This window comes from uncultured Anaerococcus sp. (assembly GCF_963512375.1).
GTDB lineage: Bacteria > Bacillota > Clostridia > Tissierellales > Peptoniphilaceae > Anaerococcus.
Genome location: NZ_CAUPMI010000017.1, coordinates 1 through 51,720 on the forward strand (window position 1 = coordinate 1; position 51,720 = coordinate 51,720).

A 51,720-nucleotide genomic window follows, 5' to 3' on the forward strand; every position below is an offset into this window, starting at 1 on the left:
CCTTGCACCCCCTCCCCGTTACACCCCCAGGCGGCCCCTAAAGCGGGGAGCATGAACAGAAGCTTGCCTTCGGCAAGCCTCTCTTGGTAGACGGAACCCTTTGTAAAAGCTAGCCTAATCCTAGCTGATTTTGACATTCCGATGCCTAAAAATCTCAATCTAGCCCAAATATTTCTTTTTTATGTACTCTACATCTCAGTAGCTACAAAACTATTATTTGTACTCGTGCGTCAGGAGATTTTCTTAACGGCATCTCCATTTACAAAATCTCCAGACTTTGGGGAAATAGGTCTTTATTCTGAGAGAAATGTAACAACTAATTGGTTCTAAGGCTCGTTTGCCTTTGGAAAACATTGCTATTAGTGGGTCTAGGAAAAAGAGTTTTAAGACTTACAGAATTAAAATCGTCAATTATTTTAAATCGAGGAAGCGTTAAGAAAATTTTGTTGAACGAAACGAAGTGGAGTGAATCTAAATTTTTAGCTGACGAGATTTGAAATAATAGATTTTGTACCAGGATGAATAGCAGTCATGTCTAACATAGAAGATTGCCAGAGGCAATCTTCAATTTGCCCTCTGCAAGAGTCGCTTGCGGGGGGTAACGGAGTGGGGGTGTAAGGGGGAGGCCGATGGGGACCCATGCGAAAGGGTCCCTGGGCCTCCCCCTTTGTACGAAGAGATATGTTTATAATTATTATTTATTATGAGATAAAAGTACGAAGAATTAAAGTAAGTAATAATATTATCTTGAATAATAAATCAACTATCTTGGATAATAAAGTAGGGGTTTTAGGGGAAAGCCCCCTAAAATAATCTTATCTTGGATAAGCCCCCCAAATAATGGTATTGTTATACTAGTGAGGTTTTTATGAAAATTTTAATTACCAGTGATTGGTACTGGCCTGTTGTTAACGGGGTGGTACGTTCTGTTTTGAATTTGAAAAAATATTTAGAGGATAAGGGCCATGATGTAAGGGTCCTTACCTTATCTAATACTACAAAATCTTATAAGGATGGCAATGTTTATTATGTAGGTAGTCTTTCTGCCAAGAAGATCTATCCCCAGGCTAGGGTTTCTAATCTTTTGGCTTCTTCCCATCTTAAGGAGATTAAGGAGTGGGAGCCTGATATTATCCATTCCCAGTGCGAGTTTTCTACCTTTTTGATGGCTAAGAGCATCCAGCGAGATTTAGAGATTCCCCTTGTCCACACCTACCATACGGTTTATGAGGACTACACCCATTATTTTTCCCCATCTGAAAGGGCAGGCAAGAAGATGGTGGCAATTGCTTCTAAGACTTTTTCTAAGCTCTGCACCAGGATTATTACTCCTACTGCCAAGACTGAAGAGCTTCTTCTTAAGTATGGGATTGAGAAAAATAAGCTTGATGTAATCCCTACGGGTATTGCTATGCCTGAGTTTTATGATAAAAAAATCTTGAGAAAATCTCTTGGTATGGCTGATGATGAGAAAATTATTATCTATTTGGGTAGGCTTGGTGAGGAGAAAAATATAGAAGAGGTCATGGCTTATTTTGATAGGCTAAAAGATCCTACTATAAATCTCTACATAGTCGGGGGAGGACCATACCTTGATAAGCTTAAAAAATATGCAGCTAGTTTATCTAAGAAGGTGATTTTCACCGGTATGGTTGATTCAAATTCTGTAAACCGCTATTATCAAGCGGCTGATATCTTCTCTTCCGGTTCAGTTTCAGAAACCCAAGGCCTAACCTATTACGAGGCCCTTTCCAATGGGACCATTGCCCTTTGCAGGAATGATTCGGTCCTTGATGGGGTTATTGTAAATGGTTTTAATGGCTTTAAATACAATAATTTTGAAGAATACGAAAAATTTGTAAATAGGGTATTTTCAGACTCTGAATATAAGGAACTCCTTGAGATAAACGCCAAGGAATATGCCAGGGAGAATTTTTCGGTTGAAAGTTTCGGCAAGAAGTGCGAAAATGTTTACCAAAAAGCAATAAAGGAATACGTCCATGAAGGTATTAATATATTCAAAAGATTATGAAACAGTCAAAGAATCTGGCGTGGGCAAGGCTATTGACCACCAAAAAAAGGCCCTAGACCTGGTTGGCTTTCCCTATAGTCTGGATGAAAAAGAAGATTTTGACCTAGTCCACATAAATACCAGCTTGCCAGGAGCAGTTTCTTTTGCTCATAGGGCTAGAAAGGCTGGTAAGAAGGTAGTCTATCACGGCCATTCTACCATGGAAGATTTTAAAAATTCCTTTGTTTTTTCAAATGAACTTGCCCCACTTTTTAAAAAATGGCTAGTTCATGCTTATAGGCAAGGTCACATAGTCCTAACCCCAACCCAGTATTCTAAAAATATTCTAGAAACTTATGACCTTGATAGGCCGATTGAAGTTGTGTCAAATGGTATAGACCTAGATTTTTGGATAGAAAAAAGTGATGATAGGGCGAGTTTTTATACAAAATATAGCCTAGACCCAAGTAAAAAATCAATAATTTCTGTGGGCCTTCCCATAAAAAGAAAGGGAATAGATGATTTTATAAGGCTTGCGGAAAGGATGGGTGAATACGAATTTGTCTGGTTTGGCAAGCTTGATAAGAGTCTAATGAGCCCGGAAATAAAAAAAGACATTGACCAAGCACCAGATAATTTCCACATGCCAGGCTATGTGACAAGCGATGAATTGAGGATGGCTTATTCAGGTTCAGACCTCTACGCTTTTTTAACCCACGAGGAAACCGAGGGCATAGTTCTTCTAGAAGCCCTAGCCACAAAAGCCCAAATCCTAATAAGGGATATAGAAATATTTAAGGATGGTTTTGTGGACGGGGAAAATATCTATAAAGGAAAGAGCCTAGATGACTTTGAAAGTAAAATCAGGAGCATCCTTGAAGGAGACCTTCCAGATTTAAGTGAGAAAGCCTACAAAATCGCCCAGGAAAAGTCGATTGCAAATACAGGAAAAAGATTGGTTGAAATCTATAGAAAGGCAATGAGTCTATGAGATCTATAATAAAATTAACAGGAGCCTTGGCAATTTTTATATTAATTCCAAGTTTAATAAGCACAATGTTTTTAGACCTAAACAAGACCGATGATATAGGGATGATAATGGCTCAAATGTGTATAATAGCTATGGTTGTCATAAGTTTTTACCTGGCAAGCAAAACTATTAGAAAATATGAAGAAAAGACCCTGGAATTGATAGATAGGCAAAAAGATATAGAAGGCCTAAGAGATTTAAGAGAAAAAAGGATATCTTACAAGTCAAAGGCAGCCATCACAAAGGAAATCTTAATCAGAAAGCCAAGCCTATCTGAGGCGGAAAAGCTTAGAAAATACACGAATAAGACAGAAGATATGGCCCACTACTATGCGGCCCTTCTGGCAGAGGCAAGCCCTGAAAAAAGAGAAGAAATCAAAATTCGTAGGGATAATTTTAAGAAAAAATACGGCCACAAGGCCCTAGCCTACACAGATTTTAAGGGCAATCTTACCACATCCATCAAATGGTTGGCGGCCTTTTTCATAGCCTTTGCTCTTGCAGAGCTTTTGAAGGCAGTAGGACAAAATCTAGGTTTTTACCTAGCCATAAGCTTCATCCAAGCAGGAATCCTAGGAGCTTATATGATAAATACCATAATCTGGCTATCAAGAACAATCAAATCCTATTGGGATAAGGAATATATTTAGAGATTCGGCTTAAACCGAATCTTTTTATTTTTGAAGATTTACATATCACAAAATATATAATTGATTTATCAAATATTTTAAAACAAAAACTTAAAATAATTAATTTTCACTTTACAAATCTTAAAAGACCTAGTATAATTTAAACAAAAGGAGGGGCTATGATTAATAAATGTCCAAATTGTGGTGATCAGATGGTGATTACTTCCTACAGATGCAATTCATGTTATACAGAAGTAAGTGGTGAGTTTGAGATAGATAACTTCTCAAAACTAGACAAAGAAGATAAAGAATTTATAGAATTATTTTTACAAAAAAGAGGTTCAATCAAGGATGTTGGAGAAGAAATAGGTATTTCCTATCCAACAGTTAGAAATAGGATTGATAAGATAGTAGCAAAACTTGGCGGCAAAATTGATAAGAAGAGCCATAGGCTAGATATCCTAAATATGCTAGATAATGGCGAGATTAGTCCAGAAAAAGCCAAGGAACTTTTAGAGGAGATTAATAATGACTGAAGAAAAACAAATGATTTTAAATATGCTCAAGGATGGCAAAATCACAGTCGAAGAAGCCAGTGACCTCCTTGCAGCCATAGGCGATAAGAAAAAATCTGACAAGGACTTGGGTGGAAAAATTGCATCAGCAGTTGACAACGTAATTAAAAAAGCAACAGAAACCTTAGCAAATATCGACCTTGATAATATGATAGATTTAAATAATTTTAATATCAAAGGAGAATTTAATACCCATAAGGATATTAGGATTGATGATGAAATAGATAATATCGACATAGACCTAGTAAATGGCGATATCATAATTGAAAAGGCAGAAGAAGCCGGAATAATCTTAAGTTCTGATGTATATTCAAAAAAATCCAATCTTGATGACTACTTAAATGTAGAAATAAAAGATGGAAATCTTTCAATAAGTCAAAATGAAGCTTATAAAAATGTTCAAGCATCAGTTAGCTTAAAGCTAGCCCTAGGTAAGGCCCTTTATGAAAATCTTGACATAAATTCTGTAAATGGCAGGGTAGAAGTGGCAGATGTTGACTTTGATAATTTAAATATCGATACAGTAAATGCTAGAATTAACCTTATAAATATCAAGGGTGCAATAGACATAGATAATGTAAATGGTAAGCTTGATATCAAAAACACCCTGGGTAAACTTTCTATAGATAATGTAAATGGTCCAATTTACTTGGCAAATCTTAGGGGAGAATTGGTTGAAGTTGATACTGTAAATGGCAATGTTAGAGTAGATGGGCTTGAAAGCGATAAATTTAGCGCAGATTCAAACCAAGGCTCAATCAGAGTTTATAATATCAAAAACACCAAAGAGATTGATTTAGACACAAGAAATGGTGCTGTGGTAGTTGATACAACAGATTATCCTGGTGAGATCAGGGCCTTTGTAGAAAGTCCAGCTACAAATGTGACAGAAAAATTTGAAAACAAGATCAAAACAAGCACAGGCTATGAAATATCAACAACAAATGATGAAGCAGACCTTGAAATCAAGGCTAGCACAGGCTTTGGCAGGGTATCAATTAGATAAATTTTTAAAGGCGGGTTATTTATAACCTGTCTTTTTTCTTGCAAACAAAAAATCCACCGACCATGGTGGACTTTTGCTTTTTGAGTTAATCAAAAATGTTAGCCTGACAAAAACTGAGGGTAAGTTTTTGTTTTAGAAAACAGTTTGTATTAAGGAAGAGTTAGTCAATTTCTATCTGTTTTCCATCTTTATAATACATAAATATTGTTTATTCCATAAAAAGTTTATGTAAAATCTATGTAAAATTTTAAGTTATCTTCTTTTAAATTATTCTTGCCAATGGGGTATAATGAGACCTAAGAGAGGATTATTTTGGGATTTACATTATTATTTTGCTTAGAGCTTTTGATGTTCATTTGCTTTAGCCTTATAAAATTTAATAAAAATTATCAGAAAAATCTGGCAATTGCTGCTATGTTTGGCCTTATGCTAATTTTTTCGGCCATAAGAGGATCAGGAGATGCTGATTATTACAATTACTTATGGTTTGCTAAAGATATTGGAACAGATACGACCAAGCTTTTTGATTCCCACTATCCAGTCGAGTTTTCCTTTAGGATGACAGCCTTTATAGTCAATCTTTTGGGCCTATCTCGCCAATGGGTCATAGCTTTTATGAATCTTTTATCAATTGGACCAATAAGCTATGTGGTGGCCAAAAAATCTAGGATGCCCTTTTTATCTGCTATAATTTTTATGCAGACTTTTTTGCAATTTGATATGCAAACATCAAGGACAGCTACAGCAATAGGATTAGGAGTCCTATCCATTTATCTAATGACAGAAGAGAAAAATATCTTAAGTATCTTGGCCTTTTTCTGGGCCTATAGCTTTCATAAGTCAGCCGTGATTTTGTTGCCATTTTTAATATATCTTAAGTTTGACTTATCAAATCTGACCAAATCAATTATTGTAGGCCTAAGCCTTGTGGTGTCGGTATTTTCTAAGCTTTTATTTGGAATAATGGCCAAAGTTTTGGGGGCTGTGGGTCTTTCTAGAATGGCGACAAAGATTATAAATTACACCTTTGAGGGGCAATTTGCCTATGCCATGAAGCTTTATGACCCAAGGATAATTTTCGCCCTGGCCCTCTTTGTCATGACTATAATGTATTTTGATAAGGGGACTTTTAAGAAAAATACGATTGATAGTGCGGCGGTAAAGGCGGTATTTTACGGCCTTGTGGTGGTCCTTGTCTTTAGGTCATCAACAGCCATAGCCTTTAGGTTTAGCTCGTTTTTTACAGTCATGCAGATATTTTTGATCCCGCTTCTGATAAAGGAAGTAAAGGAAAAAGATAGCCTGGCAGTTTTTATGCTAATCTTGGCAGTTCTTGTATTTGTCTTGCCATATGCTGTTTATATAGCGGTAGATGCACCGCCATATGACTTCTTTTTTACTAATCATATGGCTATTAATTCATTACGATAGAAAAATGAAAGGTATAACATGAGAAAAGTTACAACATATCAACTAATTGAGGGAATTAAGAGGAATTTGCTTCTGCTTATTATCCCAGCTATATTATTTTTTGGCCTTGTTTTGGGCCTTGGTCTTCATAAAAATGGAGGAACTTATGAGGCTTCTGCTGTTTTAATTTCTGCAGCTGAGGAGGGGGAAGAAGTTTCTTATAACAAGCTTGTCTTAAATGAGAAACTTGCCAATATCTATATGGAAATTTTAAAATCACCTGACCTCTATCAAAAAGTGGCTGATGCCCTTGAGGTGGGAGGCTCTGACTTAACTTATAAGGATGTGATGGCAAGGGCTGATTATGAGGTAAATCCTCAGGCTGGTCTTATTTCCTTTACTTATAAGGACGATGATAAAAAAAGGGCTGCTGATAGCCTTAAGTCGATTTGTGAAAATTTTAAGATAATGGCTAAGGCCTACTTAAATGCAGATAATTTTGCTTACTTACATGGAGTTTTGGTAAATAAGGCATCAAAGACAAAGACCTATATTTTCTCTGTGGCAGCTGGTCTTGCTGGCTTGTTTTTGGGGCTTATTATCATAATTATTAAGACCCTTATGTCTGATAGGATAGCAAGTTTTGATGATTTGGATGAGCTTTCTTATCCTGTCCTTGGCAAGAGTGATGAGTTTATAAAAATCAAGGCAAAGCTTGCTTATAAATACAAAGAGGGAGTCATTGGCCTTGCTAGTCTTGTTAAGGATTCTAATGATTTTGCAGAAAATCTTGCTAAAGACCTTGCCAAAAACAAGAAGCTTTTATTTATATCTAACAAAGAAAAGGCCAATGAGGAAAATTTTGCTTATAAGAATTTAGGAGAAAATCCTTATCAAATCATGGATACGGATGAATTTGCTGGGGATATAGGAAATTATAAAAAAGAATATGACTATGTGATAATCGATGAAAAGGACGAAAAGGAAAGCTTTCTTGCAGCTGGCTTTGAAGATGTGAAAGTGATCCTTGTGGATAATAAAACAAGAAAATCTGACCTGGATAAGCTTATTAGAGATTTGAAAGATTTGGGTCTTGCTGAGATTGGGGTGGTCTATTATCAATAAATTAGTGGTAATTGCCCTAATGATAATCCTTGCAGGATGCGGGAAGAATGAGATTCCTTATAAGGGTATAGATATTGAGGAAAGGCCAAGTACTGGCCTTAAGGTCAAAAAAGAAATATCTGTAGGCCTTGATTATATGGTAAGGCAAGAAGCTGAAATTTATTCTGCTAAGGATGAAAAGACTGCCTTTGACAAAATCCCCAAAGATAGCGTGGTAAGGGTAATCTTGGAAGAGGAAGATGGTTTTGTCTATGTGAGCCTTGCTGGGCAAAATTTCTATATAAGGGCTGATAAACTTAAGGAAATCTAGGATTTGATTTGCATTTTTCTTTCCTTCTGGTTAAGTAAAAAAGCGTTGTGTAATTAGCTAGGAGGAAATTTTGGATACTGCATCATTACTTATTTTATCTGTTGGCCTTGCTATGGACGCCTTTGCAGCTAGTATTTGCAAGTGGCTTTCGGAAAAGACTCACTCAATTAAAAATAGCTTATCTGTTGGCCTATGCTTTGGATTTTTCCAAGCCCTTATGCCTGTCATTGGCCTTACTTTGGGGAGGAATTTTGCCGAAGAAATCAGGGCTATAGACCACTGGATTGCCTTTTTCTTGCTTTTAATCTTGGGCATACAAATGATTAAGGAATCAAGAGAAGAATATTGTGAATTAAATTATGGCTTTGACTTTTTATCCCTAGCCAAGATGGGGATAGCTACATCGATCGATGCCCTGGCAGTGGGTGTGGGCCTTGCCTTTTTAAATATTGATATAGTAAGGTCAGCCTCAACTATTGGAATAATTACCGCAATCTTATCTGTGATTGGTTTTAAGATTGGATCAAAACTCGGTCTAAAATCTAAGCAAATGGCAGAGCTTACAGGCGGGATCATCCTAATTGGCTTAGGGATTAAGATTTTGATTGAACACTTATTTTTTCATTAGTATCTTTGCATACTAATATAAAACTGTATAATATTTATATCACTAGGGGTGCTGAGTTTTACTCGGCTGAGATCATACCCTTAACCTGATCCAGGTAATGCTGGCGGAGGTAAGTGCTTTATACCTCTAGCAAGTATTGTGTAAAGGAGGTATTTTTTTATGAAGAAAAATTGGTCAGTAAAGATGTTGACAGAAGCAGGAATTATGATTGCCTTATCATTTATTTTAGGTAGAATTAAGCTATTTTCTATGCCACAAGGTGGTTCAGTAACAGCAGGTCAAATGATTCCCCTTATTATATTTGCGATTAGATATGGAGCAGGCCCAGGTATCCTTGTAGGTGCTGTGTATGGAGTTTTAGATATGCTTTTAGGTGGTTCAATCTATCACCCAATTCAAGCCTTTCTTGACTATCCATTAGCCTTCGGTGCTTTGGGACTTGTAGGATTTTTCTCAGAATCATTTAACCAAAGACACGAACTTAAACCAGTTCTTTTTGGAACATTCTTAGGCGTATTTGCAAGATTTGTCTGCCACGTCCTAACAGGGGTCATTTATTTTGGATCCTATGCTCCAGAAGGACAAAATGTTTGGGCTTATTCAATAGCCTACAACGGAACCTTCCTAGGTGTTGAATTTATAATAACAGTAGTAATAATACTATTGCTAAAGAAATTCATCACAAGGGATATGGCAAAATTATAGAAAATAAAAACAGGGATTCTGACATAAAAACCCCTCCATCCGTATTCTGGATTTTGGGGTTCAGGTCAGTAGTCCCTGTTTTTTAGTCTTAATTTTTTAGCCTAAAGGTCTTAGGTCCTATTTTTAAAATCAAAAGGCTAGTTATGATTGTAAATAATAGAATAAAGGCAGATGAGCCGATAACTAGGATTGGGGTCTTTATTCCGCTAGTAAATCTTATGGCATTGAAGCAAAAGATATAAACTACCATATCTATTGCGCCTGATATCTTGCCAACCTTGGCTCCTTCAGCGTTAAAGGGCTGGAAGAGGTAATATTGGGCAAGGGGTAGGCTTGTAGAAAATACTCCCGCCAAAAGTACATAGGCAATAGCTTCTAGGGCAAAGATATAATCAGTCCTGTTAAGCCTTAAAAATACGCCAACAAGGCCAAGCACATAAACTATGGCAGGGATGGCATTTATTTTTAAAAGGGAGATGAGCCTTGCCCTGTACATAGTAAGAAGATTTGTAGGCTGCCTATAAAAACCATAAGGGATAAGGCCTTGGTCACAATTTATGAAAAATGCTGTTAGGATATTATCCTGCTTGCAAAGCATGTAAGTAGCAAGAGGGACCAAGATTACCAGCATTTCAACAAGGTCGCCCTTTATATTTTTCTCAAAAAATGGTAAAAAGCTTATTAAAATTGTAAGAAGGGCGGCAAGGATTCCTGACTTTATAAGGACAGGCTTAAGCAAAATCCTCCTGTGCCTCCTAAAAAATATATTATTGAGGTAGGCAAAGCCCTCGCCTTTTACCTTTTTATTATCAATATCCTTATCCTTAAGCTTGACACTTGCTGCCGGGCTTGCGTCGATTTCTTCCATTATATCGTCATACTCTCTGAGAGATTTTTCTATGATAAATCCGTACTTATTAAATTTTCTAAAATAATTTATAGCCATTAAAAATCCAAGGCCAGAGCTTATAAATACAAGGCCCAAGAAGATCTTATCTGAAAGGCCTTTAAATAGCATAAGGTAGGTCATTAGGAAAAAGACCAGGACCATGACTATCAATTGGAGAAGGCCATTTGTAAAGATGGACTTACCAAATCGTAGGTCAATTTCTAGCCAAAAGGCGGATGCTGCAATTTCTGTAAAATATATAGCCAGAGAAAATCCTAGACTTAGGAGAGGATTGACTTTTGCCATCAGATAGAGGGCAACCATTAGGACTATGGACCTTGTAAAAAACCTGACAAGCGGTTCAAAATAAAGCTTTGACTTTATTATTTCTTCTGGGCTAAAGCGGAAGTTTTGGTAATATTTTTTAAGATCAGTTAGGTCAGCTCCTACCAAATCTTTAAGTAGGGCCATAAGCCAATAAAGATAAAGGGGAATGAGCATTGAATAGGCCTTATCCCAGTATAGGGCCCTCTCATAGTCTGGCTTGAAAATTCCATAGGCCCAGCCCAAGATAACTCCTACAAAGATAGCTACAATCCCGAAGGATAATAGGGATTTGATAAGGCCTTTTATCAAGGTGAAAATTGGATAAAGGCTGTGAATTACTTGCTTAGGACTTTCAAACTTATACTTATCTCCAAAATATTTCCCTATAAAGGGGATATGCCTAAAGGCCCAAATTATACCATTAAAGGCTTCTGATAATTCGATTTTTTGTCTTATAATGAACATTGACAAGTTTTTATTCATCTATCTTCCTCAATTCTTCATCAATCTTAAGAGATTCCTTTTCTCCAGAAAGGAGGTCTATAATCTTATCTTCAAAATCAGGATTATTTATGAGATTTTCCTCAACCTTTTGGAGTTTTTTGTCAGATAAGAGGACGATCTCATCACATATATCCTTGGCGAGCTGGAGGATGTGGGTTGAGAAAATAATTATATGGTCAGCGTGGATTTCTCTTATAATTTTTTTCATCTCAAGCTGGACTACCACATCAAGGCTTGTAAGAGGCTCATCCATGAGGATTACCCTCGGTCTTAGGATCAAAAACATGAGCATCTGAATCTTATTTTTCATGCCGGTAGAATAGCCTTGGATCAGCCTATGGGAATCTTCCATGTCAAAATCAACTAGGCCAAAGTACTCCTCAATTGTTTTGCTTGATTTGATATTTTCCTTATTGGCTTCTATAAAAAATTTGATAAATTCATAGCCAGTCAGAAATTTAGGAAGCTCTGGTTCAGCAACCATGAAAAATATATCCTTAAATTCTAACTTTCGCTTAATTCCATTTTCTTCTAAAAAGACCTCTCCAGTATCCTTATCAAGACCATCTGTAATTAGCCTAAAAAGAGTAGTCTTACCTGATCCATTTCTTCCCAAAAGTGCGTAGATAATACCCTTTTCAAAGGTGAAAGACGCATCTGCTAGGACTTCCTTTTTGCCAAAGGCCTTGGACAGATTTTCTATAATTAATTTCATGATATTCTCCCTAATAAAATTCTTTGTTAATTATTATACCTCACATAATTAGTAAAAAAATTATAAAAAAACTTGCGGCCATAAATTTAGGTGGTAAGATTGTATTAAGATAATAATACAGTAGTACAAAATCAGAATCGAGGTGAGTAGATGGATTTTGATGAAAGTAGACCAATTTATATCCAATTGGTGGAAGATTTTAAGATTAAGATCTCAACCGGAACTTGGGAACCTGGGGCAAAGATTGACTCGGTAAGAAACCTAGCGAGTTCCTATAAGGTCAATCCCAACACCATCCAAAGGGCCCTGGCCGAGCTTGAAAGAGAAGGCCTTTGCGAAAGCCAGAGGACAGCTGGAAGGTTTGTAACAGAAGATGAGAAGAAAATAGCAAAGTTATCTGATAGGGCCTTTAACAAGATAGCAGATGACTTTATAAGCGGCATGGAAAGCCTAAATATCAAAAAGAAAGATGCTCTAAGAGAGCTTGATAAGTATTGGGAGGAATTATGATAGAGATTAAAGATTTAAGCCTATCCTACGGGGGTAGGAAGGTTTTGGATAATATGAACCTAAAGCTAGATGATGGCAAGATTGTAGGACTTGTAGGAGAAAATGGTACTGGTAAGTCTACCCTTATGAGAATCCTAGCAGGTCTTGAGAAAAATTATAAGGGAGAAGTCACAATAGAAGGCCAAAGGCCAGGCGGAGAGACTAACAGCCTAGTTTCTTACCAACCAGACCACCTACCTTTTTATCCATCAATGAGAGTAAGAGAGATTGGCGAGATTTACAAGAGATTTTATAAAGACTTTGATATTTCAAGATATTTTAAGCTTTTAGCATCCTTTGGCATCGATAAAGAATTAAGGGTTAAGGAATGCTCCAAGGGTATGAGGGATAAGGTCCAAATTGCAGCCACCCTTTCAAGGAGGACAAAGATTTACCTCTTAGACGAGCCGATGACAGGCATTGACCCAAAGGCAAGACGCATAATGCTAAAGACTATAATAGAAAATTTCGACTACCAGGGAATCTTGATAATTTCAACCCACCTAATTAGCGAAATAGAGAGAATCCTTGACCAAGTCATAGCCATCTCTGATGGTAAAATCATCCTTGATAAAGGAGTAGACGAAATCAGAGAAGAAAACCACATGAGCGTGGAAGATTACTTTACGGAGGTCTTATAATGAGAAAATTAATCGGACTTTTATTTAAAGAAGATATAAAAACAGTATTACCTTGCATGCTAATGCCTCTAATCTTGGGAATTACTGGCATGATCCTTTATTCAGCAACAGGATTTGAAGCCTTATTTGCCATAGTCGGCATAGGAGCGGTGGCCATGTCCTTTGGCCCTCTTGTAGCCCTAGTATTTTTGGCAAATAACGACAACAGAAGATTTTATAAGGATGGGGCTTCATTTTACACTTGCCTTCCTTATTCATCAGAGAAAATAAACCTAGCTAGGCTAATAAACCTTGTAATTATGGGAGTAATCATAGTAATAATTTCCATAATCAACCTATTTTCCTTTGTAGCAGTAAATCCTGGAGAAGCCCTAAACTTTGGGGAATTCATGAGAGAAGTCTTTAGGCTACTTGGAACAATAAAAGGGGAAATGTGGATAGCAATCATCAAAACCCTAATAATAGCCTTTGGATTTGCCCTAGTCTTGGCCCAAATGATAATGGCAACCAACACCCTAGGGGCGGCAAGTCCTTTTAATAAACTGGGAAAAATGGCAAATGGCCTAATCTTAGCGGTCCTTTTTGTCGGCCAAGCCTATCTATATCTTAAGGTTTTTGGCCTCTTGGCAGATAGTCAGATAATAAAAATGGTAGAAGTCGTTCAAAATAACGGCCAAGTCGGAATAAGCACCTTTGATTTTAACCTAGGATCCTTCCTAGCAATTTTAGGAGTACTATTAGCCTTTAACGGTCTATACTTTGCTATGATAAATTATTTCCACAAAAACAAACTATCAGTCCAATAAGAGGAGGGACTTATGGTAAAGAAAATACTAATAGGCCTGGCCTGTCTAATCCTAGGACTAATAGGTCTTAACCTATATATCTTTCACCAAACACCTAATTTCATGAGAAACAACGAGGTCGACGGGGTTAGAATGGAAGCAAAAATCGAATTTGACGAAAGAGATCCGATAACAAAAACCCTAAGGGCAGAAGATTATAGAAACCTAAGCAAGGAAAAACTTGAAGGAATAAATGACAAAATAGGAGGAAGAATCGAGGGAGACCTCCCATCCATCCACCTAAACCAAGGCGGCGGTTTTACCTTGACCTTTTACAAGAGTGGCGAAAAAGTAGAGCCAGAAGACTTGAGCGTAAAAATCACAGCCCACGCCTCAGACTACAGGGACCCAGAGGATAAAAGAGAAATTAATCTAGACACAATAAGCAGCAAGGATAAGACCTACACTTACAAAACAAAGAGATACTCTATACAATACGAGAAATATTTTATAGAATACCTAAGGGTAGAAGTCACTTATAAGATAGATGGAAAGGAATACGTATCAGTATTTGCAACAAACCAAGATAATGCAAATGATGGGACAGACTTTTTTAAAAATGAAGATTTGGAAAATCCAAAAGAGGTTGAGTAGGGAGCCAGGCTCCCTAGGACCTCTTTTTTATTATCCAAGATAATATTATTATTTAGTTTTACTCTTCGTAATTTTGTCTTTTATTAAATATCTATTATTTACTACTGAATCTCCGTAATAAGGGGAGGCCCAAGGGACCTTCCGCATGGTCCCTCATCGGCCTCCCCTTAAACCCCTCTCCGTTACACCCCCAGGCGGCCCCTAAAGCGGGGAGCATGAACAGAAGCTTGCCTTCGGCAAGCCTCTCTTTTTAGACAGAACCCTTTGTATTAGCTATCATTATTCTTACTGATTTTGACATTCCGATGCCTAAAAATCTCAATCTAGTCCAAATGTTTCTTTAATATTTACTCTACATCTAAGTAGTTACAGAAATTTAATATTCACTCGTGCGTCAGGAGATTTTCTTAACGGCATCTCCATTTACAAAATCTTCCGACCTTGGGGGAATTATTCTATATTCAGAGAGAATGGAAACCTCTAAGCAGTCCTAAGGCTCGTTTGCCTTTGGCAAACATCGCGATGAGTTAGTCTAAGATACTAATTTATGGGGAGATTTAAAATAAAAAGTCACCGTCAATAAAATCACACTGACAACTAAATTTAAATACAAATACTGTAATTACTAAGACTATAAGTGAGAACAAAAAGCACAGTTGGACTAGATTGTGATTTTTAGGGGACTTTTGATTTTAAATTAGTAAGAATAAGGTTAGATGAATACGAAGTAATCCACCATAATAAAGAAGATTTTTGAAAAAAATCTTCCTGTTTCGCACTCCGCTTAAGGAGCCGGGAGGGGGTGAAATGGGGAGGTTTAAGGAGGGGCATGAGGGGGCATCGGTCGCCCCCTTCGCCCCTCCTTTAGACGGAGATTCAATAGTAAATAGAAATAATTTATTATAAGATTAAATTACTAAGAAAAACACTAAATAATTACCATTCATTAAAGAATAAAGAAAATATTATTATCTTGGATAAAAACAGAGGTTTTTAGGGGAAGCCCCTAAAAATTTCAATATTTTGTAGTAAAATCAAATATATATTATTGGTGATTTAGGCAATTTGCCCTAAGAAAAGGTGATTTTATGAAAAAAATGTTATTTGTTTATAATCCAAATTCTGGCCAGAGGGCTATTCAGAATTCTCTTTCTTCTATTATTGAGTATCTATCTAGCAAGGGGATTTTTCCTACTGTTTATGCTACCCAGAAGTCTGGAGATTGTCGTGAGATTGTTGAAAAGTATGGAAAGGACTTTGATAATATCCTTGTATCTGGAGGAGATGGGACTTTGGATGAGGCTGTTTCTGCTGCTCTTAGAGCTGATATTGACCCGACCTTTTCCTATATACCTACAGGTTCTACCAATGATTTTTCTAGGTCTATAAATATTTCTCCAGAAATTGAAAAGGCGACTAGAACTGCGGTAAGAGGCAAGGTTAAGAGGATTGATGTTGGAAAGATTGATGATAAGTATTTTGTCTATGTGGCAGCCTTTGGAGCTCTTTCTGATGTCAGTTTTTCTACTGATCAGGATATGAAAAATATTTTGGGCCGCTCTGCTTACATTGTGGAGGGTATTAAAAAGCTTCTTCCTATCCAATCTATGAAGTCTTACAAGGCTGAAATTGAAATTGACCATGAGCTTATTAAGGGTGATTTCATCCATTTTATGGCTTCTAATTCTATTTCTGTGGGTGGCTTTACTGATATTTTTGATGGAGAGGTTGGCCTTTCTGATGGGCTTTTTGAAATCACTTTGGTTAAAAAACCTGAGAGTCTTATTGACCTAAATAAGATTATCCAGGCTCTTACTAATAATGAGTCAAATGACTTTGTCATTAGGCGCCAGGCATCTAGCCTTAGGGTAAAGACTGATGAAGAAGTCTCCTGGTCGCTTGATGGCGACTTTGGTGGCAAAACTACAGATGCCAACATTGAGGTTATCCATAAAAGAATTAACATAAAAACTGGTCTTAAGGATTGATAAAAATATTTTTTGGAATATACTGTAATATTGCTTAAAGCGTATTTTTAAATTTATGGTATAATACTACTAGAGAACCTAGGAGGTTATATGTTTAAAGTAGGCGATAAGATAGTGTACCCATTGCACGGGGCTGGCGTGATTGATGCCATTGAAAAGATGACTTTTATGGGCGAGGAGAAGGAGTATTTTATTCTCAAGATGCCTATTGGGGATATGGATATATCAATTCCGGCTGAGAAAATAGGTGAAATGAACATCAGAGGTATTATTTCCAAGGAAGAAGGAAAAGAAGTTTTACAAATCCTAGATGACAAGCCAACAGAGATGAATACTAATTGGACCAAAAGATATAGGGACAATCAAGATATTCTAAAGACTGGCGATGTTTTTGAGATTGCTAAGATGGTTAGAAATCTTGCGATTTTGGATAGTGATAAGGGACTTTCGACAACTGAGAAAAAGCTTCTTAATAGGGCAAGGAGGATTCTTGCCAGTGAGTTAGTTATGGTGGGTTCTCTAGACAAAGAAGAGGCAGAAAAGATGATAGATGAGTCTATCGGTTTATAAGGAGATATTATGAAGAGAATAATCAGATTAGTTTTTGCGCTAATCGGAGCTGTTCTTGGAATAGTAGTCTTAAAAGTAGTTAACGCCGCTTTTGGGTTTATCCCTAATAGCGGCAAATTATTTATAGGGGCTAATATTCTAGCATCAGCTTTGTTTGCTTTTATTTTTTATTTAATTGCAGACCCGATTTCCAACAAAGCGACAGTAAGTTTTTCAATTTTAGAAAAGAAGATTAGTAAATTGCCAGCAGCAAACCTTGTTATAGGCGTACTTGGTATAATTCTAGGCTTCTTAGTAGCAGCATTAGCATCAACCCCATTAACCAAACTATCCCTACCTGTTGTAGGAAATTCAATTTTTGTGCTATTATCCATTTTATTATATATTGGTTTTGGTTATCTTGGATGGAGACTTGCTATAAGAAATGCAGACGACCTAATAGCCTTTATGACAAGGTCAAAAGATGATAAAAAAGAAAAAAAAGAGAAAATAGCCTTTGACAGGGCGAATATGACCGCAAGTCCAAAGGTCCTTGATACATCTGTAATAATAGATGGAAGAATCCTTGATATAATAAATACAGACTTCTTGGAAGGTGAGCTAATAGTGACAGAATTTGTCCTAGAAGAGCTCCAACATATAGCAGATAGCCCAGATGACCTAAAAAGAGAAAGGGGCCGCAGGGGTCTTGATATAATCAAGAAAATCCAAGAAACTGACAAGATAAAGCTAAAAGTCTTAGACAAGGATTACGAAGATATCAAAGAAGTAGATGCCAAACTCTTAAAACTAGCCCTAGATTTGGGAGCCAAGGTCTTTACCAACGACTACAACCTAAGCAAGGTAGCCAATGTCCAAGGCATACCAATCCTTAATATAAATGATTTAGCCAATGCCCTAAAACCAGTAGTAATACCAGGTGAACTAATGCAAATTGAGGTAATTAAAGAAGGCAAGGGCAAAAATCAAGGTGTAGGATATTTAGAAGATGGAACCATGGTGGTAGTAGAAGATGGGGCAGACCTAATAGATCAGGTCATAAATGCCAAAGTAACATCCGTCCTTCAAACATCTGCAGGCAGGATGATATTTGTAAGGAGCGAGGATGTATAAAGGAAAATACCTATCAGCTATCATAACAGCAGCAGGCTCTGGCCTAAGGATGGGTCTTGCCACTAACAAGCCCTATATAGAAATTGCGGGCAAGAAAATCCTGGAAATAACCCTAGAAAAAGTCAGCTCATTATTTGAATTTGACGAAATAATCCTAGTCATAAGAGAAGAAGACAGGAAAATGGCTGCTAGCCTAGTAGAAAAAATAAATGATGTCAGAATAAAGATAGTAAAGGGCGGCAAAAGCCGTGAAGAGTCAACATACAAGGGCCTATTGGCCTTAAATAAAAAAAGTCAACTGGTCTTAACCCACGATGGGGTAAGACCTTTTGCAAGCTTAGAACTATTTAGAAGAACATTAAAAGAAATGGATAATTATAAGGCAGCCATAGCTGCAACAAAGGCTAAGGATACCATAAAAGTAGCCAATGAGAGGGGAGAGGTAGACTTCACCCCAAACAGGGACTTTGTATATAATATCCAAACACCCCAAGCCTTTGAGGTAGAAAAAATCAAGACCCTTTATGAAAAATACATGACAAGCGAGGCCAAAGTCACAGATGACAGCCAACTTTTCGAATTTTTTGATAAGAAAACACCAGTCAAAATCGTAGAAGGCGAATATCAAAATATAAAAATTACAACCCAAGAAGATATAATCTTTGGCGAGGGATTTTTAAGAAAGGAAGAAAAATGAGAGTAGGAATAGGCTATGACGTCCATAAATTAGTAGAAGGAAGGGACCTAATCCTAGGTGGAATCAAATTTGATTATGAAAAAGGGCTCCTAGGTCATTCGGACGCAGATGTCCTAACCCATGCCATAATGGATGCCATCCTCGGTGCCCTAGCCTTACCAGATATTGGCAATCTCTTCCCAGATACAGACCCAGCCTACAAGGACATATATTCCATAGATCTTTTAGACAGGGTTGTCGAAAAAATGGAAGATATGGGCTATGAAATAGGCAATATAGACTCAGTAATAATCTGTGAAATGCCAAAAATATCACCAAAAAGAGAAGAAATAGTAAAATTATTAGCCAGCCACCTAAAAACCGACCTAGCAAATGTATCGGTAAAGGCCTCAACGAGCGAGAAATTAGGCTTTACAGGAAAGGGCCTAGGCATAGAATCAAGAGCAATAGTTTACCTAAAGGAGAAAGAATGAGAAAATTAATAACCAGCGAATCAGTAACAGAAGGCCATCCAGATAAGGTCTGCGATCAAATATCAGATGCAATCCTAGATGAATGTCTAAGACAAGATAAAAACTCAAGAGTAGCCTGTGAGACAGTAACAACCACAGGCCTTGTCCTAGTAGTAGGAGAAATCTCAACAGAAGCCTATGCCCCAATAGAATCTATAGTAAGAGAGACCATAAAAGAAATTGGCTACACAGATGGGGATACAGGCTTTGACTATGAAAATGTAGCAGTACTCACCAGCCTAATTGAGCAATCAGCAGACATAGCCCAGGGTGTAGATAAGGCAAGCGAATATAAAGAAGGCTCTGACCCATTTGATCAAATAGGAGCAGGAGACCAAGGCATGGTCTTTGGCTATGCAGACAATGAAACAGACTCATACCTTCCAGTATCAGTAGCCATGGCCCAAGCCCTTGCCAAAAGACTAGCCCAAGTTAGAAAAGAAGGCATCCTAGACTACCTAAGACCAGATGGCAAGACCCAGGTAACAGTAGAATATGATGATGATAAGCTAGTAAGAATCGACTCCATAGTCATCTCAAGCCAACACAAGGAAGAAGTATCCTTAGAAAAAATAAGAGAAGACATCATAAATCATGTTATAAAGGCAGTAGTAGATGAAAAATTAATAGATGAAAAGACAAAAATATATATCAACCCAACAGGCAAATTCGTAATAGGCGGCCCAAAGGGAGATAGCGGACTAACAGGAAGAAAAATAATAGTAGACTCCTACGGCGGCTACTCAAAAGCAGGCGGTGGAGCATTTTCAGGCAAAGACCCAACAAAAGTAGACAGGTCAGCAGCCTATATGGCAAGATATGCTGCAAAAAATATGGTAGCAGCAGGCCTGGCAGATAAGCTAGAAATAGGAGTATCCTACGCTATAGGAGTAGCAAAACCATTATCAATCTATGTAGATAGCTTCGGAACAGGCAAATACGATGACGAAAAACTCCTAGAAATCCTAGAAGAAAACTTCGACTTCAGACCAGCAGCCATAATAGCAAACCTAGACCTAAGACGCCCAATCTTCAAAAAAACAGCCGCCTACGGACATTTTGGAAGGGATGAAGAAGAATTCACATGGGAGAGGTTGGATAAGGTCCAAGACCTTAGGAATTATTAGGGAGTTTCCCTAATAACCTTTTTTCTTATTATCCAAGATAATAGTATTATTTACTTTAATTCTTCGGAATTTTATCACGTATAAAATGGTTGTCATCAAGCTGATGACTTCGCCAAAGGGGGAGGGCCAAGGACCCTTTCGCATGGGTCCTCATCGCCCTCCCCCTTACACCCCCTCTTCGTTACACCCCACAAGCGACTCTTGCAGAGAGCAAAAAGAAGATTGCCGATGGCAATCTTCTTTGTTAGACCTGACTGCTACTCATTCTGGTTCAAAATCTATTATTTCAAATCACGTCAGCTAAAAATTTAGATTCGCTACGCTCAACAAAATTTTTGGACGCTGACTTGCTTTGAAATAATTAACGATTTTAGTTAAGTATATCTTAAAGCTCTCTTATCTAAACCCACTAATCGCAATGTTTGCGAAAGCAAACAAGCCTTAGGACTGCTTGGAGGTTTCCATTCTCTTAGAATACAGAATAACACTGCCAAGGTTGGGAGATTTTGTAAATGGAGATGCCGTTAAAAAAATCTCCTGACGCACGAGTACAAATAAGGATTCTGTACCTACTGAGATGTAGAGTTTATATAGAAGATATATTATGGCTAGATTGAGATTTTTAGGCATCGGAATGTCAAAATTACTAAGGATAGAGATAGCTAATACAAGGGGTTCTGCATAAAAAGAGTGGATTGCCGCTAGGCAATCTTCACTGTTCGCACTCCGCTAAGGAGCCGCTTGTGGGGTGTAACGGGGAGGGGTTTAAGGGGAGGCCGATGAGGGACCATGCGGAAGGTCCCTTGGGCCTCCCCTTACTACGAAGATTCAATAGTAAATAATAATTATTTAATAAAATATAAAGTTACGAAGAAAAATAGTAAATCTTGATATTTATATCTTGGATAAAAGAAAAAACTAATCTTGGATGAAAAACCCATCTTATTATGATATAATTTTAGTAAGCAAAAAAATAAAGACAAAAAATGATACCCCATCTCGGATGGGAGAAAGAGAAAAATATTATGGCAAGATTTAGAAGGTCGGTTGCTATTGACCTAGGAACGGCTAGTGTTCTAGTCTATGTTTATAACAAAGGAATAGTTTTAAATGAACCATCTGTCATAGCTATAGATGTCCTTACAGATGAGATACTTGCGGTTGGTGAAGATGCTAAGAAATTAATTGGTAGGGCTGCTGGGAATGTTTCCTGTATCCTTCCGATGAAAGATGGGGTTATTGCAGATTTTAGAGCTACCGAGAGGATGCTTGAGCATTTTTTAAATAAGTCTGTTAAAAAATCCCTTTTCAAACCTGATTTACTTATTTGTGTACCAGCAAGGTCTACCCAAGTTGAAAAAAGAGCGGTCCTACAAGCGGCTGAAAATGCAGGAGCTCACAGGACTTATCTTATTGAAGAACCCCTAGCTGCAGCCCTTGGCGCAGGTGTAGATATAACAGATCCTAAGGGATCGATGGTTGTTGATGTAGGAGGAGGCACTTGTGATATAGCTGTTATATCCATGGGCCAAATCATAGCTAGTAAGTCTGTTGATGTGGCAGGTCTATCTTTTGATAAGGCTATCAAGGATTATATAAGGACTCGCTATGGACTACTTATTGGCGATCAGAGTGCAGAAGCTATCAAAAAAGAAGCAGGTAAGCTTACAGTCGATGATTCAATCGAGGTTAAGGGTAGGGAAATAGCTAATGGCCTCCCATCTAAGGTTTATATACCTGTTAGTGAGGTCAAGGATTCTATAAAACGTCAGATTGATTTGATTGTAGAAGGGGTAAAAAGAGTTATGGAAGTAACTCCGCCAGAACTTGCAAGTGATATATTTGATAGGCAAATTATCCTTACAGGGGGAGGCGCCTATACCTTGGGTCTAAAGGATAGGATCGAAGAGAAATTTAGGATTGAGGCAAGGATAGCTGATAATCCTCAAGAATGTGTAATTGAGGGAACTGCCAAGGCCCTAAATTGGATAGACCAGTTAGATGAGAATAGGAACGAAGCTATCAAAAGCAAGCAAGCAGAAAATGAAGCTTTTGAAAAACTAAGGAGAAGATAATGACAAAAAAATTAGTATTAGTAAGACATGGCCAAAGTGAATGGAACCTAGCTAACAAATTTACAGGTTGGGTAGATGTAAACCTATCTGATAAGGGTGTAGAAGAAGCTAAGGAAGCTGGAAGAAAGATTAAAGAAGCAGGCATCAAATTTGATTATGCTCACACATCAATCCTAAAAAGAGCTATCAAAACTTGTAACTTTGCTCTTGAATATTCTGACCAATTATTTGTACCAGTTGAAAAATCTTGGAGACTAAACGAAAGACACTACGGTGCCCTACAAGGTCTAAACAAAGCAGAAACAGCTGAAAAATACGGTGATGAACAAGTTCACATCTGGAGAAGATCATATGATACACTTCCACCAGAACTCTCAGCAGAAGAAAAAGAAAGACAAGCAGCACTTCCAATGTTTGCTCACCTTCCAAAAGATGTAATTCCAGGTGCAGAAAACCTAAAGGTAACACTTGAAAGAGTACTACCTTATTACTTCGACAAAATTGCTCCACAACTACTTGAAGGCGACACAGTCCTAGTAGCAGCTCACGGCAACAGCTTAAGAGCCCTAGCTAAACACCTAGAAAAAATCTCAGATGATGATATAATGGATTTAGAAATCCCAACAGGTCAACCACTAGTTTATGAACTAGATGATGAACTAAATGTAGTTAAAAAATATTATCTATAAATCTTTGAAAGAGTCCTTAAGGACTCTTTTTTATTGATATTTTAATATTAAACATATTTATTACACTTTTAATTGTGATAATAAAAATATCTTGTAAATATCCCTTATGAGCGTAAAGTGTTAACAGGATTAATTAAAATATATTATAAAGATTTATAAAATAAACTTGGCTAAGTTAAAGTTGTTTAAAGATATTCTACATAGATAGTAAGATTTACATGTATTGCTTTATATTTTAAATGTTAACTTATAAAAAATTATTAATTTTAAAGAAACATAAAAGTATTTGTAGGTTTTACGAAAATGATTTTATTAAATCTTTATTAGGAAAGAAGGAAAAAATGAGAATTGCTTCTGTTGAATATGAGAATGGTGTATCAAATTTAATAAATTCTCACTTTAATAAGAATGATGTTCTTGTGGAGAAAATCGAATCTATGGATGAGCTTTTGTTTAAAGATTGTAGCGTTTATGATCTTATCCTTGTTGATATGACTCATAATAAGTGTCTACAATTTATCCAATATATCAAACAAAAGACCAAAATTCCTGTAATCTACCTAACTGAAAGATATAAGAAAAATCCTTACGAGCAAGAACTTGATGATAAGGATTTTGTTATCCATTCTGTAACTAGGGATGAATTTATCCAAAATATTTTTAAGAAGGTAGAAGAGATAAGTCAGGCCAATATTATTAAGCTTGGTTTTTGCACCATGGAAGAAGATAATGGTATCTTTAGGGTTGGCAATAAGATTTTGGATTTAACCAAGTCTGAGCTTGCTATTTGTGCAATCTTAATCTCTAATATGGGCAAGACCCTTAGCAAGGAAGATATAGTGGAGATCATGAAAACTGACAAAAACCTTGACACCACACCTAGGTCTGTTAGAGAACATATCAGAAAGATTAGAAATGAGTTTAAAAAGGCAGATCTTGCTCCAATTGAGACAGTTAGTAGGCAAGGATATAGGTGGACACTTGATTCTTGTTCCCCTGAATAAAAATTTGACATATTATAGACGATAGTTTATAATATAAGTAGATAAATTAATAGATATTATATAGCAATGAAAACCATTGCTTCTTCAGGGAAAGGTGAAATTCCTTAACCGGCAGTTATAGTCTGCGAGTCCCTTTGGACCGATTTGGTGCAATTCCAAAACCGACAGTATAGTCTGGATGGAAGAAGATTATTATAATTTTTTTCGAGCCCTGATTTTAGGGCATTTTTTATGCCCAAAGGGAGGTATTATATGAACAAAACAAGATCTATTTCACTAAGCAACGTTACTAAAATTGGTATCTTAGCCGCTTTGGCTTTTATACTCATGTTTTTCCAAGTACCAATTCCAATAGCCCCACCATTTATGAGAGTGGATTTGGCAGATGTGCCAGCCCTTATAGGAGGCTTTGCTATGGGACCTTGGGCAGGAGTTGCTATTCAATTAGTTAAAAATATTCTTAATCTAACTAAGACACAAACTGTTGGAGTTGGCGAACTATCAAACTTTATAGTTGGTTCAACATTCGTATTTGTAGCATCTACAATTTATAAAAACAGGAAGACTAAGAAAACTGCTATCTTTGCACTTGCTTGTGGAGTTATCGCAATGACAGCTATAGCTACACTTTCAAATGCCTTTGTAGTATTCCCAGCCTATGCTAAGGCAATGGGATTCCCACTTGAAGCCTTTGCTGGCCAAGTACCAGGCAACCCACTTGTTAAATCCTATGTAAGCCTAATGCTACTTTCAATTGTGCCATTTAACCTAGTCAAGGGTGCAGTTGCAGCCTTAGTTACAGAGCTTATCTATAAGAGGGTTTCACCAATATTAAAAGCAAGATAAATTCTTATTATATTATTATCCTACAACATTCTGTTTGTCAAAAAGCACCTATCCATTGGAGGGTGCTTTTTGAATTGACATAAAGACAAATACTATTTTGAGGGTATAATGTTCTTACCATAAAGAGAAGGCGAGAGACAAGCTTGATGACCCTTCAGCAACCTAGCAAAGGCTAAGGTGCTAAAGCTTGAATGATGGATAGATAGAAAATTAGCATCCATCGCAGGTGGGTGTTTTTTGTTTTAAAGACAATTTTCTAGCTAGGCATTTTTTATGAAAGGACTTATAAAAATGAACGCTTTAGTTTTTCAGTCAGACTTTGGCTTAGGAGATGGGGCAGTATCTGCCATGCACGGGGTTGCTAGGATGGTAAATTCTGATCTAATAATAGATGATCTAACCCATGATATCAAACCTTACAATATTTTTGAGGCTTCCTATAGGATTTTGCAAACTATAGAATATTGGCCAAAGGGAACAGTTTTTGTATCAGTAGTAGACCCGGGAGTAGGCAGCGATAGGAATTCTATTGTTGTAAAGACAAAGAGCGGCCACTACATTGTCACTCCTGATAATGGAACTATTTCCCATGTGGCTAAATTTATTGACCTAGAATCTGCAAGGATTATCGATGAGGTTAAGGATAGGCTACCTTTTTCAGAAAATTCCCACACCTTCCACGGCAGGGATGTTTATGCCTACAATGGGGCAAAGCTTGCAAGTGATGAGGGTTATTATCATTTCTTAAAGGAAATTAGCCTAGATGAATTGGTATATTCACCTATCAAAGAAGCTAAGATTGAGGATGGAATAATAGAAGGAACTATCGATATCCTAGATATTAGATTTGGATCTTTATGGACAAATATTCCGCTAGACTTATTAAAGAAGGCGGATATCAAGCAGGGTGACCCTATTAAGGTTACAATTTTCTATAAAAATATTAAAAAATATGAAAATCAAATGACCTTTGGCCATTCTTTCGCAGACGTTGGACTTGGGGAGACTATAGCCTATATTAATTCCCTAATAAATTTAGGTATAGCCATCAACCAAGCATCATTTTCTGACACCTACCAGATAGGGACAGGTGCAGATTGGACCATATTTATCAAAAAGGAGATATAATGAAAAAGAATAATTCAATTACAAGCATAGTTGCTATAGGCATCGGTGCTGCAGTGTTTTTTATCCTAGGTAGATTTTTATCAATACCAGTAGGTTTCATTCCAAATACATCAGTAGAGACAACCTATCCATTCCTAGCCCTTATGAGCGTTCTTTTTGGACCAGTTGTTGGTGCCCTAATCGGCCTAATTGGTCATGCTATCAAAGACCTACTAACTTACGGTCTATGGTGGTCATGGGTTATCACAAGCGGGGTAACAGGGGCAGGTTACGGCCTAATTGGCAAAAATCTTGACCTAAGCAAGGGTAAATTTGAGAAAAAAGATATAATCAAATTTAACATCGGACAAATTATAACCAATGTCATCTCTTGGGGCCTAGTTGCACCAGTTTTAGACATCCTAATTTATTCAGAGCCAGCCAATAAGGTATTTGCCCAAGGTTTCGTATCAGCAGGCCTTAACAGCCTTGCAGTAGGAATTTTAGGAACAATCTTAATTGCAGCTTATGCTAAGACCCAAACAGCAGACAATTCATTAAGTAGAGACTAATATGACAGATAAGAGCCAGTCCTTAGTAGAATTTAATAATTACACATTTAAATATAGAGCACAGGCTGAGCCTTCCCTTATAGATATCAATTTAGAAATCAAAAAGGGCGAAAAAATTGTAATAGTGGGCCCATCAGGTTCTGGCAAGTCGACTCTTGCTAAGAACCTCAATGGCCAAATACCAAATACCTTCCCCGGAGATATAGAGGGGGAGGTCTTTGTTGATGGAAAAAGTATTAAGGATGCATCAATCTTTGATCTCTCCCTATCGACAGGCACAGTCCTCCAAGATACAGATGGACAATTTGTAGGTCTTACTGTGGCAGAAGATATGGCCTTCTGTCTTGAAAATGACAATATTGACCAGGAAAAGATGAAAGAAGAGGTCGAAAAATGGGCTGATGAGCTAAAGATTACAAAGCTATTAGACAGAAAGCCAAGCGATTTATCAGGAGGCCAAAAGCAGACTGTATCAATAGGTGGGGTTTTAATAAGCGAGGTTCCAATCTTGCTTTTAGACGAGCCTTTGGCAAATCTAGATCCAAAAAGCGGTAGGGCAACCATGAAGCTTGTAAGGGACTTGGCTGAAAGACTCAAGGTTACAGTCATAGTCATAGAACACAGGCTAGAAGAGGCGCTTCTCCTTAATCCAGACAGGATAATAGCGGTAGATGGGGGCAAAATCCTAGCAGACCTGAGCCCGACAGACCTTTTAAAATCAGATATCCTAGATAAAATCACAATCAGAAAGCCTCTCTACCTAGATGCCCTAGCCTATGCGGGATGTGATATAAAAGCCTATGATAAGCTAGGAGACATTGACCAGGTAAATATAAAGGCTTGCGACCTGGATAAGCTAAGGACTTGGTCAACAAATATTAAAGAAGATTTGAAAGCAAATCTTAATGAAGAATTAATAAAAATCGAAGACCTATCATTCGCTTATGACAAGGACTTAATTTTAGAAAATATAAATTTAGAAATCAAAAAAGGAGAGCTTACCTCAATTGTAGGGCCAAATGGAGCAGGCAAGTCGACCCTAGCCAAGTTAATGGCAGGCTTTCTAAGGCCAAATAAGGGCAAAATCTACATCAAAGGCGAAGATGCAAGTAGCCTTTCCATAAAAGAAATTGCAGAAAAAGTTGGCTTTGTCCTTCAAAATCCAAATGCCATGATTTCTAAAACTATGATTTATGATGAAGTCGCCTTTGGTCTAAGGGTAAGAAATATTGACGAAGACCTAATAAGGGAAAAGGTAGAAGAGACCCTAAAGATTTGTGGTCTTCATCCATTTAGAAATTGGCCAATATCAGCCCTATCCTACGGGCAAAAAAGAAGGGTGACCATAGCTTCGATCCTAGCCCTAGACCCAGAAGTCATAATTTTAGATGAACCAACAGCTGGCCAAGATCTGGGCCATTACAGGCAAATGATGGATTTTATCAAAGCTTTAAGAGATAAAAAGGGCCTAAGTATCTTAATGATAAGCCATGATATGCACCTAATCCAGGAATATACAGATAGGGTCATAGTTATAGAAGGTAAGAAAATCCTAGCTGACACCAATCCAGCGGACTTATTTTCTCAAAAAGACCTGATAGCTAGGGCTCATTTAGCAGAGACATCCCTTTATAAATTAGGCCAAAAATTAGAAGGAATAGATCCAAAAGACTTCATAGAAAGTTTCATTGCATATGAAAGAGGAGGGAAAGATGAATAATACCCTAGGTTATATCAAAAAAGACACTCTAGTCCACGACCTATCAGGGGCAAGCAAGCTAATAGCCTTTATCCTCTTATCAATAATAGTAATGACATCTTTTGATACGAGATTTCTAATCTTTGTCATGACCCTCTCCCTAATAAGCATGAAAATAGCAAAAATCAAATTGGAAGAAATTTCATTTTTGATAAAAGTAGTGGCAGTCTTTTCAATAATAAACTTACTTGCCATATACATCTTCGAGCCAGAATACGGGGTTAAACTCTACGGGACAAGGACTGTTCTTTGGGAAGGCTTTGGCAGGTATAGTCTAACAGCAGAGCAATTATTCTACGAACTAAACGTAGGCTTAAAATATTTCTCAACCATCCCCCTTGCCATAATCTTTATCCTAACAACAGATCCAAGCGAATTTTCATCAAGCCTAAACAGGATAGGCCTATCCTACAAAATATCCTACGCAGTAGCCCTAGCCCTAAGATATATACCAGATATACAAGCTTCTTATTATGATATAAGAAGCGCAAGTCAGGCCAGAGGCATAGAAATGAGCAGAAAAACAAGTCTAATAAAAAGGGTTAAGGCGAGCTCAAATATAGTATTACCCCTAATCTTTGACAGCCTAGAGAGAATAGAAACCATCTCCCAAGCCATGGAGTTAAGACGCTTTGGCAAAAACAAAGAAAGAAGCTGGTACAGGGCAAAACCCTTTAAAAAAGCAGACTTCTTTGTAATAATAGGAGTGGTTTTGATAGTAGGCATAGGAATTGGCTTGTTTTTTGTGAATGAAGGAAGATTCTTTAATCCTTTTTATCCAAGATAAATTATTTTAGGGGGCTTCCCCCTAATCCTCTCACTTTATTATCCAAGATAATATTATTATGAACTTTGATTCTTCGTTATTTTATCTTTTATTAAATGATTATTATTTACAATTGAATCTCCGTCTCAAGGGGAGGCCCAAGGGACCTTCCGCATGGTCCCTCATCGGCCTCCCCTTAAACCCCTCTCCGTTACACCCCCAGGCGGCCCCTAAAGCGGGGAGCATGAACAGAAGCTTGCCTTCGGCAAGCCACTCTTGGTAGACAAATCCCTTTGTTTTAGATATCCTTGTTCTTGCTGATTTTGACATTTCGATGCCTAAAAATCTCAATCTAGTCCAAATGTTTCTTTTATATCTACTCTACATCTCAGTAGTTACAAAATTTTAAAATTTACTCGTGTGTCAGGAGATTTTTTTAACGGCATCTCCATTTACAAAATCTCTCAACCTTGGGAGAATTATTCTGTATTCTGAGAGGATATTAACGACAAAGCAGGTCTAAGGCTCGTTTGCTTCGCAAACATCGCTATAAATAAATCTAATAAACTAATTTATCGGGAGATTTAAAAGCAAAAGTCACCGTTTAGAAAATCACACTGACAACCATACTTAAATAATAATTTTGTTAATACTGAGATGACAGTTAACTATAAAATTTATAGTTGGACTAGATTGTGATTTTTAGGGGACTTTTGATTTTAAATCAGTAAGAAAAAGGCTACATACATACAAAGTAATTCGTCATAATAAAGAAGATTTTTGAAAAAAATCTTCCCTTTCTGCACTCCGCCTAAGGAGCCGAGAGGGGGTGAGTCTCCATGAGCCGACGGGCTAGCTGGAGGTTTAAGGAGGGGCATGAGGGGGATTTTGCCCTAGCGGCCGAGAGCGCGGTCGCCCCCTTCGCCCCTCCTTTAGGCGGAGTCATCAGCTTGATGACAATAATTCATTATGAGATAAAATAACGAAGAATTAAAGTAAATAATAATATTATCTTGGATAATAAAGAAAAATATTCCTATCTTGGATAGGAAAAGGAATTTTTTATGAAAACCCAAAGGACAATAGCTTCTTTCTCCCTTACTTTAAGAAAGAGGAAAAACCAAAAAAATATCATTTTAAAGGTCACTCCACCTTTTGGGGACCTTGTTCTTTCTGCGCCCTTCCATATTAGTAATAAGGACCTTGAAGCCTTTGTAGAAGCTAGGAAGGATTGGATTATTAAAAATCAAGCTAAGTTTGCTAAGGCTAGGAATACCAGGGATGAAGGGCTTATTTATCTTTGGGGCAGGGCCTATAAGCTTGAATTTATTGAGGATAATAAAAATACTTTTAAGCTTTGTGATTCAAAAATAATATTTTTTTATAAGGATGATTTAAGTAGACCTTTAAAAGATAAGCTCTTAGATGATTTTTATAGAAAATCTTTAGAAGCTAGGATAGCTGAGACTATTAAAGAGGCTGAAGATTTGACAGGCCTAAGGGCAGATGCTTATAGGCTTAGGAAGATGAAGACTCGTTGGGGGTCTTGTAATATTTCTAAGAAGCGAGTTTGGCTTAATACAAACCTTGCTAAGTATGAGCCTATCTGCCTAACCTATGTCCTTGTTCATGAACTTTGCCATTTGCTTGAGCCTAACCATGGCAAGAGATTTTATGCCCTCGTTGAGAGGTTTTTTCCAGAATATAAAAAGGCCGAGGCCCTACTTAAGGAGCCTAAGCCTTAAAAAATTAAGCCGGCTAGTTGCCGGCTTTTGCGTTTTTATTTATTGTAGTCATCTCCAAATAATTTGTAGGCTTGATCTTGAATACCTTCACCACTTACAAATTCAAAGACTCTGATGTCTTTGCCATTGTCATCTTTCATCTTGTAGACTCCTAGTGGTAGGGCCCAGACATTTACTACTTTTGATCCGTCGGCTGCATCGTAGGTGTGATTACGCCTATCGCCTAGGAATTTAAGCTTAATGATTATATTTTCGCCAGAATTTAGGCTTGCCCTTAGGAAGTTGTCCCATAGGCCAAACATGTCGTTGTCTGGCTCTATTTCTTTCTCATCTATATAAGTCCCTCTGATTTTAATTATTGGTTGGTCCTTGTCAGCCTTTAGGTCTAGGCCGCTTATGCCTATGTCTTTGAATTTATCCTTAAACTTCTCGGCAGATTTCATGTAGGCTAAGATATCTGCATTTTTCTTTAGGAATTCTTGGGACTTGTCCAAATCTATGATGTCCTTGCCGCCTTTCTTATCATCTTCATAAGAATCTAGGACCATTTTAGCTAGGTAGTCAAAGTCTAAATCATCTGTTGGTTCATCCTCATCTTTTGAAGCATAGTCGTCTTGGTATTCTTTAGATATCTCATCCATAGCTCTTTTCCATCCTGCTTCAAAATATGTTAAGTAATTCTTGCTGTCTTTTTTAGCACTCTTTTTCTTCTTATCAATTAACTCTGACATAATAATATAGTCTTTGTTACCGTAATTTTCATCATGTGCTGATAGAGCGAAAACATTTATCTGTCCATTTGCGATTTGATTATCTGTCATTTCAATAGAATTAATTTCCCCTTCACTTAAAGAATTTACCTTTGTTTTAGGTAGGTGGATTTTAAAAGTCTTGCCTACATTTTTGTCGAAATATGAACATCTCATATAGTTATGGATAAACTCCATGCCATTTTTCTTTACTTTTTCTTCCTTATCTACAGGAGTTTGGTAGTCTAGGTTTGTAAGCTTGATTTCGTAAGTCACATCATCGATTTTCTTTACTAGGTCAAATTTGGCCTTATAGAGGCAGGTTGAGAACATATTTCCATTGCCATAAAGAGCTGCACCGTCAATGTTTCCGTTTTCATGGAAATAGATTACATCTGATCCACTTCCAGGAAAGCTTGCAAATTCCTTACCAGCGAGCTCTTTAAAGAGGTCAATTGATTGGTTTTTCTTTACTTTTTGAGCTTTTTTATCATTTACTTCTACCCTATCAAGGATATTTCTTTTTTGCTCGCCAAGACTTAGGCCCTCTTCATCTTCATTTTCATCTTCAAGGTCTAGGTCATCATTTATCTCATCTTCTTCTGGATAACTTGCAATAATATCTTCTCTGTTAGTATCTTTAGCATTTCCCTTGCTATCACAAGCGCTAAGCACTAGGGTCATTGCTAAAAGACTTAATAGAATTTTTTTCATATTCATGTCCTTTCTTCTTGTTAAGATAATTATATCATATTGCTTTAATATGTAAAAAGTTTCTTGCAAATAAAATGAAAACTGGAAATTATTTCTGGTATAATATAAGATATTTAGGGAAATAGGAGATAAAATGAAAAAAATATTAACAATACTTGCCATGGCCTTGATTTTGGGGGCCTGTGGCCAAAAAGATAAGGCAATAGAGTCTAAAAAAGAAGTACAAAACCAAGCCATAGAGCCAGGTCTTAGCAATATGGTGGATGAGGCGAGTCAAAAATTTGTGGAAGATAGCCTTAAGGAAAAAATTAATTCCGCCAGAGTAGATAGTTTTATGAAGCTTGTTAAGGATTATAACGAAGCTGTTGGTCCAGACCTACTTGTTGATGGTTTTATAAAGGATATAAACAAGACCTATGATACAGGCAAAATTATTAATAGGAGGGATGGGCAGGATTTAATAGATACTAATTGCAGGATAAATGCCTTTTTGCTTAGCGCTGATGAGCTTACTAATAAAAACCAAACAGAAATCGATGATTCCATGCTATTTACCGATTTAGATATGATTAAAAAGGGAAAAATCTTTAACGATGATGAAACTTTGAAATTTAGGGAGTTTTTTACAAGCATTCCAACAGAAGGATCTAAAGATCCAGCTGTCCAGGGCAAGGTTGCCGAAAAATATTACCAAAATTGGACCTATTCGGAAAAATTTGACCTAATATCTGTAATGATCCATGACAAATTAGACGGAGATAAGCTTTTTATCGGCCATATTGGGGTTTTGACTGAAATAGATGGGGGATATCTTTTTGTAGAAAAAATATCCTTTGAGGAACCTTATCAAGCTATTAAGTTTAAGACAAAAGAAGACTGTTACAAGTATCTAAAAGATAAGTTTAAGGACTTCATAGACCCAGAAGCCGCTCCACCTTTTATTATGGATAATGGTAAATATGTAGAGTAAGCGTTGAAATATAAAGAAAAACCCAGCTATTAAGTTTTACTTAATAACTGGGTTTATTTTTAACCTTGCAAGCCGTCTGCTATTCTGCCTCAAAGAGCCGGCGGGCTAGTTTACTACATCATGGATGTCGCCAAGGCTTGCTAGCAAGCCGATTTACTAACCTTGTAAGCCGTCTGCTTGTCTTTGCATATTTTCGACGACTACATCGTGGATGTCGCCTAGGCTTGCTGCGTATTCTAGGACTTCCCATGGTTTGTTGGAGTGGAAGTGGATTTTTATTAAGTCTTCATCTCCAACTGCAAGTAGGGAATCGCCATCTAGGTTTTCTGAAATATAGTCAAAGATTTCATCTTCGTCTAGGTCTTCATCTGTTCTTGCTATTAGCATTTGGCAATCAAATTTGAATTCGATTTTTTCGCCTGGTTTAAAGTCGTGCATTATTGTTTTCCTTTCTTTATCCAAGATAAATTATTTTTATTAATTTATATACTTCGTAATTTTATTATTTAATAAATTATAGATATATACTATTTTGCTTCGTTCAAGGGGGAGGGCCAAGGACCCTTTCGCATGGGTCCTCATCGCCCTCCCCCTTACACCCCCTCTTCGTTACACCCCACAAGCGACTCCTTGCGGAGGGCGAACATAGTAGATTGCCTTTGGCAATCTTATTTTTGGTATTAGGAGGGATTTATTTACAATATAAATTTAAAAATAAATATTGAATTATATTTTTCAAATTTTACATATATCTCGTGCTATATCCGAGTTAACAAGGGATTATCCTTAATTTGCAGCATAACAATATTTCTAACTATATTATACTTTAATTTCTTTTTGTTAGATTTCTTTTTAATTCGGCTTCTAGGTTTGCTATTTCTGTCTTGGCTTGTTCTCGGTTTTTCTTGCCTTCTATTTGGATGTTTCTTACTTCTTCTATAGTTGTTATTAGGGCTTCGTTGGTATGTTTTATTGTTTCTAGGTCTATTATTCCACGCTCTGTTGCCTTGGCGGTTTTGATGGTGTTTTGTTTTAGGGTGTCGGCGTTTTTCCTTAAGAGTTCATTGGTTAGGTCGGTTACCCTTTGTTGGGTTCTTATAGCCTGGTCGGTGTGGTTCATGCCTAGGGCTAGGACCATTTGGTTTTTCCATAGTGGGATGGTGTTTACAATAGTTGTTTGGATTTTTTCTGCCATTATGGAGTTTGATGATTGGACCATCCTTATTTGTGGGGCCATCTGGATTGATACCATCCTTGTTAGGTCTAGGTCGTGGAGCTTTTTCTCAAAGCGGTTGGCCTGGGCCTTTAGGTCGTTTACCTTTTGGGCATCTAGTGGGAGGTTGCTTGCTTGAGCCTTAAGCTCTAGGGCTGGGATGTCGTTTTTGTAAAGGTCAGCTAGTTTTCTATTACCTGCCTCGATATACATGGAGATTTCCTTGTAGTAGTCTTCATTTAGGTCATACATCTGATCTAGCATTGATATATCCTTCATGAGGGTTATCTGATGATTTTCTAGAACCTTTGCCACGTCATTTATGTTTTTTTCGGCTGATTGGTAGCGAACTTTGAGGTCTTCTAGTTTGTTGGTGGCTTTTTTGAAAAAGCCGAGTGGACCAGATGGTTCATCATCTTCCATGTGTCTAATATCAACGACTACCTTGTCAAGGAGGCCTCCGATTTCTCCCAGGTCTTTGTTTCTTACGGTATCTAGGGTTTTTTCTGAGAAGTTTGAGATTTTCTTTTGGGCTCCTGACCCGTATTGCAAGATGATATTTGTATTTTCCAGGTCAATTTTTTTGGAAAATTCATCTATCATCTTTTCTTCTGCTTCTGAAAATGTGATTTTATTTTCTATTAAGTCTGGGCTATCATTTGTGATTGCTTCTAGTTTTGGGTCATTTTCTTCTGCGCCATCTAGGCTTAATTTGATGTCACTCATTTTTCACTCCAATCATTTTCTAGTAGGCCTTCCTGGTTTAGGATTAGCTCTATGGTGTCTATGTCTGTTTTGACATCCATAGCCCTGTCGCTTAAGAGGTCTACCTTGATGTTGTCAAAGGCTTCTCCTATGGTTTTGATTGAATTTTCAATCTCTGCCATGGCCTTTCTTATCTTCATATCATCTGTATTCATCAGCTCAAATTCTTCGAAGGTTTCTATTAATTTGAGGGAGGTAGGCATGTAATAGTCGTTAAATTTTGTAAGGCTTGTTGCCTTTTGTGGATACTTTTTGACTATGTTTAAGATGTCAGCTATATTTGTGAAAAGAACAGAAAGCTTGGCCTTAAAGGATTCTGATCTTATGTTTGATCCTGATTTATTCATCTTTTCTAGGATTTGGTCTGAATTTGTGATTATATTTTCTGCCTGGTCCTTGTTAATATCTTCAACTGACACATCATCAGAAATTTCTTCCCTTTTATAGTAAGGAAGGCCTGCCATTTTTTCCTTGTAGAGCTTGAAGGTTGGTATATCAAGGATAAAGATTGAATCATTTTCTACAATTCTTGCTTGTTTGAAGTAGTTTTGCTTCATAAAATATAGCAAATCATTGATTGTCTGCTTCTCACTCTGGCTTACCGCACTCGCCAAATCTTTTATTGAAATAATAGTATTTTGCCCTAGCTCCCTTTTGAATCTGGAATAGTTTATGGCCAGGCGCTTGTTGTTATTGGCTATTTGCCACATGTAGATAGGTATGCCTATACCTACACCAATTAGCAATGATTTAAATATAAAATTTGCTAAGCCATTATAAAGTAAATCATCTAGGCCTATGCTAATGCAGGTAATGCCAATAAGGACTGCAAAGAATTTAAGGCCATTAATCCTTCCTGGACCAATTGGATTTTTTTGCTCGCACACATTTGGGTCTCTTATGGCTGGTAGATTTGTAGAAAATCCTTTGCTAAAGCCATTTATAGCTGATGTTACTGAATTTTTGATTTTTTGCCCGATTGAGGCAAAGTCTATATTATCTAGGTCGAAATCTAAATCGTCTAGGTCAAATCTAAAATTATTATTTTTCTTTGCCATTTTTTCTCTCACTTTCATTTTCTATTATCATTATACGCTAGCTCAATATAATTTAAATAGAATTTAATATATTTAAGATTATTTTTTGAAAAATTTAATATATCAATCTTTTAAGTCTATGACCTTATCAAAGATATCCTTGTTGGCAAAAATATCTTCCCTAGATCCAAAAACTGTTATATTATCAAGGTCCATGGCTTTTTTGAAATCATCTGCCATAGCCCTTATGTCTTCGATTTTTGTAGCCTTGATTTCAGCAAGGATTTCATCTTCTTTCTTGGCGTTTTTAATCCTAAAGTAGGAATAATCATTATCTGCCATTTGCTTTGGAGACCTAGGTCTTAGGATAGAGCCCATAGATGAGATTTTTTGGTTGTCAAAATCTCTCTGACTCATTTCAAGGTTTGCAGCAAGATCTGGAATTTGGTCATAGGCTGCTAGGGTTTTTTCTATATTTGGGTCCCTGTAGGAATAGGTGGCAAGGTTTAGGGCTCTGGTGATGGTCATGCCTGCCCCATAGGCTCCGCCCTTGGCCCTGATTAGGGAGTAGAGGTAAGGGTTTGAAATTATGGAGCTTGCTAGCATGTAAGAACCCTTAAAGCTTTTAGCCTCAAGCCTTGCTGATTTTGATACATAATTTACATTGGCATCTGATGCAATGGCTTCTTTTATGGCCTTTGGAGAAAATTCAATTTCCACATCTTCTGGCTTATCCTTAAGATTGACTAGAGACTTGTTGATTACATTCTTCATTATTAGGTAATCTTCTTTGGTTGCTGCAATATTTATTGAAAGACTCTTTGTAAAGATTTCCTTGTTAATTTTCTCTAGTTTTTCTCTTAGGCTTTCAAAATCACTTTCGCAAAGCTTGATAGTTTCCTTGATAAAGTCGTAATAGGCAAGTCCTGTTATATTTTCCTGGATGAAAGCAGCCTTATCTAGGTGGGAATTATTCCTATTTATGGCTATCATATGGCCTGAATCATACATTCTTGATTCGAAAATTGACTTTCTAATCCTTAAAAGCTCGAGGATTCTCGCCTTATTGTCAAAAATAGAATTAAAGCTGAAGTCATTTACGAGCTTCATGGCATCTTTTGCATAGGCCCTTAGGGTCTTAAAGCCAACTTTGAAATTCCTGTCAATCTTATCTGGACCTTGCCTAAAGTTTGTTATTGAAAAGTTGATAGAACCGAGTTTTTGCCAGATTATATCGTCAATTTCTGTATAGGAAATATTTTTTGTATCTATTGATGCAGCAAGCTCTGCAAAGATTTGGGCATATTTTAAATCCTCTAGGCTTAGGTGGTTGATATCAAAATAAAGCTCTGTATAGATTAGGCCTGCTGTGTTTAGGTCGTTGAAAACATATTGGAAAATTTCTTCTTCGACGAGTCTTTTTACTTTCACAGTTTCTGTTGGCACATCGTCTAGGTCAAGGACTGGGATTGTGGCCTTTTCTTCCTCGGTATTTTCCCTATTTTGGTAGGTTTCAAGAGCATTAAGAGAAGCCTTTATCTCTTCTAATTTTTCATTAGTCATTTTCTCATTGACCCTGGCAAGAAAATCCTTAAATTCGGCATCTTTCTTTTTATTGTAGTTCGAGCTTGGCTTTGAAAGGTGAATTAGCCTTGTAGGATTATCTATATAGAAATCTTTGATGAAGTTTTCATAATAATCTGTATCTATAAGCTCTCTTAGCTCTTTCAAATAATCCACGATTTTAAAGACTTCAAAAGGATCTGCGTCAAAGGACATGGCTAGGTAATAGCTAAGGCCTGCATTTACAGAATTTAGGTTTTCTAATTGGCCAAATTCAAAGAGAGAAAAGGCTGACTTAAGGGCTTCCTTATTTAGGCCTTGACTTGCTTCTTTTAGGCCAGTTTCAATTATATCTACAAAATCAGTAAGCTTATCTCCATCTGCCTTTTGAGCTTGGATGATAAGGCCAGAACGGTTGCCGTAGGCGTTTCTTGCGTAGAAATATTCTGGTGATAATTTTTCTTGGACTTCTAGTCTAATCTTTGATGAATCCATATTAAAAAGGGCATTGACAAGGACAGCTGCTGTGAGTGTTTTCTTTATATCCAGGCTTGAGTGGGTAAGCATGGCATAGGATAGGTAGTCCTCATTTTCATTTTCGCTTGCAGATGGATAAGTCCCCTCGATTGGACTATCGTAATGATTTTCCACAACTTTTATGGCAAGGTCTATATCTTTATAGTCATAGTGGCTTAAATATTCTTCATCAAGCCTCGTAAGATAGGCATCGATGTCATCTATATTTCCATAATAATAGATATAGGCATTTGATGGGTGGTAGTGGTTTTTGTAAAAGTCTACAAACTCATCAAAGGTCAAATCCTTGATATCAGCAGGATTTCCACCTGATTCGTACTCGTAAGGGCTGTTTTTGTAGAGGTAAGAATTTATTTCATTGCCTATGAGGCTTTCTGGATCAGAAAGAGCCCCCTTCATTTCGTTATAGACCACACCAGACACTCCCACGACCTTATCATTATCATCAAGGTCAAAATGCCAACCCTCCTGGTCAAGGATTTCCTTCTTTTCAAGGACAAGGGGTGCAAAAACTGCATCTGTATAGACATCAACTAGGTTTCTAAAGTCCTTGTCATTTTCACTAGAAACAGGAAAAACAGTCTTGTCAGGATAGGTCATAGCATTCAGGAAGGTTTGCAGGCTAGAAGAAGCCATATCCATAAAGGGATCCTTAGTCCTATATTTCTTAGACCCATTAAGAACAGAATGTTCCATAATGTGGGCCATGCCCCTAGAATTTGTAGGAGGAGTCTTAAAACCAATCCCAAAAGTCTTGTTAGCATCGGCCGACTTGGCAAAGACAACCCTTGCCCCAGTTTTTATATGCTTGTAGTAAAAGGCAGTGATTCCTAACTTGTCAAAGCCTTCACTTTTAATTAATTCGTAATTTTTATTCATCATATATCCTTTACTTTTTGCTTTTAAGATGATTATACCATTTTTATCCAAGATAAAGTATTTTAGGGGCTTACCCTAAAAATCCCTGTTTTATTATCAAAGATAGTTGGTTTATTATCCAAGATAATATTATTATTATTTACTATTTTTCTTCGTAACTTTATCTTTTATTAAATGATGATTATTTACTATTGAATCTTCGTCTCAAGGGGGAGCCCCAAGGGACCTTCCGCATGGTCCCTCATCGGGCTCCCCCTTGCACCCCCTCCCCGTTACACCCCCAGGCGGCCCCTAAAGCGGGGAGCATAAACAGAAGCTTGCCTTCGGCAAGCCACTCTTGGTAGATAGACCCCCTTGTATTAGCTATCTTTATTCATACCGATTTTGACATTCTGATGCCTAAAAATCTCAATCTAGTCCAAATATTTATTTTATATGCACTCTACATCTCAGCAGTTACAAAATTTTAATTTATACTCGTGCGTCAGGAGATTTTCTTAACGGCATCTCCATTTACAAAATCTCCCGACCTTGGAGAAATAGGTCTTTATTCTGATAGAAATATAACAACTAATTGGTTCTAAGGCTCGTTTGCCTTTGGCAAACATTGCGATAAGCGGGTCTAAATATTTATTTATTGGGAGATTTAAAATAAAAAGTCACCGTCAAGAAAATCACACTGACAGCCATATTTAAATACAAATACTGTAACTACTAAGACGACAAGTAACTAAAAAAATACAATTTGGGCTAGATTGTGATTTTTAGGGGAATTTTGATTTTAAATTAGTTTGAATAAAGCTAGATGAATACGAAGTAATCCACCATAATAAAGAAGATTTTTGAAAAAAATCTTCCTCTTCCGCACTCCGCTAAGGAGTCGCTTGCGGGGTGTAACGAAGAGGGGGTTAAGGGGGACATAAACGCCCCTTGATTTGGGGCGTTTATGCCGGAAACGTAGTGCGGTAGCACGGAGGAGTTTGCGTAGCAAACGGATTTCCGGGGCGATGAGGACCCATGCGAAAGGGTCCTTGGCCCTCCCCCTTTGGCGAAGTCATCAGCATGATGACAACAATTCATCATGAGATAACATAACGAAGAATTAAAGTAAATAATAATATTTTCTTGGATAATAAAGCAAAAAATTATCATCTTTGATAATAAAGTAGGGATTTTAGGGGCAAGCCCCTAAAATAATTTTATATTGTATAAAACCCCCACATTTTTGGGTATCAATATAGCAACACTTAATGAAAGGATTTTTATGAAATTAGGAATTATTGGGGCTGGAAAAATTGTCCAGGAACAGCTTACTTTTTTAAATGATATAGATGGCATTGATCTTGTTGCTATTGCGGCTACTAGCCGTAGTGAGGAAAAACTCAAAGATTTATGCCGAAGATATGAAATTGATAAATATTACACTGATTATGAGAAACTTCTTGCTGATGATGAGGTGGAAGTTGTTTATGTAGCCCTTCCTAATAATCTCCACTATGAGGTTATGGATAAGGCCCTTGATTATGGTAAGGATATTATTTGCGAGAAGCCTTTTACTGCTGATATAAATCAAGCCCTTAAGATTTTTAGGAAGGCTGAAAAGAAAAATCTAATCGTCCTTGAGGCTATGAGTAACCGCTTTAATCCAAATGCCCTAGCTGTTAAGGATAGAATTAAGGATTTGGGTAAGCTTAGGATTGTTTCTTTTAATTATTCCCAATATTCATCTATGTATGATGCCTTTAAAAAGGGTGAAATCGCCCCTGCCTTTAGTCTTGGACATGCTGGTGGAGCCCTTATGGACCTTAATGTTTATAATATCGACTATGTGATAAATCTTTTTGGAGCACCAGAAGATGTTAAGTATTTCCCAAATATTGAAAATTCTATCGATACTTCTGGGGTCATGGTGATGGATTATGGAGACTTTAAGGCTGTTTGTATAGGGGCTAAGGATTCTTCTGCAGAATTTTTGAATACTATCCAGGGAGATTTGGGTACTATTACTATAAAGGATGCCTTAAATTCTTTTGATACAGCCTTAATTTCTGTTAAGGGACATGATGATGAGCTTTTAGAACTTGATGAGACTAAGTCTAGGCTTTTTTATGAATGGATTGACTTTTCTAAAATCATAAAAGATAGGGATTACAAAAAGGCTAATGACCTTGCTGATTTGACCTTGGCCACTGGTCAGGCTATGAATCAAGCTAGGATTGAGGCGGGCATATTTTTCCCATCTGATGAGAATTAGTTGTTAAAAATTTGTTAAATTTAAATGAATTATGTTATAATTAACATAAGGTTTATTGGACAGATTTAAGATGTTATGTGTATTTTAAAAGATTCTAGATGTTTTTAAGTTTTGGAATCTGTGATTTAGGATTAAATCAGTTTTTATAACTGTTTAATAAATCAAAATATTTGTATTTTTAATACAAGAAAGGAGTTATTATGGTAGGAATTATCCTAGCAAGCCACGGGGCCTTTGCTGAGGGTATTAAGGAATCTGCTCAAATGATTTTTGGTAACCAAGATAAGTTTGAAGCGGTTGTTCTTAAACCTTCTATGGGGCCAGATGACTTTAGGGCAAATCTAGAAGCTGCTATCGAAAGGCTCGATTGCGATGAAGTTTTGTTCCTATGCGACCTTTGGGGAGGTACCCCATTTAACCAATCTTCTGCTGTTCTTGATGGACACGAAGATAAGTGGGCTATTGTCGCAGGTCTTAACCTTCCAATGGTTATAGAGGCTCTTAGCGAGAGATTTACTGAAGAATCTGCTCATAAGATTGCAACTACAATCATCACATCTGCTAAGGAGGGCGTTAAGGCTAAGCCTGATAGCCTAAATCCTGTTGAAAAGGCAGCTGATGCTGAAGCTAAGACTGATAGCGAAGTTGAAAAGAAGATGGTAGGTGGAACTATTCCTGAGGGTACTGTTCTTGGTACAGGAGAAATCGATATACCTGTTGCAAGAATTGACACCAGGCTTTTACATGGTCAAGTTGCAAGTAACTGGACTAAGGCTATAAGGCCTGACAGGATTATTGTTGTATCTGACAATGTTGCTCACGATGCTCTTCGTAAGCAAATGATTATGGAGGCTGCTCCTCCAGGTGTTCACGCTCACGTTGTCCCTATCAAGAAGATGAAAGAGATTCAAGATGATCCAAGATTTGGGGCTACTCGTGCCTTGCTTCTATTTGAAAAACCTCAAGAGGTTTTAGAATTCTTGGAAATGGGTGGTAAGCTTGATACTGTAAATATCGGATCTATGGCTCACTCTAAAGGCAAAGTCGTTGTTACAAATGTACTTGCCATGGACAAGGACGATGTTGAAACTCTTGAGAAGATTAAGTCAATGGGTGTTAAGTACGATGTAAGAAAAGTACCAGCTGACAGCCCAGAAAATTACGAATCTATTATCAAAAAAGCTAAAAGCGAATTAAATATGTAGGAGAAATTATGAGTATTTTTAATATTATTTTAATCGGCCTAGTAGCTTTCCTAGCTGGTTGTGAAGGTATTTTGGACCAATTCCAATTCCACCAACCACTTGTTGCTTGTACCCTTATAGGTCTTGTAACAGGCCATCTTAGAGAAGGTATTATACTTGGCGGTTCACTTCAAATGATTGCCCTAGGTTGGGCAAATATCGGTGCTGCAGTAGCTCCAGATGCGGCTTTAGCATCAGTTGCTTCAGCTATTATCATGGTTTTAGCCCTAGAAGGTGGAACAGCTGATCCGACTACAGCTATTAACACTTCTATAACCCTTGCTATTCCTCTATCAGTAGCAGGTTTATTCCTTACAATGCTTGCCAGAACCCTAGCTATTCCATTAGTTCACGGTATGGATGCAGCAGCAGAAAATGCTGACTTTGGCAAGATTGAAGCCCTTTCATGGGTAGCAGTAGCTATGCAAGGCCTTCGTATCCTTGTCCCAGCTCTAGCACTATGCTTTATCCCACCAGAAGTTGTAACAGAACAACTTAACAGAATGCCAGAATGGCTAACAGGTGGTATGGCAGTAGGCGGCGGCATGGTAGCAGCTGTAGGTTATGCTATGGTTATCAACATGATGAGTACAAAAGAAACTTGGCCATTCTTTGCCCTAGGTTTTGTACTTGCTGCAATTCCAAACCTAACCCTAATTGCCCTAGGTGTTATAGGTTGCGTACTAGCTGTAGTATACATGACCCTAAAACAACTAGCTACATCTAATAGCGGAAGCGGTAATGCCGGAAGCGGTGACCCACTTGGCGATATAATCAATGATTATTAAGGAGAAGCTATGACTGATAAAACAATAAATAATGAGAAAAAAATAAGTCTTTCAAGGTCTGCTCGTGTTAAGGTTTGGTGGAGACACCAATTCCTACAAGGATCTTGGAACTATGAAAGAATGCAAAATGGTGGTTGGGCTTTCTCTATAATTCCTGCCATCAAAGAACTTTACAAAGATAAAAATGACCAGGCAGATGCCCTTAAGCGTCACCTAGAATTTTATAATACCCACCCATATGTATCAAGCCCAGTAATGGGTGTAACCCTAGCTATGGAAGAAGAAAGAGCTAATGGTACACCAATAGAAGATGCGGCAATAAACGGGGTTAAGGTAGGTATGATGGGACCTCTTGCAGGTGTAGGAGACCCAGTATTCTGGTTTACCTTTAGACCAATCTTAGGCGCCCTTGGTGCATCTTTTGCATTGACAGGATCTCTTATAGGTCCATTAATATTCTTTATCGCTTGGAATGTTCTAAGAATGGTATTTGAATGGCAAACCCAAGAGCTAGGCTATAAGGCAGGTAATGAAATTACAAAAGACCTTTCAGGCGGTGTCCTTGGTAGGATTACAACCATGGCATCAATTTTAGGTATGTTTATAGTAGGTGCCCTAGTACAAAGATGGGTATCAATCAAATTTGCCCTAGATGTATCAGCTGTTCAACAACAACCAGGTTCATACATTGACTGGGCAGCCCTACCAGCAGGAGCTGAAGGAATCCAACAAGCACTTAAACAATTTGCAGATATAGGACCAACAGCTCTAGATCCAGTAAAAGTAACAACTTTACAACAAAACTTAGACTCACTAATACCTGGTCTAGTACCACTTCTACTAACCCTAGGTATTTGTAAATTACTAAAGAAAAATGTTTCTCCAATTACAATAATCCTAGCCCTATTTGTAATCGGTGTAATAGCTAAATTCTTTGGAATAATGTAAGATGGTCCAAAGCCAAAATTCAAGAGTCGATCTTAAAATAAAGGCTAATCTATTGGGAGGTCTCCTCAGCAGGGGGGACCTCCTTATAGGTAATAAGGCAATAGAATATTATAACGAAAGAGATGTAAGAGATTTTATACAGATTCCCTATAAGGAAATAAAACTTATAACAGCATCGGTAATACTTGATAAGAAAATATCCAGATTTGCCATTCACACCAAGGCAAACGGCGATTTTATCTTCAACACCAAAGACAACAAAAAAGTCTTAAGGGCTATAAATAAGTATCTACCAGATGATAAATTAAGAAAATCCCTTACTCTTATGGATTATCTAAAGAAAATTTTTAAAAGATAGGTCCTAATCGGGCTTAGACTGTGGATAAAGTAGATGAAAAGCGCAAACTCATCTACTTTTTCTATGCAATAGATAATAAGTATTTATATACAAAACAAGTAAGCATGATAAAAACGGGTATATATATCTAAAAGATATATTTAAGGAGATATTATGGCAACAATTAGCACAGGTCTTTGGGGAGATTCTAATGCTTTTAACTTGAAAGAGATTGACCCATCTAAGGTAAGAAGTGAGCTTTTAGATTTTTTTGTAGATGGCGAGGAAATCATATCTGCCTTTGAGACAATTAGAGACCAGGTTGTTTTTTCTAATAAGAGGATTCTTGTCGTCAATGTTCAAGGGATTACCGGCAAAAAGAGAGCTTATATTTCTTATCCTTATTCAAAGATCCAATATTTTGGTGTTGAAACTGCAGGTGTTTTGGACATTGATAGTGAGCTTTTCCTTGCCTTTAATGATGGCAAGTCTCTTTCTTTTGACTTTAAAACCAGCGTTGATATAGTTAGTATCTCAAAGGTTATAAGCTCATATGTACTTTAAGAACTAGTAAGTATAAACCGTCTACCCAAATAGATTTTATTTTAAAATAAATTCTAAAAGCCCTTTTGTAGCTCTAAGGCTGTGGGCTTTTTTATCAATAAAGTGAAAACATTTTCTTAAAAGGGTAGAAATTTATTGCAAGTTATTATATAATTATAGTATAAAAATAAAAATGGACACAAAATTAACAACAAGTCCAAGAAGGAGCAATATATGAAAAACTATAATACATCTAAGATCAGGAATCTCGCCTTGGTAGGGCATTCGGGAGCCGGTAAAACTTCACTTACTGAATCCCTTTTATTTAAAACTGGTGTTATCGATAAAAAGGGAAAAGTAGAATCTGGAAATACAGTTTCAGACTACGAAAAACAAGAGAAAAAGAGAAATATTTCCCTACAAACATCAATTATTCCGATAGAATACAACGATTATAAACTAAATTTCATAGATTCTCCAGGATTTTTTGACTTTGAGGGTGAAGTATTGCAGGCTCTAAGGGCAGCAGAATCAGCTCTCTTTGTAATAGATGGTGAAAAGGGCATAGAAGTTGGTACAGAGAAATATTGGAAATATACTCAAAAAATTAACTTACCTTCCATTATTTTTGTAAACAAACTTGATAAGGAAAACGCTAATTTTAATAAGGTTGTAAGTGACCTTCATATAGAATTTGGTAAAAATATCATTCCCCTAACCCTAATGCTTGGCGAAGGCGATGAATACGAAGGCATCATAGATGTCATGGATAAAAAAGCCTACACCTATCACAATGATGAAAAGGCAGAAGCTGAAATCCCAGAAATAAGAATGGCAGAGGTTGAAGAAGTTTACAACCAAGTCATAGAAGCTGTAGCTGAAAGTGATGATGCCCTAATGGAAAAATTCTTTGAAGGAGAAGAATTCTCAGAAGCAGAAATTAGAGAAGGTCTATCAAAGGCAATCCTAAATGGTAAAGTAGTTCCACTTATAGCTGGTTCTACAGAAAAAATGATTGGCCTAACAAGCCTACTTGACTGCATAATCAAATACATGCCAGCAATCGATGATGAAGCTGCAAATATAGGTTTTAGGGTGGCAGATGGTTATGAGGCTTTTGAAGCAAAAGAAGATGCGCCATTCTCTGCAGTAGTATTTAAGACCCTAGCAGACCCATTCTTAGGAAAGATTTCAATCTTTAAAGTCCTATCAGGTTCAATTTCAAAAGATGACAAGCTTTATAATGCAAGTAAAGATAGAGATGAAAAGATAGCTTCACTCTTCTACCTAAGAGGAAATGAACAAATAAAAACAGATAAGGTCGTAGCTGGTGATATAGGAGCCTTTGCTAAACTAGAAGCAACTTCTACTGGCGATACACTTTGCACTAAAGAAAACAAAATCCTTTACAAACAAGTTAAATATCCAAAACCAGTCCTATTCTACGCAATCAAGGCTGTAAGCCGTGCAGATGAGGATAAGATTTCTGAAGCTCTTCAAAAACTAGCTGAAGAAGATCCAAGCTTTGGCAACGAGATGAATAGAGAAACAAGCCAACAAGTCCTATCAGGTCTTGGCAATGTTCAGCTTGAAGTAATAATGGATAAGCTAAAAGATAATTATTCTGTAAATACTGAAATAGTAGAATATAGAATCCCTTATAGAGAAACAATCAAGGGCAAATCAGATGTTCAAGGTAAACACAAAAAACAATCCGGTGGTGCAGGTCAATATGGTGATGTATTTATCAGATTTGAACCAACAGAAGAAGACTTTGTCTTTGATGAAGAAGTATTCGGTGGAGCAGTACCTAAAAACTACTTCCCAGCTGTAGAAAAAGGTCTAGAAGAATCTCTACTAGAAGGCCCACTAGCAGGCTTTAAGGTAACAGGAGTAAAGGCAACCCTTTATGATGGTTCTTACCACCCAGTAGATTCTAACGAACAAGCCTTCAAAACTGCAGCAAGAATAGCCTTCAAAAAAGGTATAGAAGAAGCAGACCCAATCCTATTAGAACCTGTAATGGCTCTTGAAATCAATGTTCCAGATGCCAACATGGGTGATGTAATGGGAGATATGAACAAGAGACGTGGAAGAATCTTAGGAATGGAACCACAAGAAGATGGTAGCCAAATAATCAAAGCAGAAGCACCACTATCAGAAGTTCTAACCTATGCAATAGACCTAAGAAGCCAAACATCAGCAAGAGGAAGCTTCTCAATGGACTTTGTAAGGTATGAAGAAGTTCCAAAAGAAATAACCCAAAAAGTAATAGAAAATTACAAGAAAGACTAAGAGGAAATACTATGGCAAGATGGGAAATACTCGATATTGACCCTTATTTGAGTGATTATGAAAATGATATTAATCTAAGGATGGATCGATTACAAGAGCAAAAAAATAGGTTTTTAGCAGATGGCAAATCACTTAAAGATTTTGCCAATGCCCATAATTACTACGGCTTTCATAAGGTAAAAGGAGGCTGGATATATAGAGAGTGGGCACCAAATGCTGACGGTCTTTACCTAATAGGAGATTTCAATGGATGGGACAAGCACTCCCATCCTCTCCACAAAATAAATGACGAAGATTGGGAAATCTTTGTCGAAGGAATCAGGACAATACCACACAAATCAAGGATAAAAGTCCTAGTCGATGCAAATGGTAGACTATCAGAAAGAATACCACTTTATGCAAGAAGAGTTGAAAGAAACGAAGACTTTGACTATGCAATGATTTTGGAAAATCCTAGAAAAGAATTTGAGTGGACAGACCAAGATTTTGAAATAAAAAAAGACAATCCATTAATCTACGAAGCCCACATAGGAATGGCAGGTGAAGAAGGCAAGGTATCATCCTACAAAGAATTTGAAAAATATATCTTGCCAAGAATACAAAAAGCAGGCTATGACACAGTTCAACTTATGGCTATAGCCGAACATCCATATTATGGATCATTTGGCTATCAAGTCTCAAATTTCTTTGCACCATCTTCTTGGTATGGGGAAAATAACGACCTAAAGAGTTTGATAAACACAGCCCACCAAATGGGTCTAAATGTGATAATGGACCTAGTTCATTCTCATTCAGTCAAAAATACAGCCGAAGGAATCAACGAATTTGACGGTACCGACTATCAATTCTTCCATGCAGGCGGAGAAGGTAATCACCCAGACTGGGATTCTAAGCTTTTTGACTATCACAAGGCAGGAGTCAACCACTTCCTTCTATCAAATGTCAAATATTGGCTAGAAGAATACCACTTTGATGGTTTTAGGTTCGATGGGGTCACCTCCATGATCTACAGAGATCATGGTAGGGGTGAGGCCTTTGACAATTATGGCAAATATTTCTCAATGAATACAGACATAGATGCCTTAAATTATTTGCAAATGGCCAATGAATTAATTAGAGAAATCAAACCAAATGCTATAACCATAGCAGAAGATATGTCAGGTATGCCAGGTATGTGCTTGCCAGTAAGCCAGGGCGGCATAGGTTTTGATTATAGACTAGCCATGGGCATGCCAGATTTTTGGGAAAAAGCCCTAGATAAAAATGACTACGACTGGAACCTATCCAATATGTGGTACGAACTTACAACCCACAGACCAAACGAAAAAAGAATTGGCTATGTAGAAAGTCACGACCAGGCCCTAGTAGGTTCAAAAACAACCATCTTCAGGCTAGCAGATAAGGAAATGTACGATTCCATGTCAAAAGACAGCCACAACCTAATTATCGACAGGGCCATAGCCCTCCACAAGATGATAAGATGGATAACTATATCAATGGGAACAGATGGTTACCTAAATTTCATGGGCAATGAATTTGGTCATCCAGAATGGATAGACTTCCCAAGAGAAGGAAACGGCTTTTCCTATCATTACGCACGCCGTATGTGGTCCTTAGCCGATGCAGACTATCTAAAATACCAATACCTAAACGAATTTGATAGGGCTATGATAGAATTTGTAAAAGAATACCATCAACTAGGAAAAACAACCTACAGGCTATGGTTAGACAACGATAGAAAGATAATAGCCTTCAGAAATGGAGACCTAGTCTACCTATTTAACTTCCATCCAACAGATTCCTATGAATCTTTCCACCTACCAATCCACGATATAGGAGAATTCAAGGTTCTAATGGACTCTGACGAATTTAGATTTGGTGGTTTTGGTAGAATAAGCCACGATGTAACATATACAACAGAAAAACTTCCGGGCACAGACTATGATGGAATAAAAATTTATATACCATCAAGAACAGCCCTAGTCTTAAAAAAGGTCAAATAATGAAAATAATCGCATTAGGAGATTCTTTTACCCAAGGCTATCTAGTAGAAGAAAAATCATACACCCGCTTTTTACAAAAGGCGGGTTTTGATATTAAAAACCTTGGGGTAAATGGATCCACAACAGAAGAAATGTTAAACAGATACAAGAGATACCAGAAGTTGAAAGAAAAAGAAGACCTTCTTATAATATTTGGTGGGACCAATGATTTTATGAATGGTAAAAGCCTGGAGTTTGTAGAAGAAAATCTAAAAAGTATACTAAATATATCTCAGGCAAGAAAAACGATGCTAATAAGCCCTCCTTATATAGAAGAAGAAAAAAACTTCAGCTTCTATGAAGGAGTCAATAGAAAACTAAAGGCCCTAGAAGAAAAAACACATAGGGCGGATTACTATATAAGGGCAAGCCAAATTGACGGTCATTACCTAGATGGAATCCATCTAGCAAGTGATTTTCATCAAAATCTAGCTAGAGAAATAGAAAAAATCTTAGGAGAAGAAATTGACAGAAACAGCAAATGAGCAAATAGCAGATACCCTAGAAAAAACTCCTTTCATATCAGAGTTGGTAAAAAATCAGCTAATCTTAAAATTAGCTTCAACCCTGATAATGATAGTAATAGGGCTAGTATTCTTAAAAATAGCAAGAAAGCTAATAGACAAACTAATAGAAAGCGATAGATCAGGAAAGATAGCAAATAAGTCCAAGATAAAAACAGCAGGCAACCTCCTCTATTCTATAATAAAAACCGTAGTAGTATTTATAGTGCTAATAGGAATATTAGATTCTTTAGGAGTAAACACCTCAGCTCTAATAGCCACAGCAGGAGTCGGAGGTCTTGCCATAGCCTTTGCATCTCAATCCATAATCACCGACTTCATCAAAGGAGCTTTCATAATCCTAGATGATAAGATAAGAGTAGGAGAATGGATACAAACAGCAAGTGCAGAAGGAGAAGTTGAGGAGTTAAACCTTAGAACAACAAAGATAAGAGACTTCAACGGGTCAATTCATATAATTCCAAACTCACAAATAGAAAAGGTTCAAAACTTCAACAGAGGACCAGCTAAATCAGATGTAGCCTTTAGGCTATCTTATGATACGGATTTAAGGGTAGCTAAAGAAATAATAGACCAAGTATCAAAAGAACTAAAAAACAGTGAATACAAAAAAGACTTCATAGAAGAATTTAAATTTTTTGAAATAAACAGCTTTGATGAATTCTCATACAAAGTAAGAATGATAGCGGTAGTAAAAGCAGGCAGTCAATGGGCTATAGCAAGAAAAGCAAGAGAGCTAATAAAGCTAGAAATGGAAAAAAGAGAAATAAAAGCCAGCTTAGTGGGGTGTGAAACAAATGAAAAAATATAAAGTAGATGACATAATAACCCTAAAAAAGGGTCATCCATGTGGAGAAAACCTCTGGCAAATCGAAAGAGTAGGAGCAGACATCAAGCTAAGATGTACTGGTTGTGATAAGATAATATGGATGAAAAGATTAGAATTTGATAAAAGAATCAGAAAAATAAAAGATAAGAATGGAAAAATGGTAACAATAGTAAACTACGAGCCAGAAGAAGACTAAAAACGCAAGCCCTCCCTAAGGAGGGTTTTTTATTATAGAAAAAAGATAGAGATAAAAAATCATATATAAAGAAGCAAAAATAAATAGATAAAAAAATACAAAAAATATTTGACAAAGCTACAAGTAGGTGTTATAGTTATAAATGTCGATGCGGCAGGAACTAATCTGCAAGATAAAAAAATCATAAAAAAATGAAAAAAAGTCTTGACAAGATAAAAAACCTGTGGTAT

At 37.1% G+C, this 51,720-nt stretch carries 48 protein-coding genes and 3 riboswitches; of the genes, 41 read left to right on the plus strand and 7 right to left on the minus strand.

The genetic code is table 11. From position 1 onward, the window contains the following. Nucleotides 1–868 precede the first annotated feature (868 nt). From RRB46_RS07745 to thiT, 10 genes are all read left to right on the plus strand, one after another. The gene (locus tag RRB46_RS07745) at nt 869–2,032 is read left to right on the plus strand and encodes a glycosyltransferase (RefSeq protein WP_311538095.1); all 1,164 of its coding nucleotides are present in this window, start codon (nt 869–871) and stop codon (nt 2,030–2,032) included. Further along, nucleotides 2,001–3,002 (plus strand): glycosyltransferase family 4 protein, encoded by a 1,002-nt coding sequence (locus RRB46_RS07750; RefSeq protein ID WP_311538096.1) that lies wholly within the window; start codon nt 2,001–2,003, stop codon nt 3,000–3,002. The genes RRB46_RS07745 and RRB46_RS07750 overlap by 32 nt, the downstream gene beginning before the upstream one ends. Beyond that, a complete protein-coding gene (locus RRB46_RS07755; RefSeq protein WP_311538097.1) occupies nt 2,999–3,691 on the plus strand; it encodes a hypothetical protein in 693 nt (230 codons plus the stop codon). The genes RRB46_RS07750 and RRB46_RS07755 overlap by 4 nt, the downstream gene beginning before the upstream one ends. 158 nt (nt 3,692–3,849) lie before the next feature. Next, nucleotides 3,850–4,206 carry a DUF2089 domain-containing protein gene (locus RRB46_RS07760; RefSeq protein ID WP_296129695.1) on the plus strand — a complete coding sequence of 119 codons (357 nt, stop codon included), beginning with the start codon at nt 3,850–3,852 and terminating at the stop codon, nt 4,204–4,206. Next, on the plus strand, nt 4,199–5,251 hold the full coding sequence (locus tag RRB46_RS07765; protein WP_311538098.1) for a DUF4097 family beta strand repeat-containing protein: 1,053 nt from the start codon (nt 4,199–4,201) through the stop codon (nt 5,249–5,251). Before RRB46_RS07760 ends, RRB46_RS07765 begins: the two co-directional genes overlap by 8 nt. Before the next feature lie 312 nt (nt 5,252–5,563). Then, nucleotides 5,564–6,682 (plus strand): EpsG family protein, encoded by a 1,119-nt coding sequence (locus RRB46_RS07770; RefSeq protein WP_311538099.1) that lies wholly within the window; start codon nt 5,564–5,566, stop codon nt 6,680–6,682. A gap of 18 nt (nt 6,683–6,700) precedes the next feature. Continuing rightward, the gene (locus tag RRB46_RS07775; protein WP_311538100.1) at nt 6,701–7,786 is read left to right on the plus strand and encodes a hypothetical protein; all 1,086 of its coding nucleotides are present in this window, start codon (nt 6,701–6,703) and stop codon (nt 7,784–7,786) included. Between the two features lie 19 nt (nt 7,787–7,805). Further along, entirely contained in the window at nt 7,806–8,096 is a 291-nt protein-coding gene (locus tag RRB46_RS07780) for a hypothetical protein (RefSeq protein ID WP_297689014.1), read from the plus strand. Between the two features lie 70 nt (nt 8,097–8,166). Further along, entirely contained in the window at nt 8,167–8,724 is a 558-nt protein-coding gene (locus RRB46_RS07785; protein ID WP_311538101.1) for a manganese efflux pump MntP family protein, read from the plus strand. 34 nt (nt 8,725–8,758) lie between these two features. Beyond that, a riboswitch (TPP riboswitch) is annotated at nt 8,759–8,853 on the plus strand. A gap of 30 nt (nt 8,854–8,883) precedes the next feature. After that, complete coding sequence (gene thiT, locus RRB46_RS07790) at nt 8,884–9,429, plus strand: energy-coupled thiamine transporter ThiT (protein ID WP_311538102.1); 546 nt, start codon at nt 8,884–8,886, stop codon at nt 9,427–9,429. Nucleotides 9,430–9,517: 88 nt separating this feature from the next. On the opposite strand, the gene RRB46_RS07795 is transcribed toward thiT, so the two are convergent. Beyond that, on the minus strand, nt 9,518–11,128 hold the full coding sequence (locus tag RRB46_RS07795) for a hypothetical protein (RefSeq protein WP_311538103.1): 1,611 nt from the start codon (nt 11,126–11,128) through the stop codon (nt 9,518–9,520). Further along, nucleotides 11,121–11,864 carry an ABC transporter ATP-binding protein gene (locus RRB46_RS07800; protein ID WP_311538104.1) on the minus strand — a complete coding sequence of 248 codons (744 nt, stop codon included), beginning with the start codon at nt 11,862–11,864 and terminating at the stop codon, nt 11,121–11,123. The genes RRB46_RS07795 and RRB46_RS07800 overlap by 8 nt, the downstream gene beginning before the upstream one ends. A gap of 150 nt (nt 11,865–12,014) precedes the next feature. On the opposite strand from RRB46_RS07800, the gene RRB46_RS07805 reads away from it, so the two are divergent. The 19 genes from RRB46_RS07805 to RRB46_RS07895 all read left to right on the plus strand — a co-directional run bounded on the left by RRB46_RS07805 (nt 12,015) and on the right by RRB46_RS07895 (nt 31,063). After that, nucleotides 12,015–12,374, plus strand: coding sequence for a GntR family transcriptional regulator (locus tag RRB46_RS07805; RefSeq protein WP_311538105.1), 360 nt, complete (start codon nt 12,015–12,017; stop codon nt 12,372–12,374). Further along, nucleotides 12,371–13,054 (plus strand): ABC transporter ATP-binding protein, encoded by a 684-nt coding sequence (locus tag RRB46_RS07810; protein WP_311538106.1) that lies wholly within the window; start codon nt 12,371–12,373, stop codon nt 13,052–13,054. The genes RRB46_RS07805 and RRB46_RS07810 overlap by 4 nt, the downstream gene beginning before the upstream one ends. After that, nucleotides 13,054–13,860, plus strand: coding sequence for a hypothetical protein (locus tag RRB46_RS07815; RefSeq protein ID WP_311538107.1), 807 nt, complete (start codon nt 13,054–13,056; stop codon nt 13,858–13,860). The genes RRB46_RS07810 and RRB46_RS07815 overlap by 1 nt, the downstream gene beginning before the upstream one ends. A gap of 12 nt (nt 13,861–13,872) precedes the next feature. Then, nucleotides 13,873–14,493, plus strand: a complete 621-nt coding sequence (locus tag RRB46_RS07820) for a hypothetical protein (RefSeq protein ID WP_311538108.1) — start codon at nt 13,873–13,875, stop codon at nt 14,491–14,493. Nucleotides 14,494–15,581: 1,088 nt separating this feature from the next. Continuing rightward, nucleotides 15,582–16,481: a YegS/Rv2252/BmrU family lipid kinase gene (locus RRB46_RS07825; RefSeq protein WP_311538109.1), complete on the plus strand. Its 900-nt coding sequence runs from the start codon at nt 15,582–15,584 to the stop codon at nt 16,479–16,481. A gap of 90 nt (nt 16,482–16,571) precedes the next feature. Then, nucleotides 16,572–17,051, plus strand: coding sequence for a CarD family transcriptional regulator (locus tag RRB46_RS07830; protein ID WP_297689031.1), 480 nt, complete (start codon nt 16,572–16,574; stop codon nt 17,049–17,051). Between the two features lie 9 nt (nt 17,052–17,060). Beyond that, nucleotides 17,061–18,164, plus strand: a complete 1,104-nt coding sequence (locus tag RRB46_RS07835; protein WP_297689033.1) for a PIN/TRAM domain-containing protein — start codon at nt 17,061–17,063, stop codon at nt 18,162–18,164. After that, nucleotides 18,157–18,861, plus strand: coding sequence for a 2-C-methyl-D-erythritol 4-phosphate cytidylyltransferase (gene ispD, locus RRB46_RS07840; RefSeq protein WP_296129410.1), 705 nt, complete (start codon nt 18,157–18,159; stop codon nt 18,859–18,861). The genes RRB46_RS07835 and ispD overlap by 8 nt, the downstream gene beginning before the upstream one ends. Then, nucleotides 18,858–19,334 carry a 2-C-methyl-D-erythritol 2,4-cyclodiphosphate synthase gene (ispF, locus tag RRB46_RS07845; protein ID WP_311538110.1) on the plus strand — a complete coding sequence of 159 codons (477 nt, stop codon included), beginning with the start codon at nt 18,858–18,860 and terminating at the stop codon, nt 19,332–19,334. The genes ispD and ispF overlap by 4 nt, the downstream gene beginning before the upstream one ends. Further along, on the plus strand, nt 19,331–20,500 hold the full coding sequence (gene metK, locus RRB46_RS07850) for a methionine adenosyltransferase (protein ID WP_311538111.1): 1,170 nt from the start codon (nt 19,331–19,333) through the stop codon (nt 20,498–20,500). The genes ispF and metK overlap by 4 nt, the downstream gene beginning before the upstream one ends. A gap of 1,025 nt (nt 20,501–21,525) precedes the next feature. Further along, a complete protein-coding gene (locus RRB46_RS07855; protein WP_311538112.1) occupies nt 21,526–22,575 on the plus strand; it encodes a rod shape-determining protein in 1,050 nt (349 codons plus the stop codon). Further along, on the plus strand, nt 22,575–23,264 hold the full coding sequence (gene gpmA / locus RRB46_RS07860) for a 2,3-diphosphoglycerate-dependent phosphoglycerate mutase (protein WP_106461067.1): 690 nt from the start codon (nt 22,575–22,577) through the stop codon (nt 23,262–23,264). The genes RRB46_RS07855 and gpmA overlap by 1 nt, the downstream gene beginning before the upstream one ends. A 341-nt stretch (nt 23,265–23,605) precedes the next feature. Then, on the plus strand, nt 23,606–24,268 hold the full coding sequence (locus RRB46_RS07865) for a winged helix-turn-helix domain-containing protein (protein ID WP_106461066.1): 663 nt from the start codon (nt 23,606–23,608) through the stop codon (nt 24,266–24,268). Between the two features lie 76 nt (nt 24,269–24,344). Next, nucleotides 24,345–24,462: riboswitch (FMN riboswitch) on the plus strand. Between the two features lie 58 nt (nt 24,463–24,520). Next, entirely contained in the window at nt 24,521–25,114 is a 594-nt protein-coding gene (locus RRB46_RS07870; protein ID WP_311538113.1) for an ECF transporter S component, read from the plus strand. A 114-nt stretch (nt 25,115–25,228) separates the two neighbouring features. After that, nucleotides 25,229–25,315, plus strand: a riboswitch (SAM riboswitch). Nucleotides 25,316–25,405: 90 nt separating this feature from the next. Next, nucleotides 25,406–26,242: an S-adenosyl-l-methionine hydroxide adenosyltransferase family protein gene (locus RRB46_RS07875; RefSeq protein WP_311538114.1), complete on the plus strand. Its 837-nt coding sequence runs from the start codon at nt 25,406–25,408 to the stop codon at nt 26,240–26,242. Continuing rightward, complete coding sequence (locus RRB46_RS07880) at nt 26,242–26,793, plus strand: ECF-type riboflavin transporter substrate-binding protein (protein ID WP_296129384.1); 552 nt, start codon at nt 26,242–26,244, stop codon at nt 26,791–26,793. The genes RRB46_RS07875 and RRB46_RS07880 overlap by 1 nt, the downstream gene beginning before the upstream one ends. A gap of 1 nt (nt 26,794) precedes the next feature. Next, nucleotides 26,795–28,513, plus strand: a complete 1,719-nt coding sequence (locus RRB46_RS07885; protein WP_297689044.1) for an ABC transporter ATP-binding protein — start codon at nt 26,795–26,797, stop codon at nt 28,511–28,513. Then, nucleotides 28,506–29,339: an energy-coupling factor transporter transmembrane protein EcfT gene (locus tag RRB46_RS07890; RefSeq protein WP_296129379.1), complete on the plus strand. Its 834-nt coding sequence runs from the start codon at nt 28,506–28,508 to the stop codon at nt 29,337–29,339. The genes RRB46_RS07885 and RRB46_RS07890 overlap by 8 nt, the downstream gene beginning before the upstream one ends. Before the next feature lie 1,043 nt (nt 29,340–30,382). Beyond that, on the plus strand, nt 30,383–31,063 hold the full coding sequence (locus RRB46_RS07895; RefSeq protein ID WP_311538115.1) for a SprT family zinc-dependent metalloprotease: 681 nt from the start codon (nt 30,383–30,385) through the stop codon (nt 31,061–31,063). A 35-nt stretch (nt 31,064–31,098) separates the two neighbouring features. On the opposite strand, the gene RRB46_RS07900 is transcribed toward RRB46_RS07895, so the two are convergent. Next, nucleotides 31,099–32,526 (minus strand): hypothetical protein, encoded by a 1,428-nt coding sequence (locus RRB46_RS07900; RefSeq protein ID WP_311538116.1) that lies wholly within the window; start codon nt 32,524–32,526, stop codon nt 31,099–31,101. Between the two features lie 133 nt (nt 32,527–32,659). On the opposite strand from RRB46_RS07900, the gene RRB46_RS07905 reads away from it, so the two are divergent. Continuing rightward, entirely contained in the window at nt 32,660–33,496 is an 837-nt protein-coding gene (locus RRB46_RS07905) for a DUF4300 family protein (protein WP_311538117.1), read from the plus strand. 156 nt (nt 33,497–33,652) lie between these two features. Here RRB46_RS07905 and RRB46_RS07910 read toward each other — a convergent pair whose 3' ends face one another. The 4 genes from RRB46_RS07910 to RRB46_RS07925 form a co-directional block, all read right to left on the minus strand. After that, nucleotides 33,653–33,934 carry a kinase to dihydroxyacetone kinase gene (locus tag RRB46_RS07910; RefSeq protein ID WP_311538118.1) on the minus strand — a complete coding sequence of 94 codons (282 nt, stop codon included), beginning with the start codon at nt 33,932–33,934 and terminating at the stop codon, nt 33,653–33,655. Between the two features lie 388 nt (nt 33,935–34,322). Continuing rightward, nucleotides 34,323–35,435: a toxic anion resistance protein gene (locus tag RRB46_RS07915; RefSeq protein ID WP_311538119.1), complete on the minus strand. Its 1,113-nt coding sequence runs from the start codon at nt 35,433–35,435 to the stop codon at nt 34,323–34,325. Then, nucleotides 35,432–36,532 (minus strand): 5-bromo-4-chloroindolyl phosphate hydrolysis family protein, encoded by a 1,101-nt coding sequence (locus RRB46_RS07920; protein ID WP_296130054.1) that lies wholly within the window; start codon nt 36,530–36,532, stop codon nt 35,432–35,434. The genes RRB46_RS07915 and RRB46_RS07920 overlap by 4 nt, the downstream gene beginning before the upstream one ends. Nucleotides 36,533–36,634: 102 nt before the next feature. Then, nucleotides 36,635–39,490, minus strand: a complete 2,856-nt coding sequence (locus RRB46_RS07925; protein ID WP_311538120.1) for an insulinase family protein — start codon at nt 39,488–39,490, stop codon at nt 36,635–36,637. A 1,264-nt stretch (nt 39,491–40,754) separates the two neighbouring features. On the opposite strand from RRB46_RS07925, the gene RRB46_RS07930 reads away from it, so the two are divergent. The 11 genes from RRB46_RS07930 to RRB46_RS07980 all read left to right on the plus strand — a co-directional run bounded on the left by RRB46_RS07930 (nt 40,755) and on the right by RRB46_RS07980 (nt 51,490). Then, nucleotides 40,755–41,744 (plus strand): Gfo/Idh/MocA family oxidoreductase, encoded by a 990-nt coding sequence (locus RRB46_RS07930; protein ID WP_311538121.1) that lies wholly within the window; start codon nt 40,755–40,757, stop codon nt 41,742–41,744. A gap of 200 nt (nt 41,745–41,944) precedes the next feature. Continuing rightward, nucleotides 41,945–42,949 (plus strand): PTS sugar transporter subunit IIB, encoded by a 1,005-nt coding sequence (locus RRB46_RS07935; RefSeq protein WP_296129814.1) that lies wholly within the window; start codon nt 41,945–41,947, stop codon nt 42,947–42,949. 8 nt (nt 42,950–42,957) lie between these two features. Continuing rightward, on the plus strand, nt 42,958–43,776 hold the full coding sequence (locus tag RRB46_RS07940; RefSeq protein ID WP_296129812.1) for a PTS mannose/fructose/sorbose transporter subunit IIC: 819 nt from the start codon (nt 42,958–42,960) through the stop codon (nt 43,774–43,776). Nucleotides 43,777–43,785: 9 nt separating this feature from the next. Further along, complete coding sequence (locus RRB46_RS07945) at nt 43,786–44,724, plus strand: PTS system mannose/fructose/sorbose family transporter subunit IID (RefSeq protein WP_296129809.1); 939 nt, start codon at nt 43,786–43,788, stop codon at nt 44,722–44,724. 1 nt (nt 44,725) lies between these two features. Next, on the plus strand, nt 44,726–45,082 hold the full coding sequence (locus RRB46_RS07950) for a DUF956 family protein (protein ID WP_311538122.1): 357 nt from the start codon (nt 44,726–44,728) through the stop codon (nt 45,080–45,082). A gap of 153 nt (nt 45,083–45,235) precedes the next feature. Then, complete coding sequence (locus RRB46_RS07955; protein WP_296129804.1) at nt 45,236–45,625, plus strand: PH domain-containing protein; 390 nt, start codon at nt 45,236–45,238, stop codon at nt 45,623–45,625. A gap of 213 nt (nt 45,626–45,838) precedes the next feature. Then, nucleotides 45,839–47,899 (plus strand): elongation factor G, encoded by a 2,061-nt coding sequence (fusA, locus tag RRB46_RS07960; protein ID WP_311538123.1) that lies wholly within the window; start codon nt 45,839–45,841, stop codon nt 47,897–47,899. Between the two features lie 11 nt (nt 47,900–47,910). Continuing rightward, complete coding sequence (locus tag RRB46_RS07965; RefSeq protein ID WP_311538124.1) at nt 47,911–49,902, plus strand: alpha-amylase family glycosyl hydrolase; 1,992 nt, start codon at nt 47,911–47,913, stop codon at nt 49,900–49,902. Beyond that, nucleotides 49,902–50,426: a GDSL-type esterase/lipase family protein gene (locus tag RRB46_RS07970; RefSeq protein WP_311538125.1), complete on the plus strand. Its 525-nt coding sequence runs from the start codon at nt 49,902–49,904 to the stop codon at nt 50,424–50,426. Before RRB46_RS07965 ends, RRB46_RS07970 begins: the two co-directional genes overlap by 1 nt. Then, the gene (locus tag RRB46_RS07975) at nt 50,407–51,276 is read left to right on the plus strand and encodes a mechanosensitive ion channel family protein (protein ID WP_297689065.1); all 870 of its coding nucleotides are present in this window, start codon (nt 50,407–50,409) and stop codon (nt 51,274–51,276) included. The genes RRB46_RS07970 and RRB46_RS07975 overlap by 20 nt, the downstream gene beginning before the upstream one ends. Beyond that, the gene (locus RRB46_RS07980; protein WP_311538126.1) at nt 51,263–51,490 is read left to right on the plus strand and encodes a DUF951 domain-containing protein; all 228 of its coding nucleotides are present in this window, start codon (nt 51,263–51,265) and stop codon (nt 51,488–51,490) included. The genes RRB46_RS07975 and RRB46_RS07980 overlap by 14 nt, the downstream gene beginning before the upstream one ends. The last annotated feature ends 230 nt before the right edge of the window (nt 51,491–51,720 follow it).

Bases quoted from the DNA above. Each gene is read 5' to 3' on its own strand.
- RRB46_RS07745 (WP_311538095.1), top strand. From the start codon at position 869: ATGAAAATTTTAATTACCAGTGATTGGTACTGGCCTGTTGTTAACGGG.
- RRB46_RS07750 (WP_311538096.1), top strand. From the start codon at position 2,001: ATGAAGGTATTAATATATTCAAAAGATTATGAAACAGTCAAAGAATCT.
- RRB46_RS07755 (WP_311538097.1), top strand. From the start codon at position 2,999: ATGAGATCTATAATAAAATTAACAGGAGCCTTGGCAATTTTTATATTA.
- RRB46_RS07760 (WP_296129695.1), top strand. From the start codon at position 3,850: ATGATTAATAAATGTCCAAATTGTGGTGATCAGATGGTGATTACTTCC.
- RRB46_RS07765 (WP_311538098.1), top strand. From the start codon at position 4,199: ATGACTGAAGAAAAACAAATGATTTTAAATATGCTCAAGGATGGCAAA.
- RRB46_RS07775 (WP_311538100.1), top strand. From the start codon at position 6,701: ATGAGAAAAGTTACAACATATCAACTAATTGAGGGAATTAAGAGGAAT.
- RRB46_RS07780 (WP_297689014.1), top strand. From the start codon at position 7,806: ATGATAATCCTTGCAGGATGCGGGAAGAATGAGATTCCTTATAAGGGT.
- thiT (WP_311538102.1), top strand. From the start codon at position 8,884: ATGAAGAAAAATTGGTCAGTAAAGATGTTGACAGAAGCAGGAATTATG.
- RRB46_RS07795 (WP_311538103.1), bottom strand. From the start codon at position 11,128: ATGAATAAAAACTTGTCAATGTTCATTATAAGACAAAAAATCGAATTA.
- RRB46_RS07800 (WP_311538104.1), bottom strand. From the start codon at position 11,864: ATGAAATTAATTATAGAAAATCTGTCCAAGGCCTTTGGCAAAAAGGAA.
- RRB46_RS07805 (WP_311538105.1), top strand. From the start codon at position 12,015: ATGGATTTTGATGAAAGTAGACCAATTTATATCCAATTGGTGGAAGAT.
- RRB46_RS07810 (WP_311538106.1), top strand. From the start codon at position 12,371: ATGATAGAGATTAAAGATTTAAGCCTATCCTACGGGGGTAGGAAGGTT.
- RRB46_RS07815 (WP_311538107.1), top strand. From the start codon at position 13,054: ATGAGAAAATTAATCGGACTTTTATTTAAAGAAGATATAAAAACAGTA.
- RRB46_RS07820 (WP_311538108.1), top strand. From the start codon at position 13,873: ATGGTAAAGAAAATACTAATAGGCCTGGCCTGTCTAATCCTAGGACTA.
- RRB46_RS07825 (WP_311538109.1), top strand. From the start codon at position 15,582: ATGAAAAAAATGTTATTTGTTTATAATCCAAATTCTGGCCAGAGGGCT.
- RRB46_RS07830 (WP_297689031.1), top strand. From the start codon at position 16,572: ATGTTTAAAGTAGGCGATAAGATAGTGTACCCATTGCACGGGGCTGGC.
- RRB46_RS07835 (WP_297689033.1), top strand. From the start codon at position 17,061: ATGAAGAGAATAATCAGATTAGTTTTTGCGCTAATCGGAGCTGTTCTT.
- ispD (WP_296129410.1), top strand. From the start codon at position 18,157: ATGTATAAAGGAAAATACCTATCAGCTATCATAACAGCAGCAGGCTCT.
- ispF (WP_311538110.1), top strand. From the start codon at position 18,858: ATGAGAGTAGGAATAGGCTATGACGTCCATAAATTAGTAGAAGGAAGG.
- metK (WP_311538111.1), top strand. From the start codon at position 19,331: ATGAGAAAATTAATAACCAGCGAATCAGTAACAGAAGGCCATCCAGAT.
- RRB46_RS07855 (WP_311538112.1), top strand. From the start codon at position 21,526: ATGGCAAGATTTAGAAGGTCGGTTGCTATTGACCTAGGAACGGCTAGT.
- gpmA (WP_106461067.1), top strand. From the start codon at position 22,575: ATGACAAAAAAATTAGTATTAGTAAGACATGGCCAAAGTGAATGGAAC.
- RRB46_RS07865 (WP_106461066.1), top strand. From the start codon at position 23,606: ATGAGAATTGCTTCTGTTGAATATGAGAATGGTGTATCAAATTTAATA.
- RRB46_RS07870 (WP_311538113.1), top strand. From the start codon at position 24,521: ATGAACAAAACAAGATCTATTTCACTAAGCAACGTTACTAAAATTGGT.
- RRB46_RS07875 (WP_311538114.1), top strand. From the start codon at position 25,406: ATGAACGCTTTAGTTTTTCAGTCAGACTTTGGCTTAGGAGATGGGGCA.
- RRB46_RS07880 (WP_296129384.1), top strand. From the start codon at position 26,242: ATGAAAAAGAATAATTCAATTACAAGCATAGTTGCTATAGGCATCGGT.
- RRB46_RS07885 (WP_297689044.1), top strand. From the start codon at position 26,795: ATGACAGATAAGAGCCAGTCCTTAGTAGAATTTAATAATTACACATTT.
- RRB46_RS07890 (WP_296129379.1), top strand. From the start codon at position 28,506: ATGAATAATACCCTAGGTTATATCAAAAAAGACACTCTAGTCCACGAC.
- RRB46_RS07895 (WP_311538115.1), top strand. From the start codon at position 30,383: ATGAAAACCCAAAGGACAATAGCTTCTTTCTCCCTTACTTTAAGAAAG.
- RRB46_RS07900 (WP_311538116.1), bottom strand. From the start codon at position 32,526: ATGAAAAAAATTCTATTAAGTCTTTTAGCAATGACCCTAGTGCTTAGC.
- RRB46_RS07905 (WP_311538117.1), top strand. From the start codon at position 32,660: ATGAAAAAAATATTAACAATACTTGCCATGGCCTTGATTTTGGGGGCC.
- RRB46_RS07910 (WP_311538118.1), bottom strand. From the start codon at position 33,934: ATGCACGACTTTAAACCAGGCGAAAAAATCGAATTCAAATTTGATTGC.
- RRB46_RS07915 (WP_311538119.1), bottom strand. From the start codon at position 35,435: ATGAGTGACATCAAATTAAGCCTAGATGGCGCAGAAGAAAATGACCCA.
- RRB46_RS07920 (WP_296130054.1), bottom strand. From the start codon at position 36,532: ATGGCAAAGAAAAATAATAATTTTAGATTTGACCTAGACGATTTAGAT.
- RRB46_RS07925 (WP_311538120.1), bottom strand. From the start codon at position 39,490: ATGAATAAAAATTACGAATTAATTAAAAGTGAAGGCTTTGACAAGTTA.
- RRB46_RS07930 (WP_311538121.1), top strand. From the start codon at position 40,755: ATGAAATTAGGAATTATTGGGGCTGGAAAAATTGTCCAGGAACAGCTT.
- RRB46_RS07935 (WP_296129814.1), top strand. From the start codon at position 41,945: ATGGTAGGAATTATCCTAGCAAGCCACGGGGCCTTTGCTGAGGGTATT.
- RRB46_RS07940 (WP_296129812.1), top strand. From the start codon at position 42,958: ATGAGTATTTTTAATATTATTTTAATCGGCCTAGTAGCTTTCCTAGCT.
- RRB46_RS07945 (WP_296129809.1), top strand. From the start codon at position 43,786: ATGACTGATAAAACAATAAATAATGAGAAAAAAATAAGTCTTTCAAGG.
- RRB46_RS07950 (WP_311538122.1), top strand. From the start codon at position 44,726: ATGGTCCAAAGCCAAAATTCAAGAGTCGATCTTAAAATAAAGGCTAAT.
- RRB46_RS07955 (WP_296129804.1), top strand. From the start codon at position 45,236: ATGGCAACAATTAGCACAGGTCTTTGGGGAGATTCTAATGCTTTTAAC.
- fusA (WP_311538123.1), top strand. From the start codon at position 45,839: ATGAAAAACTATAATACATCTAAGATCAGGAATCTCGCCTTGGTAGGG.
- RRB46_RS07965 (WP_311538124.1), top strand. From the start codon at position 47,911: ATGGCAAGATGGGAAATACTCGATATTGACCCTTATTTGAGTGATTAT.
- RRB46_RS07970 (WP_311538125.1), top strand. From the start codon at position 49,902: ATGAAAATAATCGCATTAGGAGATTCTTTTACCCAAGGCTATCTAGTA.
- RRB46_RS07980 (WP_311538126.1), top strand. From the start codon at position 51,263: ATGAAAAAATATAAAGTAGATGACATAATAACCCTAAAAAAGGGTCAT.